Genomic DNA, 54719 nt, shown 5'->3' with positions numbered 1-54719 from the left:
CCTGGCGAACCTGTAAGAAATCCTTGTGGGTTGCCGCCCGGTCGAGCTCGCCCTCATCGAACACGTTGCGCACGTGCATCGTGATGTTCTCGCGAGAGGTCTGGAACAGATCCGCGACCGAGACAGTTCTGATCTCATCTGGCCGCACCCCAAAACTGGGGCGCGCTCCGGCATCCACACCCGACGTAGCCTTGCTCTGCCCCCTACCCGAAGGACCCTCATGCCCGGATTCGCCGTCATCGACTTCGAGACGACCGGGCTCATGCCCGGCGGCAGCGATCGTGTGGTCGAGGTTGCCGTCGTCCATGTGAACGAGGCCGGCCGCATCACGGGGGAGTGGGAGACGCTCGTGAACCCCGGCCGCGACGTCGGGGCGGAACGCATCCACGGCATCCGCGGCGCCGATGTCATGCACGCGCCGCGGTTCGAGCAGGTCGCCGGGCGGCTCATCGAGCTGCTCGCCGGGCGGGTGATCGTCGCGCACAACGCGAGCTTCGACCTGCGGTTCCTCGATGCGGAGCTGCGGCGGGCCGGCTATGCGGCGCCCGAGCTCGCCGAGCTGGGGCTCTGCACGATGCGGCTCGCGCGCGAGCTGATCCCCGGAGCCGGCCGTTCCCTCGCCGACTGCTGCGCGGCGTTCGACATCGACCTCGACGGAGCCCACCGGGCCAGTGTCGATGCGGCCGCCACCGCGCGCCTCCTCGGCGAATACCTGCAGCTGGCCGACGCCGAGTTCTGGCTCGGCCGCATCGACCACGCATCATCCGTCGAGTGGATGCCCTGGCCCGCCGCCCCCTCCGCGGCTTGGATCGCCCGGGGCACCGCACCGACCGCCGGCGAGCGCTTCCTCGAACGCATCACCGCGAAACTGCCCGAGCACGCCGGCCCCGCCGAACACCAGGACTACCTCGCGCTGCTCGACCGCTGCCTGCTCGACCGCCACATCTCCGCGCACGAAGCTGAAGCCCTCGTCGACGCCGCCGAAACCCTCGGCATCTCCCGCAACACCTGCCTCACCCTCCACGAACGCTACTTCGACGACCTCGCCCGGGTCGCCTGGGCCGACGGAGTGCTCACCGCCGACGAGATCGCCGACCTGGCATCCGTCGTCAAGCTGCTCTCGGTGAGCGATGCGCGGCTCGTCGCCGCCATGCAGGCTCCCGCTTCCCCTTCGCCGGTGGATGCCGGTGCCGCCGCCCCTTCTGACCAGCCGTCGTTCTCGCTCGCGCCCGGTGACCACATCGTGCTCACCGGCGAAATGAGCCTCGCTCGCGAAATCTGGTTCGAACGCCTGACCGCAGCCGGATACGTGCCCCGCCCCGCCGTGACGAAGCGCGTGAAACTCGTCGTCGCCGCCGACCCCGACTCACTCTCCGGCAAGGCCCGCAAAGCCCGCGACTACGGCATTCCGATCGTCGGCGAGCCGATGCTCGCGCGGCTGGTGGGGGTATAAGGGTGCCATCGTGGCATCCATAGAGTGAGGAATCCTCTGCTAAGGCCGACTCGGCGCTCTGCCACGAGCGCGCCCTCACGCGCGCTCCGAAACCCCACTACTTCCTTCCCCTGGTACTGCCTTGCCCAAATCGACTTCCCGAACCGCATTCCTCCGTGACAACCGCACACTCGCCGGCACGCTCATCGCCTTCAGCGTGAGCTTCGCGATGCCGTCCGATCCTGTGCTCGGAGGGTTCTCCGCGCTCATCGGACTCGCATCGATGGTGATGCTCGTCCTCATCCCGATCGCGAAATTCCGCGGCCGACGACGCCACATGACGCCAGACGAGCACCGGTACCTGTATGCGCACCAGGACGAGAAGCCCGCCCACCTCTTCTGGCCGGGCGCATTCATCCCGCGCTCCGACATCCCGCGCCGACGCGGACAGATGTGGGCGAATGCCTCGCCCAAGAGGCGACCGACGAACTCTCCCGCCTCGCCCCCGTGGGCGCCGCGGTGACGCTCGACTACGACACCGACCGCCGTGACCGCTACGGCCGCCTGCTCGCCGCAGTGACGAATGCCGACGGCACCTCCGTCAGCGTTGCGCTCGCCGAACAGGGCCTCGGCTCGGCCGTGTCGTACGGCGGCAACACCAAGTTCCTCGCGGATGTCTCGGCCGGCCAGGAGGCGGCGAGCAACGCGCAACTCGGCCTCTCGACGAAACCGTGGAATGCGCTCCCGCCGCCGTGATCGCCGCGATCGACGACACGGTCCTGCAGCAGGCCACCGGTTCGAAGCTGCCCACGACATCCGCCGAGCTCGCCGAGACGCTCGCAGCGCTGACGGCATTCGTCGCCGCCACCGAGGCTGCCGAGGCGACGTTCGAGGGCTACCCCTGGCTGTCCGTCGTACCGGTGGAAGTGCATTATTCGACGAGGAACTATTCGGCTCTGTCGCCGCGTCTTGAGAGTAGGAGCGGGATGCCACTGGGCTGACCCCATTGTGTAGGTCCGGTCGTTGTGAGAGTCGTCCTGTTGCCCGCGGTTGCGGGCAGAGAGACTGGTCTTATCATGACGAACAGCAGGAAGCGGCACACCCCGGAGCAGGTCGTCCGCAAGCTCGGGCAGGCCGACCGGATACTCGCTGACGGCGCAGATGTCGCCGCGGTGTGTCGGGAGCTCGGCGTGTCCGAGCAGACCTACTACCGGTGGCGGAACCAGTACGGCGGCCTGAAGGCCGACGACGCGAAACGGCTCAAGGAACTCGAGAAGCAGAACGCCACGTTGAAGCGGTTGCTTGCCGAAGCCGAGCTGGAGAAGGCCGCGCTCAAGGAGCTGGCTGAGGGAAACTTCTAGGCCCGGGCAGGCGCCGCGCCGCCGTCGCTCACCTGATCAGGAAGCTGCAGGTGAGCGAGCGGATGGCGTGCCGTCTGGCCGGGCTGAGCCGCTCCGCGTACCGTCGCCCACTCAGGGGCGACACGACCGCGGACCCGGACCGGGCGCTGCGGGACTGGCTCCGCCAGTACGCGAAGGTCCACCCCAGGTGGGGGTACCGGCGGGCGTACCACGACGCCCGCGCCGAGGGCTGGACGGTCAACCACAAGAAGATCCAACGACTCTGGGCCGAAGAAGGGCTGCGGGTCCCGCAGCGGCGCCGCCGGAAACGGGTCGGGTCATCGACCGCGGACGCGCCGGCCGCGTCTGCACCGAACGTGGTGTGGGCGGTCGACTTCCAGTTCGACGCCGACGAGCAGGGCCGGACGATCAAGATCTGCTCGATCGTCGACGAACACACTCGGGAATGCATCGGCGGCCTCGTGGAACGCTCGATCACCGCCGACCGACTTACCACCCACCTCGAGGACCTCGTCGCCGTCCGCGGCGCTCCCGCGGTGCTCAGATCGGACAACGGGCCCGAGTTCATCAGCGAGGCGATGGCCGACTGGGCCGGCACCCGCACCGGCCTGTCGTACATCCCGCCCGGGTCGCCCTGGCGCAACGGCTACGTCGAGTCGTTCAACAGCCGGATCCGCGACGAGTGCCTGAACATCAACAGCTTCTACTCGCTGCTGCACGCCCAGGTCATCATCGGCGACTGGAAGACCGAGTACAACCACGACCGCCGGCACTCATCGCTCGGGTACCTCGCACCCGTCGACTACGCTCGGCAATGCACCCATCAAATCGAACCCGACAACCCACACACCGTCCGGACCTAACGACGGGGGCGGCCCACCACCTTCTGCTGGATGATCAGGAGCGTCGGCGTCTTCGCGGTGTGCCTCATCGGCCAGCAGGATCTTGGTCGCGTATGGTCTGGCCGAGGCATCAGGCTGCGTGTGCGCGGAACACCATCACCGGGTCGCCCTCGTGGAGAGGTGTTCCAGCCCAGTCGCCGAAGACGGCGTCGACCACGAGCCCGTGTGCGGCAAGGTCCACCTCGATCTCGTCGCGGCCGCGAAAGATCAATGTCATGTCTTCGATGACGTGTTCCCCTGTTTCGACGAAGAGGTTGTGGAAGCGCATAGCGATTCGCTGTCGCGGGTGTTCTGCTGCTTCCATCCATTCGCGGAGGCGTCCGTGCGGGGTGTCCCTCTCGCTCACCGGCTGGTCGGCCCAGCTCTCCCAGGCGCGACGTGCCGGGTTGCGACTCTCGAATGCGAGCGTGCCCCCTGCCCGCAGCGCGGCCCGGAGATCGGTCAAGGTCTGAGGCCAGTCGGTGTCTTGGATGTGCTGGGCGACGTTGCCGGTCATCACCGCGAGGTCGAACTCTCCGCCGTGGATCTGGCGGCTGTCCCCTCGGACCCAGTGCACGCGCTCCGCGCCCGGCCGACTGCGCGCGACGGCGAGCATGGCCTCGGACGGGTCGACCCCGACGACTGTCCGGTCGGGGGTCGCGAGAGTGACCGTGAGCATGCCGGTGCCGCAACCCAGGTCGAGGATGCGGTGGGCGTCAATGCTTTCGGCCAAACCTCGGTAGAAGGCGTGATCATCACCATCCGGGTTGTCGCCGTCGTAGAGGTCCACCAGACGCGGGTCATCGTAGGCCATAACAGCCCTCTTAGCTGGAACCGTTGCCCAGCCGAAGCAACGTGGATCGGATGGTTGCGGTCATGCTCTTATCCTCTCAGCCGCGAACTGCCAGGCCGGAACGCGAGCGGAGGGCCGGGTAGTCGCCGCGGGTGCCTCCTGAGAGGCGGGCGTAGTTCTCGAAGGTGGCGACGCTGAAGCCGAGCATGTCCGCGAGCACCTTGGCTGGAACCGCTCCTGCGAGACGGAAGCGGGCGGTATTCTGCAACTCGGATTGGGCTGTGTCAAGTTTCGGTGGACGGTCTGTTTGGTGTTCAGGCCGCGATCGCGGTCTGAGGGTCGTGCTGGGCTCGGACTTCGGCCGGGGTGCGGTATCCGAGGCTCGAGTGCAATCTGCGACGGTTGTAGAACACTTCGATGTACTGCATGACGTGGAACCGTGCCTGCGCTCGGGTCGTGAAGTGGTACCGGTGGTACATCTCGTTCTTCAGCATGCTGAAGAACGATTCGGCCACGGCGTTGTCCCAGCAAACCCCGGTGCGTCCGACCGATAGGCGCACTCCGAGACTGTCGGCGATGTCGGCGTAAGCCTGCGAGGTGTAGACGCTGCCGCGGTCGCTGTGGAAGATCGCCCCGTGCTCGACACGCCCGTGCGCGTGCGCCATGCGAAGGGCGTCGGCGACGAGTTCGGTGCGCATGTGATCGGCCATCGACCAACCCACGACCTCACGGTTGAACAAGTCGATGACGGTGGCCAGGTACAGCCATCCCTGCCCGGTACGCAGGTAGGTGATATCGCCCACCAACCGGGTCCCGGGGTGATCGGCGGTGAAGTCGCGGCGAAGCAGATCGGGGCGTTCGGCGGCGTCAGCGGCGGGGATCGTGGTTCGCTTCCTCGTACGCGGCTGAACGCCGAATAGTCCCGCCTCACGCATGAGTCTCCGGACCAGGCCTTCCGACGCGTGGATGCCGCGGCGGCCCAGTTCGGCCACTACCCGCCGGAACCCGCTGGTCTGGGCCGAGTCGTGATGGATCTGCATGATCAGCTCCGACAGGGCCGCTCGTCGCGTCGCCGCCGGCGAGGCCGTGCCCTGCCGCCGCGCCCACGCGTAGTAGCCGGCGCGAGTAACGCCGAGCATCGAGGCCATGAACTCGACCGTGTGGTTGGCCTTCTCCGCGTGGATCAGCGTGAACTTCACGCTCACCGCTGTTCCCGGGCGAAGAAGGCCGCGGCTTTTTTCAAGAACGCGTTCTCCTCGATCAACCGGCGATTCTCAGCCTCCAGACGAGCGATCCGTGCTGCATCGACCGGCATCGGCGCGGTCTGCGGATCAGGATGCTGCTGCCGGTACGCCTTGACCCAGTACCCCAGCGAGGACTCGTTGATACCCAACTCCCTGGCGACCTGCGCCACCGCACGCTTGCCCTGCACGACGAGCTGGACCGCGTCGGCCTTGAACTCATCCGTGAACTTCCTACGACTCGACGACATCTCGTGAAACTACTTCCTGGTAACAACCGTCAACAGAAAGTGTCACACCCCAGGATGAACCCGACACTGGGTGACACTGCGCCGGCGCAAGTGCTGCGTGAGGAGGATCCGTTCGACGGACCCCGTAAGGTCATCGCCGCTGCCAAGGCGTTCGCGAACCTCGGATGAGGGCCCGCCCTATGCGCCGCCGACTCAAGGTCGTCGCTCGTGAGCTTCGGCAGCGATGACCGTGTTCAACCGGTTGACGTCGTCGGGAATCGTGAAGAGGTTCACAAGCATCCAGATAGCGGCGATGATGACCGGCACCCAGCCGACCATGACCGGAGTCAGAGCCCATCCGACCCACCACAGGATGATGATCGTTACACCCTGGCCAGGATGGCGTAGATAGAAACGGTCGGCGCCGAAGGCACCGAGGAGCAAGCAGAGCGCGATCGCGGCCCCAGTTGATTTCCACGGTGGCGGTGGAGCATACGGCTGCGAGGTCGGGGGAGCGAACTGGGCCCACCGCGTGCCGTCCCACCACCTGAGGTGTTTGGTTTCAGGATCCGGGTACCAACCGGCGGGGGCGGTGTGTTGCGCGTCAGTCATCAGCGGTACCGTAGCGTCGGGAGTTGCCCCACAGATAGCCCCAGATCGGGTGCTCTGTCGGCCCAGTACTCGGCGGTCAAACCTCGGATGCGGGTCCAGCTCATCATCGCGGCCGACTACCGCCCCGCCGCCCACCGCACCGCAGCATCCACCACCGGAACCTGCCCGGCGACGAGCAGGCGGCGGGCCTCGTCGGGGGCGAACCAGCCGATGCGGTCGATTTCGGGAAAGCTCGCTGTGCGGCCGGAGTGCGGCGGCCATTCGAGGGTGACGGCGTTGCCGGCCGGGGTGGCGATGCCGGGGTCGGCTTCGGCGATCCACACCCGGATCGTCTTGCCCGAGGCGTAGCGGAAGCTGCCGAGCTCGGCGAGCGGCACCTCTGGCACGGGCACGCCGAGCTCCTCCGCGAACTCGCGGCGGGCGGCGGCGAGCGGCTCCTCGCCCGGCTCGACGAGACCCTTCGGCAGCGACCACGCGCGCGCCTCCTTACGCGCCCAGAACGGGCCGCCCATGTGCCCGAGCAGCAGCTCGACCCCGCCGGCGGGCGGGCGGCGCACGAGCAGCACGCCGGCTGACTCCTGCGGCATGCGCGCCCCCTTCGCTCGCCTCCAGCATCCACCCCCGGCCTGCTCGGCGTGCCCGGCGGCGTGCCGTGCGTCCGCCGACCCGCATCCGAAAGGGCCGGTCGGCATGAGAATCGAGGAAGGCGCGGTTCGGCGTGACCTGCGCCGTTCGCAGCCGCCGATGGATGCCAGGAGGCGCCCCATGAAGATCCTGATCTCATTCCCGAGCGCGGCGATGGATGTCACCGCTGAAGAACTGCCCGCCGTCGAGGCCTCCTCGCACGCCGTCGTGCGCGAGGCGAAAGCCGCCGGCGTGTGGGTCTTCGGCGGCGGCATCGACGAATCCGTCCCGCCCGTCACCGTCGCCGGCGACGGCACCGTCGCCGACACGGCCGCGACCGGCCTCGACGGCGGATTCACCGTGCTCGAAGTGCCCGACCGCGCCGCCGCGCTCGACTGGGCGGCGAAGTTCGCCGTCGGCTGCCACTGCCCGCAGGAACTCCGCGTGTTCGGCTTCGACCCCGAAAGCTGAGGTACAAGCCCCGGGTGGATGCCGGGCCGCCCCGCCGCTTCGCCGGAACCCTACCGGGCGGTACTGCCGGGGCTGCCGGGCGCGCTGCCAGCTTCACGGGCGTCGCCGGTGCGAAGATGACCCCGTGCTCCGAGGCGGCGTCTGGTTCAGTCCGATCCCGGTGGCGGTCGCCGCCGCAGTCTTCGCCCTCGCGCTCGTCGCCGTCACCCTGATCCGCCCCGAACGCCGGCGGGCATGGGCGCGGTGGATGCTCGGGGCCAGCCTCGCCGGAGTGCTCGCCGTCACCATGCTCGGCGGATCGGGCGGCTCCGGCATCCCGAACCTGACCCCCGGCGACACCATCGTGCCGCAGCTCACCAACCCCGACTACCCCCTCGGCCGGTTCAACGTCATCGGCAACCTCGCTGTATTCGTCCCCATCGGCTGGCTCGTCGCGCTGCTGGCCGCGCCCCGCCTCACCGCCGGCTCGCGCGTGCTCGTCGGGGCCGCCGCCGGCACCCTGCTGTCGATCGCGATCGAGATCACGCAGGGCCTCACCGGCCGCGTCGCCGACATCGACGACGTCATCCTCAACGGAGTCGGGGCTCTCGCCGGTGCTGTCGTGGCAGTTGCGCTCAGCGCGCTGCGGCGCGGTGCGCGGGGCGATGCGGCGGTGGTGGGGGAGTAGTGCACTCTGTGCAAGAACTGCACACGGGATGCTGAGCTTTGTGCCCGCAGGGGCACGGATGCCCGCGCGCGCTCACGCTCTGACATAGCGCGACGTGCGGCGTTCTCCGATCAGCCGAAGTTCTCCTTCGTCGCGAAGACGCAAGAGGATGCGGCGAGCTTCCTCCGGACTTGTCCCGCAGAGTTCAGCGGCCTCGCTTCGAGAGATGCTCCCGTTCGCGTCGACGTAGTTCAGGATCATCTGGGCCTGTTGGGGTTCATCGAAGGCGCGGACGCGCACGTATCCGGCATCGCTTGCCAGTTTCCGGTAGGTGGATGAGCTGAGAAGGTACCGTCGCGCGCGACCGTTGCCTCGCATCTCGACGACGCCTTCTTCGAGCAGGCGTGTGAGCCTGGTCCTCGTTTGCGTGATCGGGCGCTGGAGCAATCCGGACAACTCGGTGAGAGACTGTTTCGGATCGTCCTTCAGCGATCGGACCACCTGCAGATCGGCGAGGTCGAAGGCCCTTCCGGTGCGTTCATCGTGCTCGATGACGAAGCGGACCAGCGGGATATCGCTTCCGCCGAGTTGCACGGACACGACCACTTGGTTTCCGTCTGTGCCGCTGTAATCGGGCTCGGGACGACCGCTGCGGAGCTCTGCTTCGAACACCCGGTTGATGCCGTTGCCGTTCCGTTCGACGAGACCGGCGTGCTTGAAGGCGTCGGCGAGGATTCGGCTGCGCGGATTGCTGACCTCGAGGAAGTTCTGAAGCGTCGTCCCACGCGGGAAACCGCCCGGGCTCGACACACGGAGTTCGTCATCCGAGAGCTGGACGGCGACCGTGCCTCTCACCGTGTAGTCGCGGTGCACGAGCGCATTCGCAATGAGTTCACGAGCTACGATCTCGGGAATCCGATCGATGGTCACGCGGAGGAGGCCGACGGTGATGTCTGCTTCGGAGTTGTGCGGACGGAGATCCTCGAAAAGGCCCTCGGCCGTCTTGAACAGGGGGTCCACGTTCTCGACACTGCGACCGGTGTTCCCGGAGAGCACGCGGAACGCCGTCTCATGTGTCGGAATGTAGCGTCTGATCGACTCACTCCGCCCGAAGAGCAACAGAGCCCCACGCCTGAGGATCAATCGCGAGCCGTCACGCTCGGCGACCTCGAGCGAGCTGAGCAGATCTTCGTTGCTGAGGGCAGCCAAACCAGCGGATGCGCGGCCTGCTCGCGCGGCGAGCCGCCGGAAGCGCTCGAACTCGGCCGGGTCCAGGTCGGACATGCCGGCCGTGGGTTCTCTCAGCCGCGCAAAATCCGTCTCGCCTCGCGAGATGCGCTCTGCGAGCATCTCGTGCGCAAGAAGCGGAAGGCATGCAGGTCTACCGTCCGCCCCGAACCCTCGGCGCACATAGAGACCCTGCCGAGTGCCGACGATCGACTCGGCGTTCGGCACCTCGATCCGGATGACTTCTCGGGCCTCATCGACAACCACGACTTCGGCCTGCGTGACAAGCGGAGGAACGGTGTTGTTCGAGATGTAGGCCTGCAGACGAAGAGGATCGGTGGATGGTTTGTGGTGAGGCTTCGCGCCCGTGATCCGCCCGTCGTCCTCGACACCGATGAGGAGGGTGCCGCCCTCGCCGTTCGCCAGGCATACGACGACCTCGACGATGGTGCTATCACTGAGTTTTCCGTGCGCTTCAGACTTGAACTCGAGCTTGAGCGTCTCCCCGCCAGCGGTCAGCTCGGCCAGCTCGTCCGGTGTCATGGTCAAAGTATGTCAAAGTTTTTGATTCCTCTCGACTGTTGGTCGAGGGATTTCAAAATTGCCAAACCAAAATGTCAAAGCTGCCCGCAACGAGGCTGGCTGCCGGCTCAGCCGCGCTCGCCGGGGTTGGGGACGAGGACGGTCTCGATGACGCCGATGTAGATCTCCTCAGGGGCGCCTTCGATACCGAGGACACCAGGCACGGGCATCCATGTGCCGCCCGCGAGGCGGTACTCGGCCGAGTAGAGCACGGTCGGTGTGATCGTGTGCGTGCCGCGTTCGGTGAAGACATGGCTCGTGGGCGTTACGGTGAACTCGTCCTGGCCGAGCTCGGCCCAGGTCGCGCCCTGATCGGTCGACTCGACGACTCCGCCATCGGATGCCACCATGCGGAATGCCACCGGTGTGAAGCGCACATCCGCCGGCTGGCCGAGAAGCTCGGCGGAGACGACATGGGGTTCCGCCTGGAGCACGAAGTTCACAGGCATGTTCCGGACGCCCCATCCGTCGGGTTCCGAGACGGCGCCCGGATCCGCGGGCTGGAAGCGCTCGATGTCCGTCATCGTGATGGCCGGGGTTCCGGGGGTCGCGTCGGCCGGCTCCGCCGGTGCGCAGGTGTAACTCGAGAAGTTGACCGACACGATGCACGGGTACGTCCTGACGAGCTCTTTCGGCCCGAATTGCAGAATCTCGCCGGGAGTGCGAGTGGTGGTGCCGCCACTCTCAGTTCCGCCCCCGTCGTTGGATGCCTCCGAGCCGCCAGTGGAGCTGGCGGCGCCTACACAAACCCCATCTTTGGTGGTCACTGCCCCCGTGAGTGCGTTGCGAGTGGTGCAGGTGTTCGCAGATGCCGGCGAGGCTGCCCCGAGCAACAGCTGAGACGCGACAACGCTGGCTGCTACTCCGATCAGCAGAAGTTTTCGCGTGTCCACAGGGTCCTTTCGGATACCTTCAACGTCGTCGTTGTGCCCTCGATGACCAAGGAATAGGGAACGAGGTCGACGCGATCGGGCAAGACGACAGACTTCCCGGAGGCGTCGAGGACATCGACGGCTGAAACGTCCTCGCAGGCGCGGACGGCGACGACTGCTCCGCGATCCTGGCTCTCGTAGGAGTCGACAGTCTCGACGAAGGTGAAGGTGATGTCACCGACCACGTGCTCACCATTCTTCTGAAACTCTTGAATGTCCGACTCAAGGTCGCGTAGCGCAGAGCCTTCGGCGGCAGCCTCAAGGTCAGCGGCGTCCGCGCCTTTCGCTGTGCTTGCCAGGAACGTATCGATCCAACGCTGATACGCCTCCTCTGCCGCAGCCAACGCCTCCTCATCCGTCTCGAAGATCTTCGCAACCGGCGTTTCCGACGGCGTCGGCTTCGCCGTCGGCTCCGGCTCCGACGAGCACGCGGCGAGCGGGACGAGCAGGGCGACCCCGAGGAGAACAGCGGACAGCCGCCGGGCGGCACGGAGGGCGGAGGAGTCGGGCATGCCAGCGAACCTAACCGATGCCGCCGCGACGTGCAGAAGTTGTCCACAGACGGGCATGCACGGCGATGCACCCGAACTCACGCCAGGTCGCCGACCCCCAGCACAGCCCGCCCGAACGCTCGCAGCACCGCACGTTCGTCGTCGGCGCTCATCAGCGGGTCGAGGCGCGCGCGGAAGCCGAGCGAGGCGAAAACTTCGTGCACTCCGCCGAGCAGGCCGAGCGCGTCACGCGGCAGGAGGGGGCTGCCATCGCGGTTGGCCCACTCGAGCGCCTCGAGCCCGGACGCGATCGCACGCAGTTGCGCCGTTTCGTCCGACGCATCGCCGACACGGAGCCGGGAAAACCGGTGCGCCGAGTCCACCTCGCGGTTTCGCGAGCGTCGATCACCGCACGCGAGTTCCACGGCATACAGCTCGATGGCGTCCTCCTCGGCCGGACGCGTCGCGCCGAGCGCCGTCCGCCGCGCGAGATGCGTGAGGAGTGCGGCATCGTCCGTGCCGATCGCGCGAGCGGCCGGGGTTCGCATGAGGCGTCCCTTGAAGACGCGAACGAGCCCCAGATGCCGTGCCGTCTCACGCAGCGCGCGCATCGGTACGGTGTTGTCCTCACGGTTCCCCGTCCCGATCCACCCCGCGAATGCCGGGATCTCGTCCATGCCGGTTCGTACGACGGCCGGCGGCATCCACCCCGCCTTCGACAGCTGGATGCCGTCGCTACCGACGGCATCGAGCAGCCACCGGAAGGGCTGCACGGCAGTCCGCACGGCCTCGGGGGATGGTGCGTCCACGGTCGGGTCGAGGGCGCCGCTCGCACGCATGCGGATCCGAAGCTCGCGTGCGTAGGGCGGCATCAGCGCGTCGAGCAACCGGACGACGGCAGCACCGGCATCCACTGCGGGCTGTTCGTCGGCCGCGATGAGGCCGGATGTGTCGCTGGCGACGTCGAAGCGGAGCGCGAGCTCGCGATCCACCGCCTCCGCATCGAACGCGTCGGGGTCGAAACCGCCTGCCGGCCACGCGATGTCCTCCGACCAGAGCACCGCGTCGTGGAACTCCTCCCAGTCGGGCTCGCCGACCGTGACGGGGTCTTGCAGGCGATCGATTAGCCCCTCATAGCCGTGCGGTCCGCCGGAGTCTTCGAGCGGGCCGCGACGTTCGCCGCGGACGAGCTCGGCGCGGCGACGCCACGGCGACAGCCCGGGTTCGTCGGCCGGGGCTCTCTCGATGAGTTCGAGGGTGAGCAGCCATCCGTCGCCGAAGTCGTAGCTGTACCCGAGCGGGCCGTCGAGCGTGTCGAACACGTCCGCGACGGTGACGGTGCTCTCATCGACGACCGTCAGCGGCCGGGCACCGGGGAACGGATTCGCGGCCGCGGCGCGCGCCTCTTCGAACTCCTCCGGCGGCACCCAACTGCGCACCGGGCCCTCGTCCATGTGCGATCGCCGCGACATGAACGCGGCCTCGCTGCGGTCGTCGTCGTGGAACTCGTGCAGATGCGCGTCCCGCCAGCCCATCACGGCCTGCAGCACGTCGTGCAGCTCCTCCAGCGTCAGCGACCCGTCGATATCGAGGAGTCGCCAGATCTCGGGCTCGACGGCGTCGAGCGAGACGCGCAGGCGGAGACGTTCGTGCGTGTTCATCGGGCTCCTCGGGCTGCTGACCGGCGCGGGCTGCCGGATCCCCAGATCGTGTCGGAAGCGGGACCGGATGGGCTTGATCAATTTATCAGCGGCGTTCGCCGGAGTTGGGGACGAGGACGGTCTCGATGATGCCGATGTAGATCGGGTGGGAGTCGCCGCCGATCGCGAGGCCGCCGGGGATCGCAGTCCAGCCGGAGCCGGCGAAGCGGTACTCGGCGGTGTAGAGGACCGTCGGGGTGAACTGGTGGTCGCCGCGTTCGGTGAAGACGTAGCTGGTGGCGGTTTCGGTGAAGTCGTCCTGGCGGAGGTCTTCCCAGGTCGCGCCCGCGTCGTTCGAATCGATCGCGCCGCCGTCGGAGAAGTTCACCCGGAACGCGACGGGGGTGAAGCGGACATCGGCGGGCTGGCCGAGGAGCTCGCCGGCGACGACGTGGGGCTCTGCGTTCAGGACGAAGTTCACCGGTCGGTCGACGATGCCCCAGCCCTCGGGTTGCGAGACGACACCGGGGCCTGCCGGCTTGTAGCGCTCGACGTCTTCGAGGGAGACGGCCGCCGCAGGGTCGCCGGGCTCTCCCGGGCCGGGGAGCACCACGCATCGGGTCGTGGGGACGAGGTTGTCGTACTGGAGGCACCAGCGGTCCTGGACGACGCGGACGTCGTTCGCGTAGGTCTGGTAGTCCGGCGGATCGGTGTCAGCCGGGGGGTCGATGCTGATGATCGAGTCGGCCGGTTCGTTGGGGTCGACGATGCCGATGATGGATGCGATTACCTCGTCGGAGTCAGTACCCCAGTTGCCAAACGGGTTACCCGGGTCAGGTACCGGTTCTGGCTGAGACTCAGACTCGGGGCTCGGCGTCGGCGTTATATCTGGCACGGGCATGAAGGGGCTGTTTGCGAGCAGGCTTGCCGCTATGGCAACGTTCAGCAGAAATTGTCGCCACGCCACAGCGAGGTCTCCTTCAACACGAGCCGGGGATCTTCCGGAGCGACAGAGACGAACTCGCCGAGAGCAGGCGTGATCTCAGCACGCTTGCCGGTCACATCTGCACCCGATGCGTCGATCATGCGTGTTTCCGAACTATCGATGCAGTAGTAAGCCGAGACGTGTGCCATGTCGGAGTCCTGCCAGTGCTCGGCGACCTTCACACCGTAAAACGTCGTGCGCCCTTGGATATGCACTCCAAGGTCAGGGAGCTCGCTGAGGTACTCAATGCTTTGTTCGGTTGCGGGGCTCGCAGTGACTTCCCGTAGGGCATCTGGATCATCCCCGCCCCGTTCCCCCTGCTCGCCGAGCACGTCATAGAACGCGGTCAACGAGGCTTCGGTTGCAGCCAACGCTTCTTCCTTCGTCTCGAAAATCTTCGCAACCGGCGTTTTCGACTGCGACGGCTTCGCCGTCGGCTCCGGCTCCGACGAGCACGCGGCGAGCGGGACGAGCAGGGCGGCGCCGAGGAGAACAGCGGACAGCCGCCGGGCGACACGGGGAGCAGGGGAGTCGGGCATGCCAGCGAACCTAATGGATCTCGTTGCCGCGTGCAGAAGTTGTCCACAGGGCCGAGCCGGTCCGGCGCGCCCCGGCATCCACACCCGTCACCCGAGGCTGAAGCCGCCGTCGCTCGTGAGCACTTGGCCGACGACCCAGGCGCCGGCGGGGCCGGCGAGCCAGGCGATGAGTTCGGCGGGGTCGGCGGGGCGGCCGAAACGGCCGAAGGGGGTTTCGGCGAGGCGGCGGTCGAGTTCGTCGAGGTCGCGGTCGCTCGCGCCGGCATCCATGTAGCCGGTGTTCACGGGCCCGGGGTTCACGGTGTTCAGGATGATGCCGAGGCCGAGCAGTTCGGCGGCGACGGTCGGGGTGATGCCGGCGAGGGCGGCCTTGCTCGTCGCGTAGGCGACCTCGCCGCGCATGGGCGCGTGCACCTGGCCCGACGTCATCCAGAACACGCGGCCGCGCGGCTCGGCGAAGGGGCCGTCGGAGGCGGGGCGTTCCCCGGGGCGGAGCGCCTCGCGCGGCCCGTCGACACCGGCGACGGCGCGGGCGAACGCGCCCGTCAGCAGCAGCGTCGAGCGCGTGTCGATTGCCCAGAACTCGTCGAGCCGCTCGGCGGTCATGTCGAGGATGCCGCCGTCGCCGCCGCTCTTGGCGTGGTTGCAGACGAGGATGTCGACGGATCCGGTGAGCCCGCGCGCCGCGTCGAGCAGCGGCTGGATCTCGGACGGGTCGGCGAGGTCGGCGCCGAGGTCGCCGAAGCGGGCGCCCGGGGCGAGGGCCGAGCGGATGCCGGATCGCACCGCATCCAGGTCGTCGCCGCCCCACGGCTGCTCGAGGTCGTGCGGCCGGAAGTGGTGGATGAACACGCTCGCCCCGAGCCGGGCGAGCCGGGCGGCGACCGCGTATCCGATGCCGCGGCGCCGCGAGACCCCGGTGACGAGCGCGGTGCGGCCGGCGAGCGGGAACGTTTCGGGCATCCGCTCATCATCGCAGAGGTGCGGATGCCGGTGGTCCCGGCATCCGCCCGCCCGCCCGCCGCGAGCGAACCCTGTGAAGCGCTTTACACTGAGGGTTTTACACTGCGTTGGGCCGATACGTACGCTCGCTTGCGGGCCGTTGCCAAGAGTGGCCCGCCGGTGCCCCGACCGGCCCCCTTCCCGAGGACGCGGAGGACACAGTGATCCGATACACCCGACTCGCAGCGCTCGCTGCCGTGACGACAGCAGCGCTGCTCGTTTCCGGTTGCGCGAGCTCGAGCGATGACCGCGGCGGCGATGCCGACCGCGGCGACACCCTCACGATCGGGCTCGCGGCGGCGCCGACGAGCCTGAATCCGGCCGACATGAACCAGTCGGCCAACCAGTTCGCGATGCCCGCCTACGACTCCCTCATCTTCGAGGAATCGTCGGGCGAGCTCGTGCCCGGCCTCGCGACCGAGTGGGGCTACACGGACGACGAGAACCGGGTCTTCGAGCTGAAGATCCGCGACGGCGTCACGTTCTCGGACGGCGAGGAGCTCACCGCCGAAGCCGTCGCCGAGTTCTTCGACTTCTTCACCGCCGGCTCGTCGAACATGGCGAACCTGATCTCGGGCGGCACCTACGAGGCCATCGACGACGAGACGGTGCGGATGAGCTGGGACACCCCGCACCCGCTCGTTCCGCAGAGCCTCACACAGCGCTTCCTCGGCGGCATGGTCGTCTCGCCCAAGGCGATGGAGGATCCCGACACCCTGTCGACCTCGACCGCAGGCACCGGGCCGTACACGCTCGTGCCCGACGAGACGATCACCGGCAACAGCTACGTGTACGAGGCCCGCGACGACTACTGGTCGCCCGACAACCAGCTCTGGGACCGCATCGTCATCAAGGTCATCGAGACGACCGACCAGCGCGTCAACGGGCTGAAGGCCGGCGAACTCGACCTCGTCGCCGGCGACCTGACCACGGCCGAATCCGCCGAGGCCGCCGGCTTCACCGTCGGCTACGCGCCCTTCGTCTTCGTCGGGCTCAGCCTGCTCGACCGCGACGGAACCCTCGGTACGCCGCTCGCCGATGTGCGGGTGCGTCAGGCGATCAACTACGCGCTCGACCGCGACACCGTCGCCGAGGCGCTCCTCGGCACGTACGGCGAGCCCACCGAGCAGACCGTCACATCCGCCGAATCGGGGTACGTCGAAGAGCTCGCCGGGCACTACGCCTACGACCCCGAGCAGGCGAAGCGGCTGCTCGCGGAAGCGGGCTACCCCGACGGGTTCAGCCTGCCCGTGGTCGCCGTGAACAACCCGACCCAGGGTGCGCTCGCACAGGTCATCACCGAGCAGCTCTCGAAGGTCGGCATCGCGATCGACCTCGTCGCCGAGCAGAGCGACGGGTACTTCCAGAAGATGTCCGGCGGCGAATACCCGGCGGCCGTCATCGGCTACGGCTCGCAGCCCATGTGGATGGAATACCAGGGCCTCTACGGCCCGGATGCCGCGTTCAACGGTCTGAAGGCGCAGCGCGACGAGCTCGACGAGCTCTTCACGAAGGCCGCAGCGGCCGGCGACCCGGCCGAGCAGCGCGAGCTCAACGAGCAGACCGAGCGCTACCTCGTCGAAGAGGCGTGGTTCGCGCCCCTCGCCCTGATGCCGAACTTCTGGTACTCGGCCGACACGATCCAGGCCCCCGAGGTCACGGTCGCCGTGCCGTCGCCCGTGTTCCGCAGCATCGCCCCCGCCGAATGAGCCGGTGCCGGCGGGCGGCCTCTCCCGCCCGCCGGCACCCCTGATCAGCCCCACCCGCCGGCCGCACGCCCGAACACCAGCGCACCGGCATCCACACCCGAACAGAGAGGAGCCCACAGATGTCGTGGCGCCGCCTCGCGAACTGGCTCGTGATGAGCATCGTGCTCGTCTTCGCCGTCTCCGCCCTCACCTTCCTGCTGATCTCGCTCACGCCGGGCGACGCCGCACGCACCGTCGTCGGCCCCGAGGCGAGCGCCGAACGCTACCAGGAGGTGCGCGCCCAGCTCGGCCTCGACCTGCCGGTCTGGCAGCAGTACCTGAACTGGCTCGGCGGGCTGCTGACGGGCGACCCGGGCCGCTCCCTGCTCTCGGGCGTGCCGATCGACCAGGTGCTGCAGGACCGCATCGAGCCGACGCTCGCGCTCATGCTGTGCGCCTTCGTCTGCTCCACGATCGTCGGCATCACCCTCGGCGTCGTGTCGGCCTCGCGCGGCGGGGCGCTCGGCCGCTTCGTCGACATGCTGAGCCTCGGCGGCATCGCCGTCCCCACCTTCTGGATCGGCCTCGTGCTCGTCGCCGTCTTCTCCGTCGGCCTCGGCTGGCTGCCGACCTCGGGGTACCGGCCGATCGCCGACGGGGTCGGGGAGTGGCTGCCGCGGATGATCCTGCCCATCATCACCCTCACCCTCGCCGGCACCGCCCTGCTCGCCCGGCAGACCCGCGACGCCGTCGCCGAACAGCTCACGATGCCCTACATCGTGCTGCTGCGGGCGCACGGCGTCAGCGAACGCAGCCTCGTGTGGCGGCACGCGCTCCGCAATGCGGCCGTGCCGATCATCACGATCCTCGGCATGAAGCTCATCGGCCTGACCACGGGCACGGTGCTCGTCGAGACGGTGTTCTCGATCCCGGGCCTCGGCAGCTACGCCGTGCAGCAGACGCAGGCCCACGACCTGCCCGTGGTGCAGATCATCACCCTGATCTTCACCATCGTGGTCGTCGTCACGAACCTGCTGGTCGAACTCGGCTACGGCCGTCTGAACGTGAAAGCCCGCGCATGAGCACCATCGCAGAACCCCAGGACACCGCCCGCCCGCCCGCCGGGCCCGACGCGCCGGAGCCCGCCGCCGAGCCCGCGCAGACCCGCGCCGTCCGCCCCCTCTGGCGCCACCTCGCCGCCCGGCCCTCGGTCGTCGTCGCCGCGATCCTCTTCGCCCTCATCGTGCTCGCGGTCGTCTTCGCCGACGCGATCAGCCCGTACTCGCCGCTCGCGCAGGACCTCACCGAGGTGTTCGCCCTGCCGAGCCCCGCGCATCCGCTCGGCACCGACGACCTCGGCCGCGATGTGCTCTCGCGCCTGCTGCACGGCGGGCAGGGCACCCTGCTCGGCATCCTGCAGGCGGTCATCGTCTTCCTCGTGCTGGGCGTCGCGCTCGGCCTCGTCGCCGGCCTCACCGACGGCTGGGTCGACGGGCTCGTGAACCGGTTCGCGGAACTGCTGATCAGCGTGCCGACGATCATCATCATCCTCGTGGTGCTGACGATCGTGCCGGGCAACATGACGACGGCGATGATCACCGCCGGCATCCTCGCCAGCCCGCTGCTCATCCGCCTCGTCCGCGGCAATACGAAGAGCCTCAGGAACGAGCTCTACGTCCGCGCCGCCCTCGCCTCGGGCCTCACGCGCACGCAGGTCGCGGTGCGGCACATCCTGCCGCGGCTGACGGGCCCGATCCTCGTGCAGGCGACCGTGTTCGCGTCGTCGGCGATCATGATCGAGACCGGCCTCGGCTACCTCGGCTTCGGCACGCAGATGCCGAACCCCTCCTGGGGCAACATCGTGAAGACGGCCTCGAATGCGATCAACCAGCAGCCGTGGCTGCTCGTGCCGGCGGGCCTGACGATCGCGATCACGGTCGTGTGCCTCGCGATCCTCGGCGACGGGCTGCGCGACGCGGTCGCAGAGCGGTGGTCGGGAGTGTCGGCGGGGCGCGCGCGGCGGCGCGGGCGTCGGGCGGCGGATGCCGGTGCGTCGGCGGATGCCGCGGGTGCGGTGGATGCCGGTGCGTCGGTGGATGCCGGTGCGTCGGTGGATGCCGGTGCGGCGCCGCTCACCCTGCCGCCCGTCGATGCCGTCCTCAGCGTCCGCGGGCTCACGGTCGAGGTCGACACGCCCTCCGGCCCGGCCGTGCTCGTCGACGACGTCGGTTTCGACGTGCGCCCCGGCCGTACGCTCTGCCTCGTCGGCGAGTCCGGCTCCGGCAAGTCGATCACGGCCCTCGCCGTCCTCGGCCTGACCCGCGGGCCGCGCATCGCGGCCGGAAGCATCCGCATCGCCGGGCAGGAGCTCACCGGGCTCGACGACCGGGCCTACCGCCGGGTGCGCGCGAGCCGGTTCTCGTACATCACGCAGGACCCGCAGGGCTCGCTCGACCCGTCGATGCGGGTCGGCGACTTCCTGGTGAAGGTCATCCGCATCCGCTCCGACCGTTCCCGCTCCGACGCGCGCCGCCTGGCCGTCGAGCTGCTCGCGAGCGTCGAGCTGCGGGACCCCGAGGCCGTCATGCGCAAATACCCGCACCAGCTGTCGGGCGGTATGGCGCAGCGCGTCGTGATCGCCGCGGCCCTCGCCGGCGAGCCCGACGTGATCATCGCCGACGAACCGACGACGGCCCTCGACGTCACCGTGCAGGCCGGCATCCTCGAGCTGCTGCACCGCATCCTCGCCGGCTCGCGCACGGCCCTCGTGCTCATCACCCACAACTGGGGCGTCGTCGCCGACCTCGCCGACGACGTCGCCGTCATGTACCGGGGGCGGATCGTGGAGCGCGCCGGCGTGCACGAGGTCTTCCGTGCGCCGAAACACCCGTTCACCCGGCGGATGCTCGCCGCCGATCCGTCGCTGAGCCCCCGGCAGGCCGACCCGGCCGCCGAAGCCGTCGACGCGCTCGTGAGCGTGCGCGACCTCGTCGTGGACTACCCGATCCGCACCGCCTCGGGCAAGAAGAGCGTCTTCCGCGCCGTCGACGGCGTCTCGTTCGACGTGCCGCGCGGGCGCACCCTCGGCATCGTCGGCGAGTCCGGCTCCGGCAAGTCGACCTCGGGCAACGTCGTCGCCGGACTGGTCGAGGCCACCTCGGGCACGATCGTCTTCGACGGCCGCGACATCAGCCGCGCGAGCGCCCGGGAACGCCGGGCGCTCACCCGCGATATCCAGGTCATCTTCCAAGACCCCTACGGCTCGCTGAACCCGGTGAAGACCATCGGCCGCACCCTCGCCGAACCCCTCGTCGCCGGCCACGGCATGTCGCGTGCCGCCGCACGTGAACGCGTCGCCGACGCCCTCGCCCGCGTCGGCCTCGATGCCGGCGCCGCCGACCGCTACCCGGCGCAGTTCTCCGGCGGGCAACGGCAGCGCATCGCGATCGCCCGCGCCGTCGTGCTGCAGCCGAAGCTCATCGTGTGCGACGAACCCGTCTCGGCGCTCGACCTGTCGATCCAGCAGCAGGTCCTCGAGCTTCTCGCCCGACTGCAGCGCGAACTCGGCCTGAGCTACATCTTCATCTCGCACGACCTCTCCGTCGTCCGCAGCTTCTGCGACGAGGTCCTCGTGATGAACGGCGGCCGCATCGTCGAGGCCGGCCCGGTCGCGGCGGTCTGCGACGACCCGCAGGATCCGTACACCCGCGCGTTGCTCGAAGCGGCGCCGGTCGCCGACCCCGAGGTGCAGCGCGCTCGCCGTGCGGAGGCGCACGCATGAACGGCGGGCCCACGATCTACGACGTCGCATCCGCCGCCGGGGTGTCGATCGCGACCGTCTCGCACACCATGAACCGGCCGGCCCGCGTCGGCGAGGAGACCCGGAAGCGGGTGCTCGCCGAGATCGACCGCCTCGGCTACGTACCCCATGCCGTCGCCGTGCACCGTGCCCGCACGAAGGCGCTCCGGGTCGGCGTCATCGCCCCGTTCACCTCCTACGCCTCGTTCGGCACCCGCCTGCAGGGGGTGCTGCGCCTGTTCGCCGGCACGGCCCACGAGGTCCTCGTGTACGACCACGACTCGGTGTCGCGGATCTCGTCGCCGAGGCTTGCGATGCTGCCGGTGTCGGGCCAGCTCGACGGGCTCATCGTGATGGGCATCCCGCTCGACGACGACACCGCCGAACGCCTGCTCGCCCGGCGCATCCCGACGGTGCTCGTCGACGGCGCCCGGCCCGAGTTCTCCTCGATCGTCGTCGACGACGAGCGCGGCGGATACCTCGCCGGCCGCCGTCTCATCGAGCGCGGGGCGAGCGAGTTCCTCTACGTCTCCGAAGGGCAGGTCTCGCGCCGCTACGTCTCACCGGGGCAGCGGCGCATGCACGGCGTGATCCGCGCGCTCGGCGAAGCGGGCCTGCCGCCCGAAACCCTCCGCCACGTCGCCGTCGGTCCGACGATGGCCGATGCCCGCAAGGTCGGCGCCGCACTGGCGACGGTGACCGGCACCGGCACCGGCATCGTCGCCCACCACGACGGCATCGCCGCCGGCCTCGTCGCCGGCCTCCGTTCGGCGGGTCGCGATGTTCCCGGCGAGTTCGCCGTCGTCGGGTTCGACGGCGGCCCGGTCGCCGAGGCGGCTGCGCTCACCACGATCGTGCAGCCGCTCGCACGATCCGGCACGGCCGGGGCCGAAGTGCTCGCCCAGCACATGCGCGACCCGGAGACGCCCGTCAAACACGTGACCCTCGGGGTCGAACTCAGCGAAGGAGCCACCGCGTGACCGACGCGCCTGCCGACGGAACACCGATTCCGCTCGTCGAGGCGGCCGCCGAGCGACTCGCCCGGGTCGCTGCCGCCGAGGCGGAAGCGGATGCCGCCTTCACCGAACTCACCAGGGCGGCCGCCCTGCCCGAGGGCATCACCCGCAACAGCCGACTGGGCGACGCCCTGCTCCTGGTCGAACGGCTGCGCTCGGCGCTTCCCGGGCCCGAGCTGCCGCCGATGCTGCCCCGGCCTGGGCAGAGCGATGCGGACTGGCGCGCGGCGGTCGCCGAAGCGCGCACGGCGCACAACGCCTATGCGGTGTCGTTCCAGTCGGCGGTGCGGGAGCGGGGGCGCGAAGCGCTCGGCGTGCCCGGCGGCGGCATCCTCGCCTGGGAGCTCGAGCCCGGCATCCACCCGCCGGCCCCCGAAGACATCCGGATCGACGTCGACGCCATCCGCCTGACGCGCTCGTTCGGCGAAGCGAGCGGGGCTGCGGACGGGGACGTGCCGGGCGGAGCCGCCGGCGACATCGTCGACGCGGTGGATGCCGGGGCGTGCCCGGCTGCCTGGACGACGTCGATCCGCATCCAGCGCCCCGACCTCGGCGTCGGCGGCCCGGCGGCGGCCGGCGCGGCCCCCGCGATCGTCGAACTGCACGGCGGCGCCTTCTGGATGGGCGACGGCGACTGCCTGCGCGCTCTCGGCGACCCCTCGGCGCGGTATCTCGCGGGCCGCCTCGGCGCCGTCGTCGTCACGGTCGACTACCACCTGACGCCCGAGCACGGCTACCCGACGCCCGTCCTCGACGCGATCGCCGCGATCGACTGGGTGCGTGCGAACGCCGCGACGCTGGGAGTGGATGCCGGGCGCATCCTGCTGGCCGGAACCTCCTCCGGCGGCAACGTCGCCACCGCCGCCGCAATCGCCGACGGCGAACGTGAAGGCGTCCCGCCCCTCGCGGGCGTCGTGCTCACCGCCCCCGCCCTCGACCTGACCGACTTCGGCACCTTCTACTCGAGCACCCCCGAACGCCGGACCGCGCGCGCGGCGCTGCTCGACGCCTACACCGGGGCGGTGGATGCCGGCGCGCCGACGGTCTCACCTGCGCGGCACCCCGTGCCGGCGACCTTCCCGCCCGCCGTCGTCGTGACCTCCGCGTTCGACGAGGTCGCCGCCGGCAGCGCCCAATGGGCCGCCGGGCTCGCCGACGCCGGCATCCCGGTCCGCCACGGCGTCTTCGAGATGACGCACACGCTCGGCCATCCCCACGACGAAGCCGACATGCGGGAGTACCTCGCCGCCGGCATGGAGTGGCTGCTCGCCGGCGCGCGGTAGGCGCGCGGCGCCGCTCAGCGGAAGTACTCGTTCGCGGGCTTCGTGTACAGCAGGATGATGCCGACGACCGCGAGGAGCCCCGAGAACAGCGCCGACCAGAACGTGAACGGCGAGAACAGCAGGAAGAACGAGGAGATCGCGTTCACCGCGAACACGATGGTGACGATGATGCGCGCCGCGTTCGAGCCGCGGAACAGCCCGACGCTCACGACGATCGTGATCACGCCGATGATGATCGCCCACAGCCCGGAGCCGAAGTTCCCGCCGCCCGGCAAGAGTTGGATGATGCCGCCGAGGATCTGCAGTGCGCCCGAGATCCAGGCGATCACTGCGACGATCGTGACTCCGACGGGTCGTACTGCCGCCATGTCGATTCCCCCTTTTCGGCCGCCCCCGCGGCCAGCCGGCCGCCTTCGCGGCCTCCTTCAACCGTAGCGAGGCCGGGCGCGGGCCGCTACGGGGTGCGGATGCCGGGGCGCGCCGCACGGCGCGGCCGGGGCTCCCCGCGGTCGAGTTGTACGCTGAGGGCAGCCGCGATGACCGCAACGTCGAGCTCTACGTGCGCTCGGCGCGGCCGATCGCATCAAGGCCGCTCGCGGCGCGGCCGATCGCATCGCGGAGGGGCGTTGACGGACTTCTTCACCGATTCGACGGGCATCGAGATCGAGTTCATGCTCGCCACCTTCATCCTGTGCTCGTTCATCGGCATCGAGCGGCAGGTGCGGCAGAAGAGTGCGGGCTACCGCACGCATGTGCTCGTCGGCCTCGGCTCGTGCGCGTTCACGCTCGTCTCGAGCTACGGGTTCGCCGCAGTCCTCGGCCCCGACGTCGCCCTCGACCCCTCGCGCATCGCCGCGCAGATCGTCTCGGGCATCGGCTTCCTCGGCGCCGGCGTCATCTTCAAAGGCCGCAACGTGGTGCGGGGGCTCACGACCGCGGCGACGGTGTGGGTCGCCGCCGCCGTCGGCATGGCGTGCGGGGCCGGGATGCTCTCGCTCGGCGTCGTGCTGACGCTGCTGCACCTTGTGACGCTCTTCCTCGTCGCCCCGCTCGTGCGCCGCATGCCGACGGCCGACCGCAAACGCCTGGTGAAGATCACCTACGCCGACGGCGAGGGGGTGCTGCGGAGCGTGCTCGGCCTGGCCAGCTCGATGGGCTTCGCGACCTCGATCGCCCGCTCGCGCCGCATCGACGGCGAGCACGGCCCGTCGGTCGCGATGGACATCCGCTTCCACGGCCGCCAGCCGGTGCGGGATCTCGTCCCGCCGCTCATGGAGCTTCCGGGCGTCGAACGCGTGAGCGTGCAGGGCGAGCGCGGCGACCCGACGGAGGACGACGACTCGATGTGATCGCGCCCTACGCCTCCAGCACGGCCCCGTCGACGTAGTACCAGCGGCCGCCCTCCCAGCGGAAGCGGCTGCGCTCGTGCAGCGAGTCCGCGCCGCCGTCGAAACGGAAGTAGGCGATGAACTCGACGATGCCGTCGAGATCGAGCGGACGGCCGCGCTCGCGTTTGACGATGTCGAGGCGGTACCAGCGCTGCCGCGGATCGAGCTCGAGCTCGGCCGGCCGCGTCGACGGATGCCAGCTCTCCAGCAGGTAGTCGGCGTTCTCGGTCGCGAAGGCGCTGTAGCGCGAACGCATGAGCCGTTCGGCGGTGGGGGCCGGCCGTTCGCCGTCGAGGATCGGCCCGCAGCACTCGCCGAACGTGAGACCGCTCAGGCATGGACAGCGGGCGTCATCGTCGGGGAGGGGCATCAACCCAGTATGGTCCTTCGCGGCAGGGCCGCGGCCGGTCGCGACGGATGCGGTGGTCGATGCGGCCGTGCGCCCCCGGCGCCGGTATCGTGGGGCGGCGGCCGGAAGGGGTGGATGCGTGCACGAGAGCGTCTTGGACGAGGTCTTCGCGGGGTTCGAGGCCCGCATCGGCGGTGCGGACCTCGGCGAGCCTGGCACGCACGGCCCCGGTGCTGCCCCGTCCGGCGGTTCCGGCGCCGCGCCCGCCGGCGCCCGGGCGCCCGGGTCGTCGGTCGCGGTGTTCGACCGCGGTGGACTCGTCGCCGCCCGCGGGTTCGGGGCGGCCGCCTTCGACGCGGAGGGGCGGGTGTCGGCGCATCCGGCATCCACCACGGCGTTCCGCATCGCCTCCTGCACGAAGTCATTCACCGCCGCCGCACTGCTGCTGCTCCGCGATCGCGGGCTCGTAGACCTCGACGCGCCGATCACCGAGGCGGTGCCCGAGTTCCGGGCGCTGCCGGGCGGGGCGCAGGGCACGCCGACCGTGCGGATGCTCGCGAGCATGTCGGGCGGGCTGCCCACCGACGACCCGTGGGCCGACCGGCAGGAGTCCCTCGGGCGCGACGAGTTCACGGAGGTCATCGCGGCGGGGGTGCGGCTGGCATCCATACCCGGAACGGAATACGAGTACTCGAACCTCGGCTATGCGCTGCTCGGCCGCGTCATCGAACACGCCGCCGGCGAGCCGTACCGCGCCTTCGTCGAACGGGAACTGCTCGAACCGCTCAGCCTCTCCGGCACCGGGTTCAGCGTCGACGCCGTGCCGGGCCCGGTCGCGACCGGGTATCGGCGTTCCGGTGACGCCTGGGTGCCGCTGCCGTTCTCGGGGCCGGGCGCGTTCTCGCCGATCGGCGGGCTGTTCTCGACCGTCGCCGACCTCGCCCGCTGGGGCGGCTGGCTCGCCGACGCGTTCCATGACGGGGGAGCGGATGCCGGACCGCTCAGCCGTGCGAGCCGCCGCGAGATGCAGCAGATGCACCGCGTGCAGCGGCCCGCCGGCTCGCGCCGCGCCGACCCGACCGCGTGGCGCACCGGAACGGTCTCGGGATACGGGTACGGCCTCAACATCCGCGAAGACGCCGCGCACGGAATGGTCGTCCACCACTCCGGCGGATATCCCGGCTTCAGCGCGAACATGCGCTGGCACCCGGCGAGCGGCATCGGCGTCGTCGCCTTCGAGAACGCCACCTACGCCGGCGTCGGCGAGGAAGTCGTGCGCGCCCTCGACCGCCTCATCGAGCACTTCTCGGGTGTGGATGCCATGGCGCACACCCCTGCGACGGCGCCCGCCGGCGGCGGCGCCCCGGCATCCACTCCGTGGCGCATCGACCCCTGGCCCGACACGGTGCGGCTCGCCGGCCGTGCGCAGCAGCTGCTCGCCGCATGGAACGACGCTCTCGCCGATGAGATCTTCACCCCGAACGTCGCCCTCGACACGCCGTACGCCGAGCGCGCCGACGCGATCGCGGCCCTGCTGGCAGAGGTCGGCCCGCTCGAGGCGGGCGCGCTCGACGCGGTTCCGATCGGCGATTCCGACTCGCCCGCGCACCTCTCGTGGCGCGTGCCCGCCGCGCGCGGCGAACTCCGCTGCGACATCCTGCTCGCCCCGATCGCCGAGGCGCGCATCCAGCGCTTCCGCGTGGAGCCCGCGGGCCCGCGCTGACCGACTCCCTACGCGCCGTCGTCGCGCCAGGCGTCGTCGTGCAGGTGCGAGCCGGCCTGCGGGCCCATCTGCAGCATCCCGCCGTCGACGGTCCAGCTCGCGCCGGTGACGTAGCTGCCCGCGGGCGAGGCGAGGAACGCGACGACCGCGGCGACCTCGTCGGGGCGGCCGGGCCGGGCGAGGGGGATCCCGGGGCGGTGGATGCGTTCGGCATCCGCCGCGACCATGTCGTTGATGGGCGTCGCGATCTCGCCCGGAGCGACCGAGTTCACGGTGATCCCGTGCCGGCCGAGTTCCTGCGCCATGGTCTGCACGAGGCCGCCGAGGCCGTGCTTCGCGGCGACGTAGGGGGCGGATCCGACCCGCGGCTGATGCTCGTGCACGCTCGTGACGGCGATGATGCGCCCGCCTTCGCCCGCGTCGACCATGCGCCGCGCGGCCGCCTGCATGCCGACGAACGCGCCGTCGAGGTTCAGGCCGACGATCCAGCGCCAGGTCTCGAGGTCGACGTCGAGGAACGGCCCGCCGGTGCCGCCGCCAGCGTTGTTCACGAACACGTCCAGCCCGCCGAGCTCGTCGGCGAGGCCGTCGACGACCCCCGCGACGCGGCCGAGATCCGTCGCGTCGAAGCGGGTCACGGCCGCCCGCCGCCCGCGCGAGCGCACGAGCTCGGCGGTGCGTTCGGCGCCGGCCTCGTCGGAGTACCAGGTGACGCCGACGTCGAGCCCCGCATCGGCGAGGGCGAGGGCGGTGGCGCGGCCGATCCCGGAATCCGATGCGGTGACGATGGCGCGGCGCGGCGCGAAGTCGTACGTAGCCGTCATGTTCCGACGTTACGCCGCCCGCGCCGTCCGCGGGAGGGTGCACGCCGCCGAGTCGCCGTCTTCATCGGGTGCGGATGCCGCGGGCGCTGCGCTGGGTGGACCCGCGGCCCCTCCGCGCACAGCAACGCGCGCAGGGCCCCCGCCCTGCGCGCGTGCCGCGCCGTGCCCCTCGGCGCTCAGTACGCGGCTTGGAACGCCGCCGCGTAGGCCGTCTGCCCGGGCCCGTTCGGGTGGAAGGAGTCGCGGATCCACCCGGCCACGATCTCGGCCTGCGGCTCGATGTAGACCTCTTCGGCCTCGTTCGTGAGCCGGTCGACGCCGTCGACCGACGACCAGAGCGTGATCTTCAGACCGTTGATCCACGAGGTGCTGTTCTTGCACGCCTCGTGACCGGCGAAGCGGGTTTCGAGCGCGGTGGTGACGGCGGGCACGCCGGCGGCGGCGGCGGCCCGGTCGATCGCGTCGTTCAGCTGCACTCCGAGGCGTCGCACCATCTGGCGTTCTGCGCTCGTCAGCAGGAATGTCAGCGCGCTGCAGCTGGACTGCACGCCCGGGTCGGGCACGAGCAGCGGGTAGCCGCCGACGATGAGGCGGTCGTTCGGCGTCGCCGAGCGGATCTCGCGGTAGAGCTGGGTGAGCGGCCCGACGAGGGCCGAGATCTTCGCCGTGAGGGTCGCCTCGCGGTCGGTGCAGTTCGACAGGAAGCAGTCTTTCAGCTCGTTCGCGAAGCCCATGTCGTTGCCGCCGACGGTCACCGTGATGAGGCGGCCCGATCCGGTCGGGATGCTCGCGAGCTGCGCGCGCACCGTCGGCATCGTCGCGCCCGAGCAGGCGATCAGCGAGCGGTTCGTGACGGACGAGCCGAAGATCAGGTTGCCCCACGCGTTCGCCGTGTTGTCGCAGTCGTTGTAGTAGCCGCCGCTGCCGAGGCCCGAGGAGAACGAGTCCCCGAGGGTCACGACGCCGGTCGGCACGGCGGCGCGGGCGGCGTCGGCCGTGAGTGCGTCGGTGCCGGTCGCGGTGCTCGCGGCATCCACCGCGGCCCCGGTCGCCGCCTGCGCAGTGCCTGCGGCATCCGACCCGGTCGCGTTGGCGGCCCCCGCAGGAATCGTGAGCGCGACGATCATCACCGCCCCGACCGCCGCGCCGATCATCCCGAACCGCTTGCTCTGTTTCGCCTTCACCATGGACCCCTTCGTCGCGGCGTCGACTGCTGTTCGGCCGCCGGCGCCCGTGCTCTGACTGACCGAGAACACCCTGACCGTAGCGGGAATCCGTGCTGAGCATGAGCTGGGCGGGCGGTGTGTCGGCCCCCGGACGAGGGGCGCGCGATCGAGGGGGGTTCGGCCTGATCGTCGCGGCAGTGTCGGAGGGGGCCCCTAACGTGGTGATCTTCGGTCGGCGACCGGAGTCATGAGAGGTCACGCACATGTGGAACCCGACCCCCGCATCCGCCCACGTCAACGCCGCCCCGTCCACCCTCGAGCGGCGGCTCGCGGCGTACGCCCGCTCCTCGCGCGAGCGCACCGCAGCGCATCGCTTCGAGACCGACCTCCGCACCCTCGAGACGCGCGTCACGGTGATCGACGCGCGCTTCCGCCGCCTCGCCGAGCGCGACGACACCGCCTATCGCATGTGGCGCGACGACACCGTGGGGCGCATGCAGGCGCTCGCGCGGGCGGCGTCCGCGTACACGGGCGCGGGGCTGTTCGCCGCGGGCGACGGCCGCCGGGTGCACGGGGTGCTGAGCCGGGTCCGGGATGCCGTGGGGCGCCTCGACCGGCGGCACGCCGAATACCTCGCCTCGCTCGCGGCGGCCGATTCGGGCGCCGCCGCGGATGCGGCGCTCGCGGCATCCACCCCCGCACGCGCCGCCGAGCCCGCCGCGCCGGCCGCCCGGCCCGCGGCATCCGCCCCCGCACGCGAAACCGCCCCGCCGGCGATGGGCGGGGCGGTTCCGGTGCCGGTTCAGCGGGCGGTGTAGGCGCCGTCGACGACGTGCTGCGAGCCGGTGATGAAGCTCGCCTCGTCGCTCAGCAGGAACACGACGAGGTTCGCGACCTCTTCGGCGTGCCCGAGTCGGCCGATCGGGTGCAGCGAGACGAGCGCGTCGTACGCCTCTTTCGGCATGCCCTGCAGCAGCGGCGTGTCGATGTAGCCCGGGTGCACGCTGTTGACGCGGATGCCCTGCGCGGCGTAGCCGATCGCGGTGGCCTTCGTCATGCCGGCGACGCCGTGCTTGGCGGTGACGTACGGCACGGCCGTCGCTTCGCCGACGAGGCCGAGGATCGAGGAGGTGTTCACGATCGCCCCGCCGCCGGCTTTCAGCATCGCGGGGATCTCGTAGTGCATGCCGTAGAACACGGAGTGGAGGTTCACGTCCATGAGCTTCAGGTAGCCCTCGATGTCGACGTCGGCGATGAGGCCCTGCGGGCCGCCGATGCCGGCGTTGTTGAACGCGAGGTCGAGGCCGCCGTATTCGCCGACGGCCTTGTCGACGGCCGCCTTCACGTCGTCCGGCTTGCCGACGTCTCCGGCGACGGCGACGGCGTGCCCTCCGCTACCCGTGATCTCGTCGACGACGGACTGCGCCGCGTCGAGGTTCAGGTCGTCGACGACGACGTTGGCGCCCTCGGCGGCGAGTTTCAGGGCGACGGCCTTGCCGATGCCGGATGCCCCGCCGGTGACGAGTGCGGTTTTTCCCGAGAACTTCCCCATGGAAAACGACTCCTAGCCTGGGCCCGCGCACCGCGCGGGCGGTCGGACGGCTGGCCGAGTGGTCAGTCGTTCAGACGCTACGTCGCGAATCTGAGGAAACATTCAGCTTTCGGGGGTGGATGCCCCGGGTCGCGGCTCCGGGCCGGCGTCGCCCGATGCCCCGCCCGATGCCTCGCCCGATGCCCCGCCCGCCTCGTGCAGCAGCCGGAACTCGTGGCGCCCGAGCAGCGCGAGCAGCCACGACGCCGGCGGCCCGAACGCCGCCCGCCCGGCCCGGGAATCGAACTCCGAGATGCCGTCGATGACGTGCTCCTCGCCATGCCGGAGCACGCGGCATCCACCCGCGGCGACGATGTTGCGGTACCAGTCGACCTCGGGCCCGTAGGTGAGCTCGGCGACGAAGCCCTCGGGCACGCGCGCGAGGATGACGGGCGTCTCGTAGCGGCGGCCGCTCTTCCGCCCCGAGTGGATGATGAGCGAGAACGGGCCCCGCCCGCGCCGCGCAGCGCGCATCGTGATCGGGTTCAGGGTGCGCGAGAGCACCCGGAGGAAGCCGTCTCCGAACCCGCCCATGCGGGAAGGCTATCCCTCGCGGCCGGCCGCTGCCACGGGGGTGGGCTCGGTCGGCGGGCGCGAGGCTCGGCGGCGGCGCCCCTCGGCATCCACTCCGATGAGCCGACGGGTCTTGCGACGCTCGACGAGGATCATCGTCACCCCCGTCGCCCAGATCAGCGCCTGCGTCGCGAACGCCCAGCGGAACGCCTCCGGCGAGTAGGTGGCCGGCGTGCCGGCGCCCTGCACATCCATCGCGATGCCGATGAAGAGGATCGCGATGAGCCCGGCGAGGAAGCCGCCGACGTTCACGATGCCGGTCGCCGTGCTGAGGCGGGCGGCGGGGTTGTAGGCGCGGGCGTGGTCGAAGGCGACCATGGATGCCGGGCCGCCGGTGCTGAGCGCGAACGCGAGGACGAAGAACATCCACACGGGCACCTGCCCCGGCCACAGCACCACCGCACCCCACGCGACGACCTGCAGGCCGACCGACGGCAGCACGAGCAGCGTCGAGCGGCGCATCGGATGCCTGGCCGACACGGCACCGAGCACGGGCCCCGAGAGGAGCCCGAACAGCACGTACACGGTGAACACGAGCGAGGCCGTCGCCGGTGCCAGGCCCTCGCCGACGGTGAGGAACGGGAAGCCCCACAGCAGCATGAACGCGGTGCCGGCGAAGGGCGGCGTGAAGTGCGACCAGAACGCCAGCCGCGTCGCCGGATGGGCCCACGAGTCGCGGAAGCCCCCGCGCAGAGCCGCCGCCGAGATGCGGGTCGGCGCGGCATCCGCACCCGGCGGATGATTGCGGATGACCGCGAGCGTGAGCACCCCGAACAGGCCGACGAGGCCGGCGAGCGAACCGAACGCGACGCTCCACTCGGTCGCATGCAGCAGGGCCGCGAGCGGCAGCACCGACACCAGCTGGCCGAGCTGGCCGAAGATGCCGGTCAGCTGCACGAGCACCGGCGCCTGCCGCGGCGGGAACCACACTGCGATCAGCCTGAGCACGCTCGGGAACACCGCCGCATCGCCCGCGCCGAGCAGCACGCGCGCGGTGATCGCCGAACCGACGTCGGGCGCGAACGCGAGCAGCAGCTGCCCGGCGGCCATGACGAATATGCCGACCGTGATGAGCGGGCGGGCGCCGAAGCGATCGAGCAGCACCCCGACCGGGATCTGCATGCCGCCGTAGATCGCGAGCTGGATGACGGCGAACATCGACAGGGTGGATGCGTCGGCCTCGAAGCGGGTCGCCGCATCGACGCCGACCGCCGACAGCGAGGTGCGGTTCGTGATCGACAGCACGTAGGCGAGCACGCCGACGCCCCACACGGCCCAAGGGCGCCAGGCGGTGGATGCGGTCGTCACGGTACCTCGGAAGATCAGGGGATGCAGGGGGTGCGGCACGCCGGCGGGCCTTGAGACAGGGTAACCCGCCCGGGCGGCACCCGAACGCGGACCCCGGCGGCGGCGGGGCGCTGCGGCATCCACCCCGCCGCCGCGAACCCTACCCGGCCCGCACCGGCCGGGGCACGGCGATGAGGGCGATCGCGCCGAGCAGCACGAACACGGCGCCGACGCCGGCGGCGAACAGGGCGACGCCGAACGAGACCATCGAGGTGTACAGCGAGGATCGCAGCGATGCCGCCTGGGCAACGGTGTCGCGGATGGGGTCATCGCGTTCGAGTTCGGCGTAGGTCTTGCCGTCGGCCATCGCCAGGGCATCCTCGGTGATGAGGTGCGCCTGCGCGGCGGCGCTCAGCGGGTCGGCGACGTCGCTGCCCTGCAGGAACGCGGCCTCGTCCGAGACGGTCACGTTCTCGGCCCGCAGCTGCGCGCTGACGCCGAGCCAGGCGGCGCCGCCGGCGATGAGGAACAGCGCGCCGATCACGATGACGACGACGGCGAGGATGCGGGCGGCGCGGCGGCGGCCGGAGGACAGCTCGGGCGAGGCCGGCGAGGCGGACCCGAATGCGGCGGACATGGCGGGCGTGGCGGGCGTGGCGGGCATGGCGGGCGTGGCGGCGGATGAGTCGGTCATGCGTTCCCCTTGTGCGGATCGACGGATGATCGATCGGCGGATCGATCGCGGGGCACGCTACCGGTACCGCCCCCGTTCGGGGGCCACACCGCGCCCGCGGAAACACGCCCGTCATCGCCCGTGCATCCGCCGTCGCCCGGAACGGCGGGCCGCGGCGCACCGCCGACGTATGTGACGCCGGATGACACGGCGGGCTCGGCGGCGAGGGGGCGGCGTGTTCGCCATCGGTTCCGTTCGGCGGTGCCGGTGGATGCCCGGCGCACCGCCCCTCAGCTCGCGGCAGATGCGGCTGCGGCCGGGGCTGCCGCGTCGGCGACCTCGAGCGAGGCGATCCCGGGCAGCGGTTCCGGCATCCGCAACGGCCGGCCCGGTGCGGGCGTGATGCGGCCGGCGATGCGCGCCGGCGTCGGCCCGATCGCTAGGGGAACCCCGTGCCAGGTGCAGAAGCCGATGAGGGCGAACAGCAGCGACTCCTTCGCGCCCGGGTCGATGCCGAGTTCCGCCGTCGACCGGGTGCGGATGCCCCGGCGCGCCGCATGCGCCGCGATCCGCTCCATGAGCACCGGGTTGCGCGCACCCCCGCCGGAGCACAGCAGCTCGGTGGCACTCGCACCGCCCGCGCCGCCCGGCCCGCCCGCGGACTCCTCGCCCTGCCCGTCCGTGCGCCCCCACCCGCGTCCTCGCGTGCGCTCGCCCTGCCCGCACGCCCTACTTCCGCGCCGCCATGTCGGAGATCGCCACGGATTCGGATGGAATCGGCGGCATCCATCCGATTCGGTGGCGATCTCCGAATCCGTGGCGGTGCCTCGCCGGGTTCGACGGCGGTCGCGCTCGCGCCCGCGTCGCCCACGCCCGGGCGCGCGGCCGCGACGGCGTCGACGACGGTGCGCGCCGTGAGCTCGGTGAGCGTCGCGGCGAGGTCGGCGGTCGGCACCTCGGTCAGGGCGCCGTGCGCGGCGGCGACCGCGGCATCCACTACGGCGAGGTCGAAGGTCTCCCGCCCGGTCGTCTTCGGCGGCGCCGCCGCGAAATACGGATGCGCGAGCAGTGCACCGAGCAGTTCCTCGTCGATGCGCCCGGCCGCCGCGAACCGCCCGTCGACATCATACGGAAGGCCCGCCGCCCGCCCGACGGCCGCATCGATGAGCCCGTTGCCGGGGCCGGTGTCGAAGGCGAGCACGCCGCCTGCGGCATCCACGATCTGCACGTTCGCGATGCCGCCGAGGTTCACCGTCGCGACCGGCCGCCCCGCCGCCCGCGCGAGCGGGGCCAGCCACAACCGGTCGAACACGCCCATCAGCGGCGCCCCTTCGCCGCCGGCGGCGATATCGGCCGCCCGCACATGCGAGACCACCGGCAGCCCGGTGCGTTCGGCGATCCACGCCGGCTCGCCGAGCTGCAGCGTGCCGCGCGCCCGGCTGCCGCGCCGGCCGTCGGGCTCGGCCCAGTGGAACACCGTCTGCCCGTGCGACACGACGAGCTCCGCCGGCGCCTCGGCGAGCACTTCGGCCGCGGCCGCCGCGAACGCCCGCCCGAGTCGCGTGTCGAGGCGGCACCAGGCGCCGGCATCCATCGGCAGCCCTGCGGCCGCCTGCAGGATGTCGCGCCGGAGCCCCGGCTCCCACGCGACCTCGCGGGTCGCGACGGGCGTGAGCTCGAGCACGATTCCGGGTGTGGATGCCGCGGCGCGCGCTCCGGCGGCGGCGACGCGTTCGGGGTCGCCGGCTTCGGGGTCGCGCCTTCGGTCGGTGACGGCTGCGAGGTCGTATGCGGCGGTGGATGCCCTGGCGCGCGCCTCGGGGTCGGCGACGCGTTCGGGATCGCGTCCATCGCGGCGTGCGGGTCGTGCGGCGTCGTCGGATGCGGTGACACCCGGTGACGGGTGACGCACGGCGAACTCGACGACGGCGACGTCGATCGCATCCGCCGACGTCCCGGACTGCAGCGAGAGCACCCTCATTCGCCGAACCCTTCCGCGAGCATCCCCGCTGCCGTCTCGGCCGCGAGGCGGCTGGCCGCCCGCACGTGCAGCACCGGAATCAGCGGTGGATCACCGGCGGGCACTCCGAGGTCGACGGCGACGGCATCCGGGCGCACCGCCGCGACCGCCGCGAGGGCGGCACGCTGCGCCGGGTCGGCGAGCCGGTCCACGACGACGACCGGCGCGCCCGCCGCATCCCGGGCGGCAACGGCGGCCCCGCCCGCATCCGAGGCGCGAACGAGCGCCCCGCCCTCGGCGATCAGGCGCGGAACCGTCTCCGCCCGGGCATCCACCGCGATGGTCGGTGCCGGCCGCACGTCGATCACCGTGCGGGGTGCAGGCACCGCCGGCGCCCGCCCGTCGGCGCTCGCCGCCGCCCGCGCGACGCCCGCCCACGGTTCGTCGCCCGCCCCTGCTGCGTCGCCCGCCCCGGCATCCGCCCGCGCTCCGGGTGCGGGCTCCACCCCGCCCGCACCCCGCAGGAGTGCCGGTTTCCCGTCGGAGTGCCGGGAGGTCGGCACTCCCGCGGGAGGTCGGCACTCCTGGGTCGGGCGGGGCGCCGTACCGCCGGTGGGCTCGCCCCCGAGAAGTGCCGGTTTCCCGTCGGAGTGCCGGGAAGTCGGTACTCCCGCGGGAGATCGGCACTCCTGGCTCGGGCGGGGCGCCGCGCCGTCGGTGGGCTCGCCCCCGAGAAGTGCCGGTTTCCCGTCGGAGTGCCGGGAGGTCGGCACTCCCGCGGGAGATCGGCACTCCTGGCTCGGGCGGGGCGCCGCGCCGTCGGTGGGCTCGCCATCTAGGAGTGCCGATTTCCCGTCGGAGTGCCGGGAAGTCGGTACTCCCGCGGGAGGTCGGCACTCCGAACTCGGGCGGGGCGCCGCCCCTCGATCGCCGCCGAAGCGCTCCGCGAGTGCGGCGACACGGTCGGCGGCGCGCTCGACGAGCGCGCGCGGCAGGGTGCCGTCTTCCAGGGCGGCGACCACGGCATCCCGGACCTCGAGGAAATCCGCCTCGTCGGGCGCAACCATGCCCCCGGGCCCGCCGCCGAGCCCCGGGTTCCCGATGCACAGCAGATCGCAGCCGGCCAGCAGCGCCCGCACGGCGGCGCCGCCCGCCCCGTACCGGGAGCGCACGGCGGCCATGTCGAGCGCGTCGCTGACGATCACCCCGTCGAAGCCGAGGGTGCGCAGTTCGGCGAGGGCGCGCGGATTCAGCGTCGCGGGTTCCTCGCCCCAGTCGGGCACGACGAGGTGGCCGGTCATGATCGCCGGCGCCCCGGCATCCACCGCGGCACGGAACGGCAGCAGGTGGTCGGCGAGCCGCCCGCCCGCGACGGGCAGCCCGAGGTGCGAGTCGGTGACGGTGTCGCCGTGGCCGGGGAAGTGCTTGACGCAGGGGGCGACGCCGGCGTCGAGGAATCCGCGCACGGCGGCGGCGACGTGCCGGGCGACGAGTTCGGGGTCGGCGCCGAAGGCGCGCGGGCCGATGACGGGGTTCAGCGGGTTCGTGTTGACGTCGGCGACGGGGGCGGCGACGACGTTGGCGCCGATGGATGCCGCCCGCCGCCCGAGTTCGCGCGCGACGGACCGGGTGAGCTCCGGGTCGTCGACGGTGCCGAGCTGCAGGGCTCCGGGCAGGGTGGATCCGCCGTCCGCTTCGAGGCGGGTGACGTTGCCGCCCTCTTCGTCGATCCCGATGAGCAGTGGATGCCGGTGCGCCCCGCCCCGCCCCGCCCGCGCCCGCCGCGCGCGCTCCACTCCGTTCCGGGGGTCGAATCCTGCCACGTTCCCGGGCGGTTCCGCCCGAATGTGGCAGGATCCGACCCCCGGAAGCTTCGATGCCGGCCGGACCCCGGTCGCCCCCTTCGTCGGCGGGCAGGGTCCGGCCGGCGTCCGGGAGGTTGTGCCCGAAGAGCACGACTCCCGCCAGACCGCGAGCCCCCTCGCGGCCGAGCCAGGCGGGCATGCCGGGTCGGTCGAGGCCGCGCCCCGGCATCCACTCGTGAGCCGCGGCACCGCTCCCGCCGGCACCGCGGCCGGCACCGCTCCCGTCGGCGCCGCGGCCGGCACCGCTCCCGCCGGCACCGCTCCGGCCGGCACCGCGCCCGCCGGCACCGCTCCCGCCGGCACCGCGCCGGCCGGCACCGCGCCCGCCGACACCGCGCCCTCCGCCGGCATCGCGCCCCGGCATCCACACCCCGAGCACGCCCGGCCAGAGCACGCGGTTCGCGAGCTCGAGATCGGCCCGGCTCATCCCTTCACGGCCCCGGCGACGAGGCCGCTCGACAGGCGGCGCTGCACGATGACGAAGAAGATCATCACGGGCACGGTGATGAGCGTGGAGGCGGCCATGATGTAGCCCCATTCGTTGCTGTGCTCGCCGAAGAACTGCTTCAGGCCGATGGCGACGGTGTAGTTCTCGGTGGCGCCGCCGAGCAGCGTCATGGCGAAGATGAACTCGTTCCAGGCGGTGATGAAGGAGAACACGGAGGTCGCCACGAGCCCGGGCATGACGAGCGGCAGCAGCACCGAGCGGAACATGCGGCTCCAGCTTGCTCCGTCGAGGTAGGCGGCTTCTTCGAGTTCGACGGGCACGGCGGCGACGAAGCCGCGCAGCATCCAGATGCCGAACGGCAGCGAGAGGGCGACGTAGACGATCATGAGCCCGAGCAGCGTGTTCAGCAGTTGCAGGTCGCGCACTTGCACGAACAGGGGGATGACGAGCGCTTCGAGCGGCACCATCTGCACGACGAGGATCATGAGGAGGATCGTGGTGCGGAAGCTGAAGCGGAAGCGTGCGACGGCGACCGAGGCGAGCAGGGCGAGCACGGCGGAGGCGAGCACGACGACGACGGCGACGAGCGCGGAGTTCCTGAGGAACAGGCCGAAGCCGCCGTCGGTGATGACGTATGCCAAGTTCGCGAGCGACCATTCGCGGGGCAGCAGCGTCTGCCCGCCGCGGCCGGCCTGTGCGTCGAACGCGCTCGAGAGCATCCAGAACGCGGGGAACAGGGTGAAGGCCAGCAGCAGCACGACGAGCACGGCCTTGCCGGCCGCGGTGCGCGTCTTGCGGGCCGAACGGCGCGGCCGGGCACGGGGCGTGCGAACGGTTCGGGGGCTCGGGGCATCCACCCCCGAGTGGATGCCCTCGCGCACGGTCACAGCTCCTCCTCCTTCAGCATGGTGCGCACGTAGACGACCGTGATCGCCAGCAGCACGAGGGTCAGCAGCACCGCGATCGCCGAGCCGAAGCCGTACCGGTTCTGCCCGAACGATTCGACGTAGGACCAGACGCCGAGGTTCAGTGCTTCGCGGTTCGTGCCGGCGCCGCCGGGCATGAGGTAGACCTGCGCGAAGATCTTGAAGTCCCAGATGGTCGACAGGATGATGACGACCGCGAACACCTGCCGCAGGTTCGGCACGATCACCTGGAAGAAGCGCCGCCAGGGGCCGGCACCGTCGACCTCGGCGGCCTCCAGCATCTCCTTCGGCACGCCGAGGAGGCCGGCGAGCACGGTGATCGCGACGAACGGGAACCCGTGGTGGATGATGTTCAGCAGCACGATCGCGTAGAAGGTGTAGCGGTCGGTGAACCAGTTCACGGGAGCGTCCTGCAGCCCGAGGGCCTGCAGCGTCTGGTTGAAGACGCCGCGGTCGGCGTCGAAGATCCACACCCACACGTAGGTGCCGGTCACGGCCGGCATCGCCCAGGCGATCATGATGGCGCTGCCGACGATGGTGCGCCAGAACGGGCCGAGGGAGGCCATGAGCACTGCGACGGCGGTGCCGAACGCGACGGTGCCGGCGACCGAGATCACGGCGAAGACGACGGTGTTCGGCAGCACCACCGTCCAGAGTTCGGGGGTGGTGAAGACCTCGACGTAGTTGTCGACGCCGTTCCAGTTGGGTTCGCCCGAGACGATCTCGCGCAGGCCGTAGTCCTGCAGCGAGAAGAGGAAGACGCGCACGAGCGGCCACAGCATGAGCACGGCCAGCACGATGAGCGCCGGTGCGAGCAGCAGCCAGGGGCGGGCGAGCGCGAGGCGGCGGCGCTTCCGCGGCAGAACCGGGCCGCCGGCCGCGCGGGCCCCCGAGGGGGTCTCCGGCGCGACCGGCGGCAGCTGGATCGTCGACACGTGCTACTTCTCGTTGAGGATGGAGTCCATCTCCTTCGCGGCATCCTGCATCGCCTGTTCGACGCTCTTCTGCCCGGAGAGGATGGCCTGGATGGCGGTGTTGGTGGTCTTCTTCGCCTGCACGGCACCGAACTGCGGGGTGACGGGGACGGATGCGCCGCCGTCGACCATCTGCTTCGCGAACGGCTGGACGAGCGGGTCGTCGCTGGCGATGGCCGCGTCCAGCAGCGAGGTCTGGCCGGGGAAGTAGCCCGACTGACCGCCCCACTTCTCGGCGAACTCGCCCGTGGTCATGAGCTTGATGAACGCCCAGGCGAGGTCCTTGTTCTCTGCCGTCTCGAACATGGACAGGTGCGAGCCGCCGAGCACGGACGGGGCGATGCCGCCGGTCTCGCCGGGGATGGTCGCCGCGGCGATCTTGCCCTCGAGCTCGGGGGCCTGCTCGACGATCGTCGCCGGGGTCCAGGATCCCTGCAGCGCCATGGCGACGTTGCCCTGCACGAAGTTGTCGAGCACGTCGGTCTCCTTCCACGTGGTCGCGCCCGCCGAGGAGAAGCCGTGCTCGGTGGCCAGGCCCGTGTAGAACGAGATCCCCTTCTGCGATTCGGGGCTCGCCAGGCCCGAGACCCACTCGTCGCCGTCCTGGGCGGCGACCTCGCCGCCGGCGCCCCACACCCAGGGGTAGACGCCGAACTCGGCGTCGCCGGGCACGGCGAAGGCCATCATCTCGGGGTGGGCGGCCTTGATGGCGTTGCCGGCGTCGACGATCTCCTGCCAGTTCGTGGGGGCCTTCAGGCCGAGCTCCTCGAAGATGTCGGCGCGGTAGACGAGGGCGCGCACGCCCGCGTACCAGGGCATGCCGTAGAGCTGTTCGTCGTAGGTGCCGGCTTCGACGAGGCCCTCGACGAGGTCGCTGCCGAGGTCGTCGGCTTCCACGTAATCGTCGATGGGGGCGAGCGCGCCGGCGTCGGCGAACTCGGTGGTCCACGTCGTGCCGGTCTCGGCGACGTCGGGGGTGGTGCCGCCGGCGATGGAGGTGACGAAGCGGTCGTGGGCGTCGGCCCACTGCACGAACTCGACGTTGAGCTCGGCGCCGGTCTCCTCGGTGAAGGCTTCGCCGACCTCGTCGAAGAATGCCGTCGCGTCGGGGTTCGTGCCCTCCATGATCCAGACGTCGAGCGTCTGGCCTTCGGCGTCGGTGCCGCCGTTCTTGTCGTCGCCGCCCCCGTTGGAGCAGCCGGCGAGCCCGAGCACGGCGGCGGTGCCGAGTGCGGCGAGCGTGAGCAAGCGCTTCTGCATGATCTGGACTCCCTTGTGCCACCGGCGGTGGTGCAGGCCCGCCGGATCCCGTGTGTTTGAAAGTAGTATTCGGCAGGTCGCCGCCGAGTGCAAGGAATTTCCAGAATTGTGCGGCATCCGCAACGCGCGTGTCACGCGTGCGGCAATAGAGCGTTCCGTCAATAGTTACGAAACGGGCTATTGTGGATGGATGACCGTCGCCGCTCCGAGTCTCATCCGCACCGCCCGTCTCGCCTCGCATCTGACGCAGGTGCAGTTGGCCGAACGTGCGGGAATCACGCAGAGCGTCGTCAGCGCCTACGAGCGCGGTCGCCGCGACCCGAGCCTCGACACGCTGCAGAAGCTCGTCGCGGCCGCAGGCCAGCGTCTCGACGTCTCGCTCGTGCCGCTCCGGGATGCCCCGAGCCTCGGCCTCGTGCGTGAGCACGCGCGCGAGCTCATCGACGGCATCGAGCTGCGGGGCGGCCGAAACGTCCGCGTCTTCGGCAGCGTCGCCCGCGGCGAGGCGGGCGAGGATTCCGATATCGACCTGTTGGTCGACATCGACCCGAGCGTCTCGCTCTTCGACCTTGCCGACATGCAGACCTTCGCCGAAGGTCTCCTCGGGTACCCGGTCGACGTCATCCCGTCGAGCGGGCTCAAAGACGACGCCGCGCCAGGCATCCACGCCGAAGCGGTCGCCCTGTGATCCGCCCGCTGCCGAATCGACTGCTCGACATCGAGGTCGCCTGCGCTGCGATCGCCGAGCACATGCGCCGTGCGGATGAGGCTCCGGAAGACCTCGTCTTCGACGCCGTCCGCATTCGCCTCGTCGAGATCGGCGAGGCCGTCAAGGACATCCCGCCGGAGGTGCTCGTCGGCGAGCCGACGATTCCGTGGGGTGAGATCGCGCGCATGCGCGACCACTTGACGCACCGCTACTTCGACACGGTGCACGCCCTCGTCATGAACACGGCACGCACCGACATCCCGCGTCTTGCCGCCGCGGTGCAGCGTCTCCGGCAGTCGGGACGATAGCCGCGGCCTCACCCCAGCCGGTGCTCCTGCACGGCGTCGTAGGTGCGGCGCAGCAGTTCGCTCGCGCGGTCGAAGTCGCCCTGCAGGAGGCGGACGACGACGAAGTCGACGACGGCCATCTGTGCGAGGCGGCTGGCCATCGCGCCGGTGCGGTAGCGGGATTCGCGGGCGCTCGTGGTGAGGACGTGGTCGGCGGCGGCGCCGAGCGGCGAGTCGGGGTAGTTCGTGATCGCGACCGTGGTCGCGCCGCGCGAGCGGGCGAGGTCGAGCATCTGGTTGGTCTCGACGGTGAGCCCGGAGTCCGAGATGCCGATCGCGACCGAGCCGGGCCCGGTGAGCGCGAAGGAGGTGAGGGCGAGGTGCGCGTCGGCCCAGCTGAAGGCGACGATGCCGATGCGGTGCAGTTTCAGCTGCAGGTCGGCGGCGGTGAGCCCGCTGGAGCCGGCGCCGTAGATGTCGATGCGGGGGGCGGTGCGGAGGGCGGCGACGACGGCGTCGAGGGCGCCCAGGTCGAGGGCGCGGGCGGTCTCCTCGATCGCGCGCGCCTCCTGGTAGGCGACTTTGGCGACGACGTCGGCGGCCGAGTCGTCCGGGTCGATCTCGGCGTCGGCGACGCGGAAGAGTTCGCGTGCGGCCTCCTCGCGGCTGTTGGCGGCGGCGATCGCGATGCGGAACTCCTTGTATCCGGCGAAGCCGGCCGCCCGGCAGAAGCGGGCGACGCTCGCCTGCGAGGTGTCGCAGCGTTCGGCGAGCTGGGTGATCGTCGAGTCGACGACGATCTGCGGATCGTCCATGACGATCTCGGCGATGTGCCGTTCGGACTTGCTGAGGCCGGGCATCCGCTGGCGCAGGGCGACGAACACGTCGGTCATGCGCGGGACCGGAGGGTCGTTGAGGCATCCATATGAAAAAAATATCCGAAACGCTTCGCCAACCGCGACACTTTTGTACATACTGGCGGGGAACGTGCTCACGATGCGAAGGATCGAGCCGCATGGCCGCGACCACTCCCACTCCTGAAGACCCCGCGGACGCGGGGGTGCCGCCCACCGAGCGGCGCCTTGCGGCATCCGCGCGCCTCGATGAGCTCGGCAGCCTCGGCGTGCTCCGCCTCCTGAACGCCGAAGACCGGGTCGCGGTGGATGCCGTGGGCGCCGTGCTCCCGGCCCTCGCCGAACTGGTCGACGTCGCGGCCGAGCGTATGCGGCGCGGAGGCGCCGTGCACTACTTCGGCGCCGGCACCTCCGGCCGGCTCGCGGTGCTCGATGCCGCCGAGCTGCTGCCGACGTTCAACCTCGAACCCGGCCGCATCGTCGCGCACATCGCCGGCGGCGACGACGCCATCCAGAGCGCCGTCGAAGACGCCGAGGACTCGACCGAAGCCGGCGCCGCCGCTGCTTCCGGGCTCGGAGCGGCCGACGTGGCGATCGGCCTGGCCGCCAGCGGCAACACGCCCTACGTCGGTGCTGCGCTCGCCGCGGCGCGGGCCGCCGGCGCCTGCACGGTGCTGATCTCGAGCAACCCGCACGCCGCATTCGCCGGCGAGGTGGACGTGAATCTCGTGCTCGATACGGGCGCCGAGGTCGTCACCGGTTCGACCCGGCTGAAGGCCGCGACCGCCCAGAAACTCGTGCTGAACGGCTTCTCCACCGCGCTCATGGTCGCCCTCGGCCGCACCTGGTCGAACCTCATGGTCTCGGTCGTCGCCACCAACGCGAAGCTCCGCGACCGCACCGTGCGCATCCTCCGCGAGGCGACCGGGCTCGACGAGGCCGCTGCGAAGGACCTCCTCGACGCGGCCGACGGCGAGCTGAAGACCGCCGTCGTCGCCCACCTGACGGCCTCGGGTGCGGATGCCGCACGCGCCCTCCTCGCCGGCTCCGCCGGATCGGTGCGCGATGCGCTGCGCACCGCGGGGGAGCGCTCGTGACCGAACGCGCCGGTGCGCTGCTCGCGATCGACATCGGTGGCACCGGTTCGCGCGCACGCCTCGTCCGCCCCGGCGGCGAGCCCGCCGAGTTCGCCGGCCCGCGGCCCGCCGTCGAGGCGCACGGCACGACCGTTCCCGAGGTCGTCGCCGCGCTCATCGACCGCGCCCTCGCCGCCCTCGCAGGCGCGCCGGCCGACACCGAGAGCGCACCGGCCGGTACCGAGAGCGCGCAGACCGACCTCGCAGGCGCGCCGGCCGGCCGACCGCGCATCGCCGCCGTCGGCATCGGCTCGACGGGGGTGCCCTCGCTCGTCGCCGATCCGGGTGCGCTCGCGGCATCCCTCGCCGAACGGGCCGGCGCGCCCGTCGCGCTCGCCGCCGACGCGGTCACGGCCCACCTGGGCGCCCTCGGCGGCGCCCCGGGCATCGTGGTCGCCGCCGGCACCGGCGTCGTCGTCCTCGGCACCGATCTCGCCGAGCAGTGGGTGCGCGTCGACGGCTGGGGGCACCTGCTGGGCGACCGGGGCGGGGGAGCCCGCATCGGCATGGCCGGCCTGCGGGCGGCGATGCGCGCTTTCGACGGGGTGGATGCCGCGGGCCTCGCCCTGCTGGCCGCAGCCCGCGCCCACTTCGGGGAGCCCGAGGCCTGGCCGGCGCTCCTCTACCCGCGCGCCGATCGCGCCGGCCTGCTGGCCGCCTTCACCGCCGACGTCGCACGCGTCGCAGACGCCGGCGATGCGTGCGCCGCCGCGATCCTCGCCGATGCCGGCGCCGAACTCGCCGCGAGCGCGGGCGCCGCGGCGCGCCCCGGCATCCACCCCCGCGTCGCGCTCACCGGCGGCATCGCGGCGATCCCGCAGGTATGCGCCGCATTCGACGTGTCCCTGCCCGCGCGCCTCACCCGAGTCGCCGCAGCCGGCGACCCGCTCGACGGCGCCCTCGAACTCGCCCGCCGCACCGCCGCCGGTTCGATCGCCGCCCGCCCCGCCCTCGTCTGGGCGGCGGGGTAGCGCGCACCGCCGCCCCGGCCCCGACCGGCGAGAGGTGAGCAATCATCGTGAATGTGCCAGACTCGGCCGTATGGGGGAGAACACGAATACAGGCACGCCCGCTGGCTGGTACGACGACGGCAGCGGCCGTCAGCGGTACTGGGACGGCGCGCAGTGGACGGATCGCTTCGCCGATGCCGGGGCGCCGGTTCCGCCGTACGCGCCGCCGAGCACGGGGCGGTCGGGGGACTCGGGTCCGAAATGGAACGTCCTCGCATTCGTCGCGCTCGGGTTCGCGGTCGTCGGCTTCATCTTCGCCTGCATGCCCGGTGCGCTCATCGTCGGGTGGGTTCTGCTGCCGGTCGCGTTCATCCTCGCGATCGTCGCATTCTTCCTGAAGGGGAAGAAGTGGCCCGCGATCGTCGCGCTCATCCTCGCCGTCGTCGGGACCATCGTCGGCTTCATCGTGTTCGTCTCGTCCGCCGCATCGTCGTTCGACGATTCCTTCGGGGGAGGCGACGTCACCGTGACCCCGCCGGCGAGCGCACATGAGACGCACGACGCCGAAGACGGATCGTCGGCCCAGGCCGGGACGCGCGACAATCCGGTCCCGCTCGGTGCGACCATCAGCGGTGACGACTACGACGTCGTCGTCAACGGGGTGGATCGGAGCCGCAGCGACGAGATCGTCGCCGAGAACACGTTCAACGAAGAGCCGGCCGAAGGCAGCCGGTACGTGCTCGTGAACCTGACCGTGACGTACACCGGCGATGAATCCGGGAGCACCTCCAGTGTGCGCGTGAGGTACGCCACCGGTGCCGGGAACGTGATCGACGAGGAGATCTTCATGACCTTCGGGGGCGAGCTGGAGCCCCAGGACCTGCTGCCCGGCGGCGGCGCCACCGGCGATATGGCCTTCCTCGTGCCCGTCGACGATGACGGCGGACTCGTGATGATCCGCCCCGGGTTCCTGGCCGACGACGTCTTCGTCGCCACCGAGTAGCGCCTACCGCGCCTCCGCGACGAACGCCGCCACCCTCGACGCGAGCGAGGCGCCGACCTCGGCGGGGGCGCGCTTCCGCCCGGCGACGTCGAAGGAGTGGCCGCCGCCCGGCATCCACTCGAGGCGAGCCGTCGGCATCTTGGCGACGACGGCGTCGAGATCGGCGTTCGGCGTCGCGAACGGGTCCTTCGTGCCCTGCAGGAAGAGGGTCGGCACGTGCACCTCGGGCAGGTGCTCGGTGCGCATGCGCTCGGGTTCGCCCGGTGGATGCAGGGGGTAGCCGATGAGGATGAGGCCGGCCGCCGGCATGCCGTCCGCGACGGCCATCGAGGCCATGCGCCCGCCGAACGATTTGCCGCCGGCCCAGATAGGGGATCCGCCGGCGAGCTCGCCCGCGGCATCCACCGCGGCACGCCACGTCGCGATCGCGGCCGGCGCCCGGTCGGGGAACCTGCGGCCCGCCTCGCGGTACGGGAAGTCGAAGCGGAGGGTCGCGATGCCGAGCCCGGCGAGGGCCTCCGACAGGCCGAGCATGAAGGGGTGGTCGCGGCCGGCTCCCGCGCCGGGCGCGAGCACGAGCAGGGCCGAGGCCTCGCCCGCGGTGGATGCCGCGGCGCCCGCCCCGGCCGGCGTGAACGACGCCGGCACGCTGCCGTCGCCGACGGGGATGCGAAGCGGTTCCATGCTTCCGATTCTGCCGTGGAAGCCGCCCCTCGCGCACGGTCCGCGCGTAGGCTGGCGCCATGGTCATGGGGGATGTGGAGAAGGCCGCGCTGCTCGCCGCCGACGCCGAAACGCTGCTCGCCTCGCGCCCGTACGTCGAGGGGCGGGTCGCGCCGGCGCGCCTGTTCGGCGGTGCGAGCGTGCGCGTCATGCTGCTCGCCTTCGATGCGGGGCAGGTGATGAGCGAGCACCGGGTGACGGTGCCGATCCTCGTCCAGCCCGTCGAGGGGCGGGTCACGGTCGAGGTCGCCGGCGACGAGCCGGCCGCCCACGAGCTCGGCGCCGGCGGCATCCTGTACGTGCCGGCGGACCTGCCGCACACGGTCGTCGCGACCGAACGGGCGCGCGTCATGGTGACGATGTGCGGACCCATCCCGCACGCCGCCGACCGCGTCGAGGGCTGACCGGCCGCCGACCGCACGCCGATCTCACGCCGACCGCACGCCGATCGCACGTCACGATCCGGACACGCTCCGTCACGCGAATCGTCCGCACAGCAACGTGCCGGTAGTCTCGAAGGGTCCAGCCCGGGTGTTCCCGGGTCGCTACCCGCTCCGGCGAGTACGCCGAGTCCGTGTGGCGGCAGGCCGGCTCTTCCACTTCAATACCGTTTTCACCGCCGGCATGGCCGAGTCCCTCGGTCCGTTCGCCGCCCGCACCCAACGCCGGGGCAGCGGGAGCGAGCTCCCGGCATCCATCTTCGGGCATGCGATCCACATCGCGTCCGCCCGTCGAGCCGCACGACGCGAGTCGCGCGGAACGCATCATCGCGGCAGGCGCCGCGGATGCCGCGCAGGCCCATTGGGGGCAGGCGCAATGCGCCGCCAGGCGGCGCAGACGAATACAGAAGGAACAGATATGGCAACCGGAACCGTCAAGTGGTTCAACGCCGACAAGGGCTTCGGCTTCATCGCCCCCGACGACGGCTCCGCCGACGTGTTCGCGCACTTCAGCGCGATCACCGGCAGCGGCTACCGCTCGCTCGAAGAGAACCAGAAGGTCGAGTTCGAGGTCGCCCGCGGCCCCAAGGGGCTGCAGGCCGAGAACATCCGCGTGCTCTGACGTACGCGTGAGTCGCAGGGGTCCGGTTCGCCGGGCCCCTGTTCGCGTCTCCGGGTGCGGATGCCGGGCCGCACCGCCGGCTGCGGCGAGTGGATGCCGGCTCGCACCCGCCCCGCGGCACCCCGCGGCATCCCCCGAACGGGGGCGCGCGAAGGCGCCTCGTGAAAGGATATACAGGCCGTCCGATGAGGGGCGGTCTATCCGAGGGAAGGACACAACGTGGCGCGCATCGTCATCATCGGGGGCACCGGCTATTCAGGGGGACACATCCTGCGGGAGGCCGTCAAGCGCGGCCACGACGTCACGTCGGTGAGCCGCTCCCTGCCGCAGGACCCGGTCGACGGTGCGGTCTACGAGATCGGCTCGATCACCGACGCGGCCGACCGCGCCCGCGCCCTCCGCGACGCCGACGACGTCATCGTTGCGATCTCGCCCCGCGGCGACATGACCGATGCGGTGCGCCCGGCGATCGCGGCGTTCTCGAAGGAGGCCGCCGAGGCCGGCGTGCGATTCGGCGTCATCGGGGGCGCGGGGTCCTCGTTCGTGGCCGAGGGCGGGCCGCTGCTGAAAGACACCCCCGAGTTCCCCGATGCGGTCAAGCCCGAGGCGACGGCGATGGGCGAGGTGCTCGACGACCTGCGCCGCTCGCCCGAGTCGCTCGACTGGTTCCTCGTGAGCCCTGCGGCGACCTACGGGTCCTTCGTGAGCGTCGAGAGCCGCGGCACGTACCGCACCGACGGCGACGTGCTCGTGGCCGAGGCCGACGGCACCTCCTCGCTCTCGGGCGCCGACCTCGCCCTTGCCGTGCTCGACGAGATCGAGAAGCCCGCGCACCGTCGGGCCCGCTTCACCGTCGGCTACTGAGGCCGGGTGCGGAACTCCGCACGCGCTGCGTCGTCCTCGCCGCGCAACGATATTCCCTGAGCGGATGCCGGATCGCCTCGCCGCGGCCCGGCATCCGCATCAGTACCACCCTTCGGCCTCGATGTGCGCCCAGGCCGCGCACGGGTTGCCGTAGCGGCCGGCGATGTAGTCGAGCCCCCAGCTGATCTGCGTGGCGGCGCTGGTCTGCCAGTCGGCGCCGGCCGAGGCCATCTTCGTGCCCGGCAGCGCCTGCGGGATGCCGTAGGCGCCGTCGGGGGTTCCGGCCGTGACGTTCCACCCCGACTCGTAATCCCAGACGGCGACGAGGCAGCCGAACTGGTCCTGCCCCCAGCCGTAGCGGGCGGCCGACATGTCGCGGGCGATGATCTGCGCATCGCTCGGGCTCGCCGGCGGTGCCGGGGCGGCTGCGGGCGGCGGTGCCGGAGCGGCCTCGGCGGCTTCTTCGGCCGCGGCCTGCTCTGCTGCGGCCGCCTCGGCCGCGGCGCGTTCTGCGGCGGCGCGTTCGGCCGCCGCCTGCTCGGCCGCACGCCGGTCGAAATCGGCGATGGAACGGCGGAGCCCGCTCATGTGGGCCCGTGCGGCATCCACGAGCTCGAGCACGCGGTCCGAGCCGAGCTTGCCGAAGCCGCGCAGGGCCGCGGTCGTGCTCGCGAGCTTCGACGCGTCGGACTTGCCGCGCGCCTCGCGGATCAGCCGGTCGGCGTCCTCGATGGTCGCGGCGGCCTCCTTGGACGCCTGCACCTCGAGCACCGTGTCGTAGACGCCGAGCTTGGCCGCTTCGGGACGGCCGACGGCGGCGAGCTCCCGGGTCTCGGCGAGGCTCGCCTGCTGCAGGCCGACGGCGGTCTGCACGAGCACCCCGGTGCCGGCGGTCGCCGCGAGCACGATCGCCGCGCCGATCGCGACGGTGGATCGCCACCCCCGCCGACTGCGCCCCGCGGGCGCGTCCCCGTCCGGCGCGGCCTTCCGGCGGAATCGCAGCCGCGTTCGGCTGCCGCCGGGCGTGGTCTCGGGTGACGTCGTCGGCTCTTCGCTCATGCTGATCCACCGTGCGAGCCGCGCACCCCCCTGGGCGACCGACTCGTGTTTCCGCTCTCATCGCGGGCGCCCCTCGCCCACGAGCTGTTGCCACCCGCACCCTATGCGCTGCGCTCGGCGGCCGCAACCGTTCCGCTTCCGACCCCGCACTGCTTCCCGGGGTCGTTTCCTGCCACCTTCACGCGGAGCTCCGCCTGAAAATGGCAGGAAACGACCCCCGGAACGGGAAAGGAGCGGGTGGGATGCGGCGCGCAGCGGGTGCGTGATCCCGGGTGCGGATGCCGGAGCGCGCTGCCCCCTTCACGCAAGGTTCTCGTTCGAAAAGCACTTGCGGGGGTCATTTCCTGCCACGCGCATGCGGTTTTCCGCTTCAGGATGGCAGGATTCGACCCCCGGAACGATAGGCCGGGTGCGGGTGCGGGTGCGGGTGCGGGTGCGGGTGCGGGTGCGGGTGCGTGGCGGATGCCGCTGCGCACCGGTGCGGGCTCTCGGCGGATCCCGAGGCGGGCCTCGCTAGGCTCGCGGCGACCGATGGATCGACGCCTGGGAGGCCCCCTGATGCAGTGCCCCACCGACGGAACCGTGCTCGTGATGAGCGAGCGGAGCGGAATCGAGATCGACTATTGCCCGACGTGTCGCGGTGTGTGGCTCGATCGCGGCGAGCTCGACAAGATCATCGAGCGGTCGGCCGAGCAGCCGGGCCCGGCGCCCCGCGGCGCGGCCCCGCGCTATGAGGAGCGCCCCCGCTACGAGGAGCGCCCGAAGTACGACCGCGCGTACGGCGACCGCGGCTACCCGCGCAAGCGCAAGGAGAGCTGGCTCTCCGAGCTCTTCGACTGAGTGCAGCGCGGCACACGGAAACGGCCGCCCGGGCATCCACCCGGGCGGCCGTTCTCAATCCCTCAGCAGCAGCGTGCGCCGGGGTTGCGGTCCTGTTCGTCCATCTTCTCGCGCCAGAACTCGCGCTCGGTGAGCGGGGGCTCACCGGGGTGGTGCCTGGTGTGGTGCTCGAGGTACGTGCGGTAGGCGGTGTCGCCCATGAGGTTCGTGACGTACCAGCGGATGCCGCTGCCGGCCCGGCGGAGCCGCTCGCCGAAGCGGGCGGTTCCGCCGAGGCCGGGGTCCGCCTCGCCCGCCGGGTGGGACGTTCCCGGCGTGTGCGGTGCGGCGGGCTCCGCCCCGATGGGGGACGGGGCGGAACCCGGCATGGAGGTGCGAGGCATCAGTGACGCACCGACTCCGGTCGCTCGTCGGCCGGGAGCTTCGCCCATTCGGCTTCGATGCGGCGTTCGGACTTCGTCGCGAACAGGCCGGCCGGGGCGAACCGGCGACTCGGCACGGCCGGGTCTTCGGTGTCGACGCCGCCGCCGTTGCGGAAGGCCTTGATCGTCACGAGCACCGAGACGGCGATCACGATGATCGCCAGCACCACGAAGATGATCGACAGGGTGCCCTGGATGAAGGTGTTGCGGACGACCGCCTCCATCGCCTCGACCGATCCGGCGGTGCCGAAGCTCGTCTCGCCGGCGGCGAGGGCGTCGCGGAACGCGGCGTGCTGCGCCCAGTAGCCGACGCCCGGAACCGTCGAGAAGATCTTCTGCATCGATGCCGTGATCGTGATGACCGCGGTGAACGCGAGCGGCAGCGCCACGATCCACAGCCACCCGAAGGTGCCGCGTTTGGCGACGATCGCCATGACGACGGCGAGCGCGATGGCCGCGAGCAGCTGGTTGGCGATGCCGAACAGCGGGAACAGGGTGTTGATGCCGCCGAGCGGGTCGGTGACGCCCATGATGAGGATCGCCCCCCATCCGGCGACCATGACGGCCGTGGATATCCACACCCCGGGCCGCCAGCTCACATCCTTGAACTTCGGGATGAAGTTGCCGATCGAGTCCTGCAGCATGAAGCGGGCCACGCGCGTGCCGGCATCCACCGCGGTGAGGATGAAGAGCGCCTCGAACATGATCGCGAAGTGGTACCAGAAGCCCATGAGCGCGGTGCCGCCGAAGCTCGACATGATCGACGCGATGCCGAAGGCGAGGGTCGGGGCGCCGCCCGTGCGGGAGATGATCGATTCTTCGCCGACGGATGCGGCCGCGCTCGAGAGCATGTCGGGGGTGAGGTTCACCCCGGTCAGCCCGAGCGAGTTCACGAACGCGACCGCGCCTTCGATGGTGCCGCCGGTGGCGGCGCCGGAGGAGTTCATGGCGAAGTAGATGCCGCGGTCGATCGAGATGGCCGCGACGAGGGCCATGATCGCGACGAACGACTCCATGATCATGCCGCCGTAGCCGATGAAGCGGGTCTGGCGTTCCTTCTCGATGAGCTTCGGCGTGGTGCCGGAGCTGATGAGCGCATGGAATCCGCTCAATGCGCCGCACGCGATCGTCACGAACAGGAAGGGGAATATCGCGCCGTTGAACACCGGCCCGAGCTCGCCGCCGGCGAACTCGCTGAACGCGGGCACCGTGATCTCGGGGCGCACGAGCACGATCGCGCCGGCGAGCATGACGATGACGCCGATCTTCATGAAGGTCGACAGGTAGTCGCGGGGGGCGAGCAGCAGCCAGACGGGCAGGATCGCGGCGATCATGCCGTAGACGATGATGCCCCAGGCGATGACCTCGCGCGGCAGGTGGAACATCGCGTAGCCCCAGTCGGTGCCGGCGACCCAGCCGCCGGCGATGATCGCGGCGATGAGCAGCACGAAGCCGATGATGGAGACCTCGGTGATGCGGCCCGGGCGGATGAAGCGCAGGTAGATGCCCATGAACAGGGCGATCGGGATCGTCATGGAGACGCTGAAGACGCCCCAGGGGCTCTCGCCGAGCGCGTTGACGACGACGAGGGCGAGGATCGCGACGATGATGATCATGATGAGCAGTGCGGCGACGATCGCGGCGGTGCCGCCGATCTTGCCGAGCTCGTCGCGGGCCATCTGGCCGATGGTGCGTCCGCCGCGGCGCATGGAGAAGAACAGGACGAGATAGTCCTGCACCGCGCCGGCGAGCACGACGCCGAGGATGATCCAGATCGTGCCGGGCAGGTAGCCCATCTGCGCGGCGAGCACGGGGCCGACGAGCGGGCCGGCGCCGGCGATGGCGGCGAAGTGGTGGCCGTAGAGCACGCGGCGGTCGGTCGGCATGAAGTCCTTGCCGTCCGCTTTGCGTTCGGCCGGCGTCGCCCGGCGGTCATCGGGCTTGGTGATGTAGCGCTCGATGACCTTCGAGTAGAAGCGGTAGCCGATGAGGTAGGTGCAGACGGCGGCGAAGACGAACCACATCGCGTTCACGGTCTCGCCGCGCACGATGGCGATCATCGTCCAGGCGACGGCGCCGAGGAGGGCGATGGCGACCCAGAGGGCGATCTTCGCCGGGGTCCACTTCGCGTCCTTCTTCTGCTCCTCTTCGGTGAGGGCGACGGGGGGAAGGTTGGGGTCTTGGACGAGCACATCCGAGCCGTCGGGCTCGGGTGTCGCGTCTGCGGGGGGTGGATTCGGGGTCATTCCATCTCCTTCGGGCGGCTGCATCTTTGCGAGGCCGATCATAGGGAAGGCAGGTCACGCACCGGTCACGCTCGCGACGAGCGGTAGGAAATCTGCGACGGGCGGTCGAACGGGGGTGTTCCTGCGCCGAACGGCGGACCATCGCGAGGGTTCGCGGGGGGTGTCGCGTGTGGATGCCGGTGCGCGGCCGATGAGGGGGTTGACGGCATCCGTTCGCAGGCGTAGCGTGTAATCAACACATAAGTTGATAAACGAATGAGTTGATTATTATGATCGTAGACCCGACGGAAGACGAGCGGCTCGACCGGGCGTTCCTCGCCCTCGCCGACCCCGTCCGCCGCCGGATCATCGCCCGCCTGAGCCGCGGGCCGGCCACGGTCAACGAACTCGCCGAACCGTTCGAGATCTCCAAGCAGGCGGTCTCCCGGCACATCCAGGTGCTCGAACACGCCGGGCTCGTCACGCGAAGCCGCGACGCCCAGCGACGCCCCGTGCACCTCGACCCGGCGAGGCTCGAATCGCTCACCGCATGGATCGACCGCCACCGGCTGATCCACGAGCAGCAGTACCGTTCGCTCGATGCGCTGCTCGCCACCGAAGGCACCGAAGGCACCGAAGGTGCCGCATCCACTCGCGACGACACGATCATCGTCGCCCGCACGGAAGACGCAGGATCATGAGCAATCCCGTCACCATCACCGCCCCCGAGGGGCTGCCCTTCATCGAGACCACCCGCGAGTTCGACGCCCCCGTCGAAGCGCTCTTCAGAGCCCATGAGGACCCGGAGCTCGTCACGCAGTGGCTCGGGCCGAACGGCTACGAGATGAAGGTCGAGCGCTGGGACTTCGTGCCCCAGGGCGGCTACCGCTACATCCACACCGACCCCGACGGCAACGACTGGGCCTTCAACGGCACCTTCCACTCGGTGCGGCCCGACTTCGCGGTGCAGACCTTCGAATTCGAGGGCTACCCCGACGTCGTCGCCATCGAGACGATGGCCTTCGAAGACCTCGGCGAGGGCCGCTCCAGGCTCGTCATCCACTCCACCTACCCGAGCGTCGAGGCACGCGACGGCATGGTGCAGTCGGGCATGGAGACCGGGCTGACCGAAGGCTACGCGCGGCTCGACGCGCTGCTGGCAGCCTGAGGCGGTTCGCGGGTGGATGCCGGAGCTCCCGGCATCCACCCGCTCCGCGTGCCCGGTGCGCGGCTCACGCCGTGCGCGCGACCGGCTGCCGGAGGATGGTCCGCATCCGCTCCGGCGCCTGCCGGCGGGGGTCGCCGAAGTAGATCTCGTGGTGCGGGCCGTTGAAGGCGAGGCCGTGCTCGGGCATGAACTCCTCGTGCAGCTCCGCGAGCACCGGCCCCTCCTCGTCGTACGGGCCGCGGTGCAGGGTCTGCACGCTGAGGCCCTCCGTCAGCGTCTCGAAACGGGCGGACGCCGCAGCCGGCGCCTTCTCGGCGGCGGCCGGACGCGCGGCATCCACGAGCTCGGCGGTGATCCACGGCGGCTGCAGGATCATCAGCGTCCAGTCCCACGCCGACGTGTCGCGGGCGGCGAACGCGCGCGGATCGGCGGCCGACCACAGCCCCTCGAGCGGGGCGACCTTCGCATCCCGACCGAGCTCGCGCTTCACCGTGAACTTCAGCCGGTACGAAAGCGCGTACAGGCCCTGCACGGCCGCCGCATACGCCGGCTCCGTGTTCGGGTCGCCGTGACCGTCGAGCATGAGGAACGGCAGCTCCGGCACCACGACCAGGTCGAACCGTCCGGCCCGGGCCGTGTAGAACTCCCGCAGATCCTTCGTCGCGTCGAACGCCGCCTCGCCCATGCGGCCATGCTGCCAGCGCGAGCGGATGCCCGGGCGCAGCCCCGCCGGGCCGGCCGCCCCGCGGCATCCACTCGCGACCCTGCGCCGCCGCCCGGCGACTACGCTCGGTGCCATGCAGCAGCGAACCCTCGGCCGCACCGGCCGCGACGTCTCCGTCATCGGCCTCGGCACCTGGCAGCTCGGCGCCGACTGGGGCGACGTCGACCCCGCCGACGCCCTCGCCGTGCTCGACGCCGCACGCGGGGCCGGC

The 54719-nt window shown here is 71.0% G+C and carries 57 protein-coding genes and 1 pseudogene (1 of these 58 only partly in view); 27 read left to right on the top strand and 31 right to left on the bottom strand.

The window, feature by feature from the left end:
* Positions 1-220: 220 nt before the first annotated feature.
* From G127AT_RS05455 to G127AT_RS05440, 4 genes are all read left to right on the top strand, one after another.
* On the top strand, positions 221-1453 hold the full coding sequence (locus G127AT_RS05455; protein ID WP_210900838.1) for an exonuclease domain-containing protein: 1233 nt from the start codon (positions 221-223) through the stop codon (positions 1451-1453).
* Positions 1454-1885: 432 nt separating this feature from the next.
* A complete protein-coding gene (locus G127AT_RS05450) occupies positions 1886-2188 on the top strand; it encodes a thermonuclease family protein (protein WP_210900836.1) in 303 nt (100 codons plus the stop codon).
* Entirely contained in the window at positions 2185-2433 is a 249-nt protein-coding gene (locus G127AT_RS05445) for a hypothetical protein (RefSeq protein WP_210900834.1), read from the top strand. Before G127AT_RS05450 ends, G127AT_RS05445 begins: the two co-directional genes overlap by 4 nt.
* A gap of 75 nt (positions 2434-2508) precedes the next feature.
* Positions 2509-3656, top strand: a protein-coding gene (locus G127AT_RS05440) for an IS3 family transposase (RefSeq protein WP_210900833.1) whose coding sequence is annotated in 2 segments (ribosomal slippage) — positions 2509-2779 and positions 2779-3656 — 1149 coding nt in all. Because the reading frame shifts where the segments join, the coding sequence is not laid out codon by codon here.
* A gap of 109 nt (positions 3657-3765) precedes the next feature.
* Here G127AT_RS05440 and G127AT_RS05435 read toward each other — a convergent pair.
* The 4 genes from G127AT_RS05435 to G127AT_RS05420 form a co-directional block, all read right to left on the bottom strand.
* Complete coding sequence (locus tag G127AT_RS05435; RefSeq protein WP_210900831.1) at positions 3766-4488, bottom strand: class I SAM-dependent methyltransferase; 723 nt, start codon at positions 4486-4488, stop codon at positions 3766-3768.
* A 293-nt stretch (positions 4489-4781) separates the two neighbouring features.
* A protein-coding gene (locus tag G127AT_RS05430; protein ID WP_425305886.1) for an IS3 family transposase occupies positions 4782-5959 on the bottom strand; the annotation gives its coding sequence in 2 pieces (ribosomal slippage) (positions 4782-5701 and positions 5701-5959; 1179 coding nt in all).
* A 192-nt stretch (positions 5960-6151) separates the two neighbouring features.
* Positions 6152-6550, bottom strand: a complete 399-nt coding sequence (locus tag G127AT_RS05425) for an NINE protein (protein ID WP_210900827.1) — start codon at positions 6548-6550, stop codon at positions 6152-6154.
* 116 nt (positions 6551-6666) lie between these two features.
* Positions 6667-7137 carry an NUDIX hydrolase gene (locus G127AT_RS05420; protein ID WP_210900825.1) on the bottom strand — a complete coding sequence of 157 codons (471 nt, stop codon included), beginning with the start codon at positions 7135-7137 and terminating at the stop codon, positions 6667-6669.
* 178 nt (positions 7138-7315) lie between these two features.
* On the opposite strand from G127AT_RS05420, the gene G127AT_RS05415 reads away from it, so the two are divergent.
* A complete protein-coding gene (locus G127AT_RS05415; protein ID WP_244857756.1) occupies positions 7316-7645 on the top strand; it encodes a YciI family protein in 330 nt (109 codons plus the stop codon).
* Positions 7646-7769: 124 nt separating this feature from the next.
* The gene (locus G127AT_RS05410) at positions 7770-8312 is read left to right on the top strand and encodes a VanZ family protein (protein ID WP_210900823.1); all 543 of its coding nucleotides are present in this window, start codon (positions 7770-7772) and stop codon (positions 8310-8312) included.
* A 72-nt stretch (positions 8313-8384) separates the two neighbouring features.
* Here the strand turns inward: G127AT_RS05410 and G127AT_RS05405 are convergent, their stop codons facing one another.
* The 7 genes from G127AT_RS05405 to G127AT_RS05375 form a co-directional block, all read right to left on the bottom strand.
* Positions 8385-10061 carry an RNA-binding domain-containing protein gene (locus tag G127AT_RS05405; RefSeq protein ID WP_210900821.1) on the bottom strand — a complete coding sequence of 559 codons (1677 nt, stop codon included), beginning with the start codon at positions 10059-10061 and terminating at the stop codon, positions 8385-8387.
* Between the two features lie 107 nt (positions 10062-10168).
* Positions 10169-10702 carry a hypothetical protein gene (locus G127AT_RS05400; protein WP_210900819.1) on the bottom strand — a complete coding sequence of 178 codons (534 nt, stop codon included), beginning with the start codon at positions 10700-10702 and terminating at the stop codon, positions 10169-10171.
* 266 nt (positions 10703-10968) lie between these two features.
* A complete protein-coding gene (locus G127AT_RS05395; RefSeq protein WP_210900817.1) occupies positions 10969-11544 on the bottom strand; it encodes a hypothetical protein in 576 nt (191 codons plus the stop codon).
* 77 nt (positions 11545-11621) lie between these two features.
* Entirely contained in the window at positions 11622-13184 is a 1563-nt protein-coding gene (locus G127AT_RS05390) for a plasmid pRiA4b ORF-3 family protein (protein WP_210900815.1), read from the bottom strand.
* Between the two features lie 85 nt (positions 13185-13269).
* Positions 13270-14130, bottom strand: a complete 861-nt coding sequence (locus G127AT_RS05385) for a hypothetical protein (RefSeq protein ID WP_210900813.1) — start codon at positions 14128-14130, stop codon at positions 13270-13272.
* Positions 14106-14687, bottom strand: a complete 582-nt coding sequence (locus tag G127AT_RS05380; protein WP_210900811.1) for a hypothetical protein — start codon at positions 14685-14687, stop codon at positions 14106-14108. The genes G127AT_RS05385 and G127AT_RS05380 overlap by 25 nt, the downstream gene beginning before the upstream one ends.
* Before the next feature lie 87 nt (positions 14688-14774).
* Entirely contained in the window at positions 14775-15650 is an 876-nt protein-coding gene (locus tag G127AT_RS05375) for an SDR family oxidoreductase (RefSeq protein WP_210900809.1), read from the bottom strand.
* A gap of 236 nt (positions 15651-15886) precedes the next feature.
* On the opposite strand from G127AT_RS05375, the gene G127AT_RS05370 reads away from it, so the two are divergent.
* The 5 genes from G127AT_RS05370 (at position 15887) to G127AT_RS05350 (ending at position 23475) form a co-directional block, all read left to right on the top strand.
* Positions 15887-17398 (top strand): ABC transporter substrate-binding protein, encoded by a 1512-nt coding sequence (locus G127AT_RS05370; RefSeq protein WP_210900807.1) that lies wholly within the window; start codon positions 15887-15889, stop codon positions 17396-17398.
* Between the two features lie 119 nt (positions 17399-17517).
* Positions 17518-18459, top strand: a complete 942-nt coding sequence (locus tag G127AT_RS05365; protein ID WP_210900805.1) for an ABC transporter permease — start codon at positions 17518-17520, stop codon at positions 18457-18459.
* Positions 18456-21158 (top strand): ABC transporter ATP-binding protein/permease, encoded by a 2703-nt coding sequence (locus G127AT_RS05360; RefSeq protein WP_210900803.1) that lies wholly within the window; start codon positions 18456-18458, stop codon positions 21156-21158. The genes G127AT_RS05365 and G127AT_RS05360 overlap by 4 nt, the downstream gene beginning before the upstream one ends.
* Entirely contained in the window at positions 21155-22156 is a 1002-nt protein-coding gene (locus tag G127AT_RS05355; protein WP_210900801.1) for a LacI family DNA-binding transcriptional regulator, read from the top strand. Before G127AT_RS05360 ends, G127AT_RS05355 begins: the two co-directional genes overlap by 4 nt.
* A complete protein-coding gene (locus G127AT_RS05350; RefSeq protein WP_210900799.1) occupies positions 22153-23475 on the top strand; it encodes an alpha/beta hydrolase fold domain-containing protein in 1323 nt (440 codons plus the stop codon). The genes G127AT_RS05355 and G127AT_RS05350 overlap by 4 nt, the downstream gene beginning before the upstream one ends.
* A 14-nt stretch (positions 23476-23489) precedes the next feature.
* Here G127AT_RS05350 and G127AT_RS05345 read toward each other — a convergent pair whose 3' ends face one another.
* Complete coding sequence (locus G127AT_RS05345; RefSeq protein ID WP_210900797.1) at positions 23490-23843, bottom strand: DUF7144 family membrane protein; 354 nt, start codon at positions 23841-23843, stop codon at positions 23490-23492.
* Positions 23844-24101: 258 nt separating this feature from the next.
* Here G127AT_RS05345 and G127AT_RS05340 point away from each other — a divergent pair, with 258 nt between their 5' ends.
* Entirely contained in the window at positions 24102-24824 is a 723-nt protein-coding gene (locus G127AT_RS05340; protein ID WP_425305885.1) for an MgtC/SapB family protein, read from the top strand.
* A 7-nt stretch (positions 24825-24831) separates the two neighbouring features.
* On the opposite strand, the gene G127AT_RS05335 is transcribed toward G127AT_RS05340, so the two are convergent.
* The gene (locus G127AT_RS05335) at positions 24832-25233 is read right to left on the bottom strand and encodes a YchJ family protein (RefSeq protein ID WP_210900793.1); all 402 of its coding nucleotides are present in this window, start codon (positions 25231-25233) and stop codon (positions 24832-24834) included.
* 118 nt (positions 25234-25351) lie between these two features.
* Here G127AT_RS05335 and G127AT_RS05330 point away from each other — a divergent pair, with 118 nt between their 5' ends.
* On the top strand, positions 25352-26935 hold the full coding sequence (locus G127AT_RS05330; protein ID WP_210900791.1) for a serine hydrolase domain-containing protein: 1584 nt from the start codon (positions 25352-25354) through the stop codon (positions 26933-26935).
* Positions 26936-26943: 8 nt separating this feature from the next.
* On the opposite strand, the gene G127AT_RS05325 is transcribed toward G127AT_RS05330, so the two are convergent.
* Together G127AT_RS05325 and G127AT_RS05320 are read right to left on the bottom strand one after the other, a co-directional pair.
* A complete protein-coding gene (locus G127AT_RS05325; protein ID WP_210900789.1) occupies positions 26944-27759 on the bottom strand; it encodes an SDR family oxidoreductase in 816 nt (271 codons plus the stop codon).
* A 176-nt stretch (positions 27760-27935) separates the two neighbouring features.
* The gene (locus G127AT_RS05320; protein WP_210900787.1) at positions 27936-28946 is read right to left on the bottom strand and encodes a GDSL-type esterase/lipase family protein; all 1011 of its coding nucleotides are present in this window, start codon (positions 28944-28946) and stop codon (positions 27936-27938) included.
* Positions 28947-29188: 242 nt separating this feature from the next.
* Here G127AT_RS05320 and G127AT_RS05315 point away from each other — a divergent pair, with 242 nt between their 5' ends.
* Complete coding sequence (locus tag G127AT_RS05315) at positions 29189-29743, top strand: hypothetical protein (protein WP_210900785.1); 555 nt, start codon at positions 29189-29191, stop codon at positions 29741-29743.
* On the opposite strand, the gene G127AT_RS05310 is transcribed toward G127AT_RS05315, so the two are convergent.
* From G127AT_RS05310 to G127AT_RS16020, 7 genes and pseudogenes are all read right to left on the bottom strand, one after another.
* Complete coding sequence (locus G127AT_RS05310) at positions 29728-30477, bottom strand: SDR family NAD(P)-dependent oxidoreductase (RefSeq protein WP_210900783.1); 750 nt, start codon at positions 30475-30477, stop codon at positions 29728-29730. The two genes, G127AT_RS05315 and G127AT_RS05310, sit on opposite strands and share 16 nt — an antisense overlap.
* Before the next feature lie 102 nt (positions 30478-30579).
* Positions 30580-31050 (bottom strand): PNPOx family protein, encoded by a 471-nt coding sequence (locus tag G127AT_RS05305; protein ID WP_210900781.1) that lies wholly within the window; start codon positions 31048-31050, stop codon positions 30580-30582.
* A gap of 9 nt (positions 31051-31059) precedes the next feature.
* A complete protein-coding gene (locus G127AT_RS05300) occupies positions 31060-32397 on the bottom strand; it encodes an MFS transporter (protein WP_244857755.1) in 1338 nt (445 codons plus the stop codon).
* Positions 32398-32536: 139 nt separating this feature from the next.
* Positions 32537-33070, bottom strand: a complete 534-nt coding sequence (locus G127AT_RS16025; RefSeq protein ID WP_244857754.1) for an aromatic ring-opening dioxygenase LigA — start codon at positions 33068-33070, stop codon at positions 32537-32539.
* 269 nt (positions 33071-33339) lie between these two features.
* On the bottom strand, positions 33340-33627 hold the full coding sequence (locus G127AT_RS16365) for a hypothetical protein (protein ID WP_425305884.1): 288 nt from the start codon (positions 33625-33627) through the stop codon (positions 33340-33342).
* A gap of 311 nt (positions 33628-33938) precedes the next feature.
* Positions 33939-35030: pseudogene (locus G127AT_RS05295) on the bottom strand (anhydro-N-acetylmuramic acid kinase); the annotation flags it as partial.
* Positions 35027-36832, bottom strand: a complete 1806-nt coding sequence (locus tag G127AT_RS16020) for a glycoside hydrolase family 3 protein (RefSeq protein WP_244857753.1) — start codon at positions 36830-36832, stop codon at positions 35027-35029. The pseudogene G127AT_RS05295 and the gene G127AT_RS16020, both read right to left, overlap by 4 nt.
* Positions 36833-36854: 22 nt before the next feature.
* Between G127AT_RS16020 and G127AT_RS16015 the strand changes: the two genes are divergently transcribed.
* Positions 36855-37406, top strand: coding sequence for a hypothetical protein (locus tag G127AT_RS16015; RefSeq protein WP_244857752.1), 552 nt, complete (start codon positions 36855-36857; stop codon positions 37404-37406).
* On the opposite strand, the gene G127AT_RS05285 is transcribed toward G127AT_RS16015, so the two are convergent.
* The 3 genes from G127AT_RS05285 to G127AT_RS05275 all read right to left on the bottom strand — a co-directional run bounded on the left by G127AT_RS05285 (position 37298) and on the right by G127AT_RS05275 (position 40482).
* Entirely contained in the window at positions 37298-38089 is a 792-nt protein-coding gene (locus G127AT_RS05285) for a carbohydrate ABC transporter permease (protein ID WP_244857918.1), read from the bottom strand. The genes G127AT_RS16015 and G127AT_RS05285 overlap by 109 nt on opposite strands.
* 116 nt (positions 38090-38205) lie before the next feature.
* Positions 38206-39174 (bottom strand): carbohydrate ABC transporter permease, encoded by a 969-nt coding sequence (locus G127AT_RS05280; protein WP_425305897.1) that lies wholly within the window; start codon positions 39172-39174, stop codon positions 38206-38208.
* 12 nt (positions 39175-39186) lie between these two features.
* The gene (locus G127AT_RS05275; RefSeq protein ID WP_210900775.1) at positions 39187-40482 is read right to left on the bottom strand and encodes a sugar ABC transporter substrate-binding protein; all 1296 of its coding nucleotides are present in this window, start codon (positions 40480-40482) and stop codon (positions 39187-39189) included.
* A gap of 190 nt (positions 40483-40672) precedes the next feature.
* Between G127AT_RS05275 and G127AT_RS05270 the strand changes: the two genes are divergently transcribed.
* On the top strand, positions 40673-41170 hold the full coding sequence (locus G127AT_RS05270; RefSeq protein ID WP_210900773.1) for an XRE family transcriptional regulator: 498 nt from the start codon (positions 40673-40675) through the stop codon (positions 41168-41170).
* Positions 41167-41499 carry a HepT-like ribonuclease domain-containing protein gene (locus G127AT_RS05265; RefSeq protein ID WP_244857751.1) on the top strand — a complete coding sequence of 111 codons (333 nt, stop codon included), beginning with the start codon at positions 41167-41169 and terminating at the stop codon, positions 41497-41499. The genes G127AT_RS05270 and G127AT_RS05265 overlap by 4 nt, the downstream gene beginning before the upstream one ends.
* Positions 41500-41507: 8 nt before the next feature.
* Here G127AT_RS05265 and G127AT_RS05260 read toward each other — a convergent pair whose 3' ends face one another.
* Positions 41508-42371, bottom strand: coding sequence for a MurR/RpiR family transcriptional regulator (locus G127AT_RS05260; protein WP_210900771.1), 864 nt, complete (start codon positions 42369-42371; stop codon positions 41508-41510).
* Positions 42372-42493: 122 nt separating this feature from the next.
* On the opposite strand from G127AT_RS05260, the gene G127AT_RS05255 reads away from it, so the two are divergent.
* The 3 genes from G127AT_RS05255 (at position 42494) to G127AT_RS05245 (ending at position 45421) form a co-directional block, all read left to right on the top strand.
* A complete protein-coding gene (locus G127AT_RS05255) occupies positions 42494-43429 on the top strand; it encodes an N-acetylmuramic acid 6-phosphate etherase (protein ID WP_210900769.1) in 936 nt (311 codons plus the stop codon).
* Positions 43426-44439, top strand: coding sequence for a BadF/BadG/BcrA/BcrD ATPase family protein (locus G127AT_RS05250; RefSeq protein ID WP_244857750.1), 1014 nt, complete (start codon positions 43426-43428; stop codon positions 44437-44439). Before G127AT_RS05255 ends, G127AT_RS05250 begins: the two co-directional genes overlap by 4 nt.
* A gap of 70 nt (positions 44440-44509) precedes the next feature.
* The gene (locus G127AT_RS05245; protein ID WP_210900768.1) at positions 44510-45421 is read left to right on the top strand and encodes a DUF2510 domain-containing protein; all 912 of its coding nucleotides are present in this window, start codon (positions 44510-44512) and stop codon (positions 45419-45421) included.
* Positions 45422-45424: 3 nt separating this feature from the next.
* On the opposite strand, the gene G127AT_RS05240 is transcribed toward G127AT_RS05245, so the two are convergent.
* Positions 45425-46105 (bottom strand): alpha/beta hydrolase family protein, encoded by a 681-nt coding sequence (locus G127AT_RS05240; RefSeq protein ID WP_210900766.1) that lies wholly within the window; start codon positions 46103-46105, stop codon positions 45425-45427.
* 59 nt (positions 46106-46164) lie between these two features.
* Here G127AT_RS05240 and G127AT_RS05235 point away from each other — a divergent pair, with 59 nt between their 5' ends.
* The 3 genes from G127AT_RS05235 to G127AT_RS05225 all read left to right on the top strand — a co-directional run bounded on the left by G127AT_RS05235 (position 46165) and on the right by G127AT_RS05225 (position 48070).
* A complete protein-coding gene (locus tag G127AT_RS05235) occupies positions 46165-46548 on the top strand; it encodes a cupin domain-containing protein (protein WP_210900764.1) in 384 nt (127 codons plus the stop codon).
* 454 nt (positions 46549-47002) lie between these two features.
* Positions 47003-47206, top strand: a complete 204-nt coding sequence (locus tag G127AT_RS05230) for a cold-shock protein (RefSeq protein WP_210900762.1) — start codon at positions 47003-47005, stop codon at positions 47204-47206.
* A 219-nt stretch (positions 47207-47425) separates the two neighbouring features.
* Complete coding sequence (locus tag G127AT_RS05225) at positions 47426-48070, top strand: NAD(P)-dependent oxidoreductase (protein ID WP_210900760.1); 645 nt, start codon at positions 47426-47428, stop codon at positions 48068-48070.
* 99 nt (positions 48071-48169) lie between these two features.
* Here G127AT_RS05225 and G127AT_RS05220 read toward each other — a convergent pair whose 3' ends face one another.
* Complete coding sequence (locus G127AT_RS05220; RefSeq protein WP_210900758.1) at positions 48170-49129, bottom strand: aggregation-promoting factor C-terminal-like domain-containing protein; 960 nt, start codon at positions 49127-49129, stop codon at positions 48170-48172.
* A gap of 558 nt (positions 49130-49687) precedes the next feature.
* On the opposite strand from G127AT_RS05220, the gene G127AT_RS05215 reads away from it, so the two are divergent.
* Positions 49688-49969, top strand: a complete 282-nt coding sequence (locus G127AT_RS05215) for a TFIIB-type zinc ribbon-containing protein (RefSeq protein ID WP_210900756.1) — start codon at positions 49688-49690, stop codon at positions 49967-49969.
* A gap of 62 nt (positions 49970-50031) precedes the next feature.
* Here the strand turns inward: G127AT_RS05215 and G127AT_RS16285 are convergent, their stop codons facing one another.
* Together G127AT_RS16285 and G127AT_RS05205 are read right to left on the bottom strand one after the other, a co-directional pair.
* Positions 50032-50352: a YbdD/YjiX family protein gene (locus G127AT_RS16285; RefSeq protein WP_342344060.1), complete on the bottom strand. Its 321-nt coding sequence runs from the start codon at positions 50350-50352 to the stop codon at positions 50032-50034.
* Positions 50352-52637, bottom strand: a complete 2286-nt coding sequence (locus tag G127AT_RS05205; RefSeq protein ID WP_210900754.1) for a carbon starvation CstA family protein — start codon at positions 52635-52637, stop codon at positions 50352-50354. The genes G127AT_RS16285 and G127AT_RS05205 overlap by 1 nt, the downstream gene beginning before the upstream one ends.
* Before the next feature lie 269 nt (positions 52638-52906).
* Between G127AT_RS05205 and G127AT_RS05200 the strand changes: the two genes are divergently transcribed.
* Together G127AT_RS05200 and G127AT_RS05195 are read left to right on the top strand one after the other, a co-directional pair.
* Positions 52907-53317 carry an ArsR/SmtB family transcription factor gene (locus G127AT_RS05200; protein WP_210900752.1) on the top strand — a complete coding sequence of 137 codons (411 nt, stop codon included), beginning with the start codon at positions 52907-52909 and terminating at the stop codon, positions 53315-53317.
* On the top strand, positions 53314-53784 hold the full coding sequence (locus G127AT_RS05195) for an SRPBCC family protein (RefSeq protein ID WP_210900750.1): 471 nt from the start codon (positions 53314-53316) through the stop codon (positions 53782-53784). Before G127AT_RS05200 ends, G127AT_RS05195 begins: the two co-directional genes overlap by 4 nt.
* 64 nt (positions 53785-53848) lie before the next feature.
* On the opposite strand, the gene G127AT_RS05190 is transcribed toward G127AT_RS05195, so the two are convergent.
* A complete protein-coding gene (locus G127AT_RS05190) occupies positions 53849-54469 on the bottom strand; it encodes a GyrI-like domain-containing protein (RefSeq protein ID WP_210900747.1) in 621 nt (206 codons plus the stop codon).
* A gap of 112 nt (positions 54470-54581) precedes the next feature.
* On the opposite strand from G127AT_RS05190, the gene G127AT_RS05185 reads away from it, so the two are divergent.
* Positions 54582-54719, top strand: partial view of an aldo/keto reductase gene (locus G127AT_RS05185; protein ID WP_210900745.1) — the 5' end (the start) only. 849 nt of this gene lie beyond the right edge of the window; 138 of the gene's 987 nt are visible here — the first part of the coding sequence; the start codon lies at positions 54582-54584; its stop codon lies beyond the right edge, outside the window.

Source organism: Agromyces archimandritae (assembly GCF_018024495.1).
Lineage (GTDB): Bacteria > Actinomycetota > Actinomycetes > Actinomycetales > Microbacteriaceae > Agromyces > Agromyces archimandritae.
The sequence above is the reverse complement of the archived record's forward strand: the minus strand, read 5'-3'. Positions and strand labels throughout refer to the sequence as shown.

Coding starts and splice junctions, on each gene's coding strand:
- G127AT_RS05455 (WP_210900838.1), top strand. CDS start 221: ATGCCCGGATTCGCCGTCATCGACTTCGAGACGACCGGGCTCATGCCC.
- G127AT_RS05435 (WP_210900831.1), bottom strand. CDS start 4,488: ATGGCCTACGATGACCCGCGTCTGGTGGACCTCTACGACGGCGACAAC.
- G127AT_RS05425 (WP_210900827.1), bottom strand. CDS start 6,550: ATGACTGACGCGCAACACACCGCCCCCGCCGGTTGGTACCCGGATCCT.
- G127AT_RS05420 (WP_210900825.1), bottom strand. CDS start 7,137: ATGCCGCAGGAGTCAGCCGGCGTGCTGCTCGTGCGCCGCCCGCCCGCC.
- G127AT_RS05415 (WP_244857756.1), top strand. CDS start 7,316: ATGAAGATCCTGATCTCATTCCCGAGCGCGGCGATGGATGTCACCGCT.
- G127AT_RS05405 (WP_210900821.1), bottom strand. CDS start 10,061: ATGACACCGGACGAGCTGGCCGAGCTGACCGCTGGCGGGGAGACGCTC.
- G127AT_RS05395 (WP_210900817.1), bottom strand. CDS start 11,544: ATGCCCGACTCCTCCGCCCTCCGTGCCGCCCGGCGGCTGTCCGCTGTT.
- G127AT_RS05390 (WP_210900815.1), bottom strand. CDS start 13,184: ATGAACACGCACGAACGTCTCCGCCTGCGCGTCTCGCTCGACGCCGTC.
- G127AT_RS05380 (WP_210900811.1), bottom strand. CDS start 14,687: ATGCCCGACTCCCCTGCTCCCCGTGTCGCCCGGCGGCTGTCCGCTGTT.
- G127AT_RS05375 (WP_210900809.1), bottom strand. CDS start 15,650: ATGCCCGAAACGTTCCCGCTCGCCGGCCGCACCGCGCTCGTCACCGGG.
- G127AT_RS05365 (WP_210900805.1), top strand. CDS start 17,518: ATGTCGTGGCGCCGCCTCGCGAACTGGCTCGTGATGAGCATCGTGCTC.
- G127AT_RS05360 (WP_210900803.1), top strand. CDS start 18,456: ATGAGCACCATCGCAGAACCCCAGGACACCGCCCGCCCGCCCGCCGGG.
- G127AT_RS05355 (WP_210900801.1), top strand. CDS start 21,155: ATGAACGGCGGGCCCACGATCTACGACGTCGCATCCGCCGCCGGGGTG.
- G127AT_RS05345 (WP_210900797.1), bottom strand. CDS start 23,843: ATGGCGGCAGTACGACCCGTCGGAGTCACGATCGTCGCAGTGATCGCC.
- G127AT_RS05335 (WP_210900793.1), bottom strand. CDS start 25,233: ATGCCCCTCCCCGACGATGACGCCCGCTGTCCATGCCTGAGCGGTCTC.
- G127AT_RS05325 (WP_210900789.1), bottom strand. CDS start 27,759: ATGACGGCTACGTACGACTTCGCGCCGCGCCGCGCCATCGTCACCGCA.
- G127AT_RS05320 (WP_210900787.1), bottom strand. CDS start 28,946: ATGGTGAAGGCGAAACAGAGCAAGCGGTTCGGGATGATCGGCGCGGCG.
- G127AT_RS05315 (WP_210900785.1), top strand. CDS start 29,189: ATGTGGAACCCGACCCCCGCATCCGCCCACGTCAACGCCGCCCCGTCC.
- G127AT_RS05310 (WP_210900783.1), bottom strand. CDS start 30,477: ATGGGGAAGTTCTCGGGAAAAACCGCACTCGTCACCGGCGGGGCATCC.
- G127AT_RS05305 (WP_210900781.1), bottom strand. CDS start 31,050: ATGGGCGGGTTCGGAGACGGCTTCCTCCGGGTGCTCTCGCGCACCCTG.
- G127AT_RS16025 (WP_244857754.1), bottom strand. CDS start 33,070: ATGACCGACTCATCCGCCGCCACGCCCGCCATGCCCGCCACGCCCGCC.
- G127AT_RS16365 (WP_425305884.1), bottom strand. CDS start 33,627: ATGGAGCGGATCGCGGCGCATGCGGCGCGCCGGGGCATCCGCACCCGG.
- G127AT_RS16015 (WP_244857752.1), top strand. CDS start 36,855: ATGTGGCAGGATCCGACCCCCGGAAGCTTCGATGCCGGCCGGACCCCG.
- G127AT_RS05275 (WP_210900775.1), bottom strand. CDS start 40,482: ATGCAGAAGCGCTTGCTCACGCTCGCCGCACTCGGCACCGCCGCCGTG.
- G127AT_RS05270 (WP_210900773.1), top strand. CDS start 40,673: ATGACCGTCGCCGCTCCGAGTCTCATCCGCACCGCCCGTCTCGCCTCG.
- G127AT_RS05260 (WP_210900771.1), bottom strand. CDS start 42,371: ATGACCGACGTGTTCGTCGCCCTGCGCCAGCGGATGCCCGGCCTCAGC.
- G127AT_RS05255 (WP_210900769.1), top strand. CDS start 42,494: ATGGCCGCGACCACTCCCACTCCTGAAGACCCCGCGGACGCGGGGGTG.
- G127AT_RS05245 (WP_210900768.1), top strand. CDS start 44,510: ATGGGGGAGAACACGAATACAGGCACGCCCGCTGGCTGGTACGACGAC.
- G127AT_RS05240 (WP_210900766.1), bottom strand. CDS start 46,105: ATGGAACCGCTTCGCATCCCCGTCGGCGACGGCAGCGTGCCGGCGTCG.
- G127AT_RS05235 (WP_210900764.1), top strand. CDS start 46,165: ATGGTCATGGGGGATGTGGAGAAGGCCGCGCTGCTCGCCGCCGACGCC.
- G127AT_RS05230 (WP_210900762.1), top strand. CDS start 47,003: ATGGCAACCGGAACCGTCAAGTGGTTCAACGCCGACAAGGGCTTCGGC.
- G127AT_RS05220 (WP_210900758.1), bottom strand. CDS start 49,129: ATGAGCGAAGAGCCGACGACGTCACCCGAGACCACGCCCGGCGGCAGC.
- G127AT_RS05215 (WP_210900756.1), top strand. CDS start 49,688: ATGCAGTGCCCCACCGACGGAACCGTGCTCGTGATGAGCGAGCGGAGC.
- G127AT_RS16285 (WP_342344060.1), bottom strand. CDS start 50,352: ATGCCTCGCACCTCCATGCCGGGTTCCGCCCCGTCCCCCATCGGGGCG.
- G127AT_RS05205 (WP_210900754.1), bottom strand. CDS start 52,637: ATGACCCCGAATCCACCCCCCGCAGACGCGACACCCGAGCCCGACGGC.
- G127AT_RS05200 (WP_210900752.1), top strand. CDS start 52,907: ATGATCGTAGACCCGACGGAAGACGAGCGGCTCGACCGGGCGTTCCTC.
- G127AT_RS05195 (WP_210900750.1), top strand. CDS start 53,314: ATGAGCAATCCCGTCACCATCACCGCCCCCGAGGGGCTGCCCTTCATC.
- G127AT_RS05190 (WP_210900747.1), bottom strand. CDS start 54,469: ATGGGCGAGGCGGCGTTCGACGCGACGAAGGATCTGCGGGAGTTCTAC.